Origin of the sequence: Microcoleus sp. S28C3 (genome assembly GCF_036700785.1) — a bacterium.
Classification (GTDB): domain Bacteria; phylum Cyanobacteriota; class Cyanobacteriia; order Cyanobacteriales; family Microcoleaceae; genus Microcoleus; species Microcoleus asticus.
This window is the reverse complement of record NZ_JAUBPO010000025.1, coordinates 1-56,053: the sequence shown is the minus strand read 5'-3', so window position 1 is coordinate 56,053 and position 56,053 is coordinate 1. Positions and strand designations below refer to the sequence as shown.

Sequence of the window (56,053 nt, the reverse complement as noted above, 5' to 3'; positions counted from 1 at the left end):
TGTGAAGCAGGTGCACCCTGTGCGCCGGGGTTGCTATCAGGTACAGCCGTACCCGTAGGATTAGAATCGGTCTGGCTTTGCGTATTAGTTTCGCCGCTAGTACCTGCTCCAGAAGCGCCATCATCTGGAGTTGGAGATGGAGTAGCTGAACTCTCAGGTGCTGGAGTTGGCGGAGTGGTAGCTGGCTCGTTCTGCGAATTCGGAACCGTAGTATTGGTATTATTTGACGGCGAAGATGGAGACGGCGCTGCTTGCTGAGCGGGTGCATCTTGCTGCTGTGAATTTGGAATTGTAATATTGATATTGGGAGCCGGACTTTGTTGAGGAGCCGGAGTAGCCTTTTGAGCTGCACTTGGTTGAGGAGCAGGCGTAGCCTTTTGAACTGGAGATGGTTGAACCGGAACAATCTTTTCAATGATCGTTTTTTCTCTCTCTATAGTCCGAGTCGGAGCAGGTGTTGCTGAAGGCTGATTCGATTTCGGTACAACAATCACAGGAGCAGCAGTAGGAGTAGGAGCCTCCTCACCCCGATTAAAGTAATATATACTGCCCAGAACTAAGCCGGCCAAAGAAGCAAGAAGAATCCCTAACAGTAACCCGCGACCAGCATTCTGATTATCGCGGACTTCTTGGACTCCAACTTGGCGGTGGTTTTCCGCCATTTCACCCTGTACGTAACCTTGGTGATGAGCTGCTTCTTTAGAAGCCTTCGCCGCTGTACTCGGAACACTTGTAGTAGTTCGCGTTGTACTGACGTGACCGTTACTTGCATCTGTGTGAACTTCTTGATGAATTTCACGGCTAGAGCTATTTTCTTCGTTAGGTTTCATAATTATCTTCGTCACCACTATTCAAAAAATATTTGTCTGTAGGAGATGCTTCTGTTTGAAAACTTGAGCTAAGCTGTTGAGCATTTAAATCACTTATTTCGATTCACTGTCAACATTCAGGTGTAAGCGTTTGGCGTTTTGGTCATACCCAGTTTAAATGCTTAACCGCTTTGTGCTTAGGAGTTTAGAGAACTTTTGGTTTTTCCTTCATTTGTATCCAATCTAACTCGCCTAGGATTAACCAGGCTCTACCCTCAGAGTGATTGTCCAAGTTCCCCAAAGTAATAGAATTCGCGGGATTTAAACAAAAAATACGGGCTAAATGAGTTATAATGCCTGCTCTGCAAGGGTATAAATCTAAAAAATGAGCAATCAAAGACCCAACCCCCGCCGCAATGCCCCCCTGCTTTGATAAATGGTGTCAAAGATTTGACGATATCTTTGGTCATCAAGCCCAAAAACGGGAGTGTAAAAACTATTTAGGCGGATTATGGGGAGCTCGGGAGCGAAAAAACCTCGATAGTGCTAATTGATGCTGGGTATGGCAATAATACAAATTTTTTACAAAAATTAGAGAAAAGGAAATTAAAACACATAGGACGAATCGCCAAAAATCGAAAAGTAATAATTCAAAAAGGAGCAGATGAAAAGTAGGATATTCCAGGAGACAAGTTAGCCCAAGCCCTGCCCCAAAAGGCTTTTGTTAATTTTACCTACAAGTAAAAAAAACGATTGCGGTGTGGTTAGCCAGAATATAAATCGAGTTATCAAACTACACAAACAAGAAAGTAATAGCGAGCGTCATGAATGCAGGTACTTTCGATGAAGCCAGTGAAATTGATTATTTGATGACTAATGTTGACTTTTCAACGGTAACAGGGGAGTGGATAGCAATGACCTATTTACAAAGAAATTGGGTCGAAGTTTTCTATCATCGTGAAGCTCTGATGATGAGGACTCAAAGAATATCAAGTCAGAGATAAACGCAGTTTAATGAGGCATTTAATTTTGGTATTTTTGCCTACACTGTCATTATCTGGTATACCTTAAGCGGAGGATTTAGACGTAGGTGGGCAAATAAACCTTTAATGGGACTTAGACATTTTAAAGCTCCTAAAGGGGCTGAAGACCTCTCGATCGCAAGGGAAAGATGTCCATGACCTAAAAATGCCTGAAACCTTTGTAAATACTAGATTTATGCCCAGTCGAGCTAAAAGTATCTCTTTCTCTCGGTTTGAAGCCATTTTTGCCTCATTTTTGGTCTAAGTCCCGTTAAAAACCTTTACAGAGGCGCTCGAAGTGTTGAGAACAGCGATATCTTTTACGTTTGTGAAGTGAGTAAACGAAAATTGGGAGGTATTCTCTGCTTCTAAAGCCAGTTCGATGCTGTGTTTGGGCTTGAAATTTGTTTAAGTCCGGTTAGATAACCACAATTAGGTTAATCGTAGTAATAAAGGCAAGTTTTTTCTCATCCATAAAGAGAGAACAATCGTACTCACTACAAACAAGCCTTATTACCGGAAATTAACCGGACATCAGCATTCCTAACAACTGAGTTTTTTTTACTCTGTTCTTTCAATGATGATAGTCATGTGAGCGACCAATGCACCTATGGCTCCTATTGCTGCAATGACTGGAAACAAAGCCGCACCGATGACTCCGCCGACTACTCCCACCGTCAGTGGAACTTCTACCAATATCCGTCCTTCTTCATTTTTGATAATGATGCGGCGGATATTGCCTTCGTGAATCAGTTCTTTAACTTTAGCAACCAACTCGTTGCCGTTAATCTTCAACTCCTCGACGCTAACTTTTTCCTGAGTATAAGCAGGGGTTTCTAAAGGAGTCGTTTCAAAATTAACCTGAGTAACTTTGTCGGCAGAAACTTTTTCAGATACAGGTATTGATTCGAGTTCTCTTGTCCCGACCGGTTCTTGTAGGCGATCTGTAGGTGTCTCCATTTTTTGTTCTCCTTTTAGGTAAAAGTATTTTTGTATAGAATTATTGAGAATTATAACACGCAACTTTTTGTCGATCAATCATTCTTTTGGGTGATATTGCTGGTGGTGCTGTCGTGATTTTCTCTCTTGCTCTTTGGTGGCGAGAGCCTAAAATCCTTCCTGCGCGGGCGTTAGCTGCCGACTTTCCTTGTGCCGCTTGGTTAACTGTCTGCCTCTGGGCCTGACACCGCCTCACCCTTCAAAAACCTCCAATCCATACAGCCAAAGGATAAGAGCGACATTCACACTCTCACAGAGTCAGACTCAACTGGTGTGCAGGTTGAAATACTGACATTGTACTGAAAGTACGATCGTCGGGCCGTTTATATGGTTAGCACATCTAGCTGGGCAACTCGCACATGGAAACCGTCGCTTACTTTCCTCAAATATCAGTTCAATTTAGCTCAGTGCGATCGCCCAAAAAAATCAGAGCCCCCAAGGTTCCTCAAATCAACATCTTAGAGTTTCTAATGAGAATTGCCTAAAATCAAGGAGAAGGAGAAGTAATAACGATCGAAATATTATCGCAACCAAAGCAACTTTCTCAAATTGAAATGGAGGTTGGGGAAAAGTTGGCTAAAACTCATAGATTGCACTATTCTCGCTGAACGGGCTCTTTGGCCCGTTCCACAAAGAGTAAATTTTCTTGTGGGCCCTTGCTCTTCTAGCCCGCCCGTAAAAGGCTTATTGAAAATGGTGCAATATCTCAGGTAAAATAGAATTATTTCCTTCAGCTTCTCCTTGATGCTCCGTGTGCGATTTGCCAACAACAGAATTTGAATATCAAGTTGGCGGCAGTTTACCGACGAATGCTCCTACCTACGTCACCCGATCAGCCGATCGCGAACTTTACGACTCGTTAAAAGCAGGCGAATTGTGCTACGTGATCACCGGGCGGCAAATGGGAAAATCGAGCCTGCGGGTGTAAATAGCGCGCCGCTTGCAAGCAGAAAACACCGCCTGCGGGATTGTTGACATCACAGGAATTGGCACTGCCCAAATAACTCCCGTGCATTGGTATGCCGGCTTTACAGCCACTCTCGCCAACAGCTTTAAAATTAAAATGAATCTCAGGACTTGGTGGCGCGATCGAGAACACTTGCCGCCAGTCGTCAGATTAAATGAATTTATCGAACAGGTATTGCTTCCTTCGAGCGATCGCAAGATCGTTATTTTTATCGATGAAATTGACAGCATTCTCTCCCTCAACTTTTCCAGAGACGACTTTTTTGCAGCGTTGCGCGGCTGCTACAACAAACGCGCCGAAAATCCCGAATATAATCGCCTAACTTTTGCCTTATTTGGAGTCGCTACTCCTCAAAATTCAATCTCTGACAAAACCAGAACTCCGTTTTATATAGGGCGCGCCATTGAACTCAAAGGATTTGATTTGGCAGAAGCCATACTTTTAGCTCAAGGATGGGCTAAACAATAAAAAAATCCCTAGAAATTCTCAAACACATATTAGCTTGGACGGGAGGACAGCCATTTATAACTCACAAAATTTGTCAATATTGCTACAATTTCCGCACGGTAAATGTAGTCCGAGAGCGCAATCGTTTGGCTAACGGACACACGGCTAATTTCAGCCCCGATGGCAAGTTAATTGTGAGTGCGGGTGACAACTTTACTGTTAAAGTTTTTCAGCCAAACGGCAAGCTGATTTTGAGTTTGCCAGGACACAGCAATTCAATTACTGAGGTTGTTTTCAGTCTAGACAGTCAGTTAATTGCTTCTACAAGTTTTGACAATACTGCGAGAATTTGGCGCCGCGACAAAACTTTGCTGCAAATTTTGAAAGGACACCTAGATTTAGTTTTGAGCGCGAGTTTTAGCTTAACTTCCAACTAATTGCTACTGCCAGTTATGATAAAACTATTAAGATTTGGAGTGCAGGCGGCGTTTTGCTGCAAACTTTAAAAGCACATACTAGACCAGTTACATCAGTCAGGTTCAGTCCCGACGGCAATATGTTGGCTTCCAGCAGTCAGGATCGAACTGTCAAACTAGGGAAAGGCAGCGAAGAAAAACAGTTTCGACTTGAGAAAACTCTTTTAGGACACGGAGATGAAGTGTGGGGCTGGATTTTCTCGCCAGACGGTGAGATGATTGCCTCTGCGAGTCACGATTGGAAGGTGAAACTTTGGAACACCCGCGACAAGTTGCTCAAAACTCTAGACGATTCTACAGCAGGTTTGGGTAGTGTCAGTTGGAGCGCCGATAGCAAGATGCTCGCAGGGGACAGTATGGACGGTAAGGTGAGACTTTGGCGCCCTGATGGCACTTTGCTGCAAACTTTAGGGCACATCAAGCCGATGTGTGGAGTGTGAGTTTTAGTCCCGATCGCACAACGTTACTATCTGCCGGGAAAGATTCGTCGGTGAAGCTTTGGACTCTCGATGCTGCTAAAGTATAAGCTGCCGAACTTGACAAATTGCTCGGAATCGGGTGTCTCTGGCTGGAAGACTACCTACAATACAATCTTCGGGTTCAGAGCGATCGGCATTTGTGCAAAAAAACTGACAATTGAGATTTATTGGCCGTTGCCCGAAACCGGTTTTGGCTGAATTATAAAAGTGGGCGATCGGCTGCCGATTTGTCGCTAGTCTTGTTTTATTGTAATATAATTTTACGCAAGGGGTGATACCAAATGTACTGCCACAGACCGCAGATGTCTCTCAATCTGAAGCAAATTAATGTCATCAAACATTAAAAATAGTTATGACTGCTATATTCGGATTAGTAGAATCTTGGAAAGATCAAATTTAATACACAGTCAGGTTTCAAAGGGGTGTCGGCTGTTAAATTAATCTAACCTGCAAGCTTATTTCGGGTGACACCAGCACTATTTAAGGAAAAAAAAATCCTGCTGAATTAACTCGATTCGAGCGAGCAGAGTAGAGTTGATTTTCCAGCTATAAAAAGAGTTGAAAATGCAGTCCAAATAGTACGCCATACTCCAGCATCCAACCGCTACTGCCAATTACCAAAGGAGGGAGCAGTGTATGAAAATGACGGGTTGAGTCCCCTGAAATCGCCGCTTGGTTTGCGATCGACTCTACAGGAATTAACCCTCTACGACTTTCTCCTAGAGTCTGAGTGTCCGGGGAACGAAGTTGCTAAAATTTTTCAAGCAAACCCTTTAGTTCCCGGCATCATCATCACTAAGCAAGGAAAGTTTACAGGGATGATTTCGCGGCGGCGTTTTTTTGAACACATGAGCCGCCCCTACAGCTTGGAGTTATTTTCTCAACAGCCTTTGTTCATACTCTACCGCTTTACTAAAACTGATATGTTGGTTCTCGATCGCGAAACCTCAATTATGACGGCAGTGCGGCAGTCTTTGGAGCGATCGCCCGAACTAATCCACGAACCAATTGTAGTACAAGTAGAACCCGAAACTTACAAACTTTTAGACGTACATCAACTGCTGCTGTCTCAGTTGCAAATTCACGAGTTGTCAACAGTGGCGATGCGCGAGTCGCAAGCGCAATTGAGACATCAAGCCCAACAGCTCGAACTTGCCCTGCTGGAACTTCAGCGCACTCAAACTCAACTAATTCAAACAGAGAAAATGTCTTCTTTGGGGCAGTTAGTAGCAGGAGTAGCTCACGAAATCAACAACCCGATCGGCTTTATCTACAGCAATTTGCACCACGCTAAAGAGTATACGGAAGGTTTAATGCGGATGCTCGACATCTATCGGCAGCACTGTCCCGAATTGATACCGGAAATTGCAGCGGAAGCAGAAAAAATAGAACTCGATTATTTAGTTGAAGACTTGCCGAAAGTCTTAAATTCTATGCAGCAAGGTGCAGAAAGAGTGCGCGACATCGTTTTGTCGCTTCGGAATTTTTGCAGGTTAGACGAAGCTGAAATGAAGCAGGTCAACATTCACGACGGTATCAACAACACGATTATGCTGTTGCAAAGTCAGCTTAAAGGGAAACCTGGGCTCGAAGCGATCGCAATTCACAAAGAATACAGCGACTTGCCGCTGGTGCATTGCTATCCCGGACAGCTCAATCAGGTATTTATGAATATTTTAGTTAATGCCATTTACGCTCTTGTTGAGTCGAACAAACACGAAAATGTCGATAAAAACAGCCAGAACAAGTCCCTAGGCGAGCAAGAGCAGTCTTGTACAAATAGTCAATCATCACTTTCTAACTCTACCCGCCCGATTCCTGCGATTCGGGTTCGCACGGAGTTAATTGAGAAAAAAAAGGTAATAATTAAGATTTCTGACAACGGCCCGGGGATGACAGAAAATGTTCGGAAGCGGTTGTTTGACCCTTTCTTTACTACTAAGCCAGTCGGCCAAGGAACAGGTTTGGGACTCTCGATTAGCTATGAAATTGTTGTCAACCAACACGGCGGCGAATTGAAGTGCTTTTCGGAACCGGGAAAAGGAGCAGAATTTGCGATCGAGATTCCACTTCAACAGTCTCCCCCAGCACAGATTTTGCCTCGCTTTGCGTGATACAGCAGAAGGAAGTTCGGCAACGAGCAATTTACGGAATTTAAAGGATTTAAAAGAATTACGAGCTACGCAGCGGTGGCCAGAAACCGGGTTTTTCACCCTCATATTTGCTTGCATCCCGTAGATTCGGTAAAAAACCCGGTTTCTTAGGTTGAAGTGCGTCCACGACTGGAGAATAAAGCCTGTCGGCTACCGCGAACCTTTGCAAACCCACTTCCACAAAGGATGACTCGGCCCCTGCTGGCGAATGCGGCGCACTTGTTGTTCCAAACCCTGTTTTTCCCGCTGGGGCAATCCTCGCACCATATTGCGACTTTGCCAAGTTAGCACAGCTAAAGTCATTCCCAAGCACAAACCCAAACCCAGAGTCGGCCAGCGGTGAAAAGATAAACCGTAGCGCACCGCTGCCCAAGTGAAGTGTTCTAACCACAAAGCGATTTCGCGGCGCAAACCCCAAATGCTCAAAGAACCGACGCTAATCCAGAGCAATATCACAGTTAACCAGCGGCCATAAACTGTTAGTTTGTGAAGCCTTTGGACTTCAAGTTGAAAATTTGCGTCGCTTTCATTAGTCATTAGTTATGAGTCATTAATCATTAGTCATTAGTTATGAGTCAGTCAACCGTCAACAGTTAACAGTTAACAGTCACCTAAACTTCCTCTGACTGGCTGATTCCTTCTGCGGGGACGGGGATAGAGTTGCCAGTGCGACTGCGCCACCAAGCTAGCAGCGTGCTGGCAATGAAAATACTGGAATACGCACCAGCAATAAAACCGACAATCAAAGCTAAAGCAAAGTATTTGAGGGTTTCGCCACCAAACAAAAAGATTGAAAACAATGTCAGCAGCGTTGTCATCGTCGTGTTAATTGACCTTCCCAGGGTCTGCATGACCGCATCATCGACAATTTGATCGATCGACTGTCCCGGATTTAGCTTAATTACTTCGCGCACGCGATCGTAAATTACCACTGTATCGTTAACAGAAAAACCGATAATTGTCAAGAGAGCGACCACAAATAAACTGTCAACTTCCACTCCTTGAACTAAACCCAAAAACGAGAAAACACCAAGAGTAACCAACACGTCGTGGAAAAGAGCAACGAAAGCAAAAAAGGCATAATCCAACTGAAACCGGAATGTCAGATAAACCGTAATGCCAGCAAAGGAAAGAAATAAAGCCAACAATCCCGAAGTAAATAATTGTTTACCGAGGGTAGGCCCAACCGTATCAATTTGAGTAGATTGAGGAGCAAAAGTGCCTATCTTTTCGCTCAAAGCTGTTTGTAAATTAGTCCGCTGTTCGACATCCAAAGTTTTCGTGCGCAGCGATAAACCTCGCTGTTCTTTGCCGATAACTTGAATGCTGCTGCCACCTAAACCTTGGGTGTCCAGGACTTCGCGGACAGCAGCAAGATCGATGGGTTTACAATTTTCTGGTTTCGTGCAGTCGAGTTCAAATTGCAGCCGAGTGCCGCCGATAAAGTCCAAACTAGGGCGCAGCGGTGCGCGGATGTCGGGACGAGTCCAAGAAATCGCCATCGACACTATACCTGCGAGGATTATAGCGGCGGAAATACTCCACCAGATCGATCGCTGTTTGATAACACTGAATTTCATAATTTGAAGGAAGAGGGAAGAAGGAAGAAGGAAGAGGGAAGAAGGAAGAAGGAAGAGGGAAGAAGGAAGAAGGAAGAGGGAAGAAGGAAGAGGGAAGAAGGAAGAAAAATTTCTCAATGTAGGGTGCGCATTGCGAACCTTACCTACTGCGCACCTTACCTAGTCTGTCAACAGTCAACAGTCAACAGTCAACAGTTAACTATTAGCAGTTTTTGATAAATCTGGACAGAACCACTGAGGTTTTCGCAGGGCCGGAAAGCCCAACACTACCAAAAGTAGAGTGCGGCTGCAAGTAATAGCAGTAAACATACTCACTACTACGCCCAATGCCAGAGTTACAGCAAACCCTTTAACTAAACCAGCGCCCAACCAGAACAAAGCAGCACAAGCAATAACTGTTGTGACGTTGCCATCTAAAATGCTGGAAAAAGCGCGGTAAAAACCCGATTCGACCGATCGATAAAGCGTTTTCCCCGCCCGCAACTCTTCCCGCGTGCGCTCAAAAATCAGCACGTTAGCATCCACTGCCATCCCGATGCTGAGCACAAAACCAGCAATTCCCGGCAGCGTTAATGTCACTCCCAACAGCACGAAAGCTGCCCAAGTTAACAGAGCATAAATTAACAAAGCAATATTGGCAATTACGCCGGGGAGTCGATAGTAGGCAACCATGAAAATCAAGACTAAAATTAAGCCGCCGATACCTGCGTTAATACTGCTTTGAATGCTGTCTCTACCCAAACTAGCGCCGATCGTGCGGTTTTCTACAATTTCGACCGGCACCGGCAAAGCGCCGCCCCGCAATTGCACTGCCAAATCGTTGGCTTCTTGCGTTGTAAAGTTGCCTTGAATTACGGCACTCCCACCAGTAATTCCTGTTTGGGCAAATTCAACCCCGACGACTGGAGAACTGATCATTCTTTCGTCTAGGAAAATACCGATACTGCGTCCGGTGCCGGCTAAATTTTTAGTGAGTTGGGCAAATAATTCGCCTCCTGGGGTATCGAAAACAAGAGCAACGTTCCAGTTGTTCCCAGCCGACAAGGGTTGAGGTTGAGCGTCTTTGAGGTTTTCGCCACCGAGTCCGCTGCTTTTGAAGAGTTTGGCGATCGCCTCATTGCTTCTTTTCAAAGCAGCCTGATTTTCTTGAATGGCTGCCTCATTTTTGCTAGTTTTTAATTCTGTTTGTTTGAGCAGCAATTCCTGCTGCAACTGTCTCTCAATGGCTAATTGTGTTTCTGTTCCGGGCAGTTGTTCCTTAAATTCTAGCTTGGCCGTGCCTCCCAAAACTCGTTCTGCTTGCTGCGGGTCATTTACTCCGGGCAACTGCACGAGAATTTGGTCTTCTCCTACTGTTTGGACTAATGCTTCGGAAACGCCCAAACCGTTGACGCGGTTTTCGACAATCCGACGCACTGCTTCTAACATTCCCTGGTCAATTTTGGGAATTGTGGGGGTAGTTTTTACTTGAATTGTGAGTTGTGACCCTCCTTGCAAGTCTAATCCCAGCCGCGTCGGAATTGTTACTATTACAGTAATGGCGGCGATGATTAAAACAAAAATTAGGGCTAATATGGAACGTTGTTTTTGCATATTTAATTATTAGTCATTGGTCAGTTGGCAGTTGTCAGTTGGCAGTTGGCGGTTGGCAGATTTTAGTCAACAGTCATCGGTCATCAGTCATCCGTCAACAGTCATCAGTCAACAGTCAACAGTCAACCAATGACTACTGACTAATCACTATTTATACTCGCAAAGCTACCATTTTTTGGACTGCTTCGACAATTTGAGTGGGCTGGACAATTGTCAGTCTTTCCAAATTGCCATTGTAAGGTGTGGGAATATCTTGTGAAGACAGGCGCAAAACCGGTGCGTCGAGTTCGTCAAAAAATCGATCGCTAATCGAAGCAATTAGTTCGGCACCGATGCCTCCTGTTTTCATGCACTCCTCTACAATAATTACTTTGTGAGTTTTGCGAATGGATGCGCCGATGGTCTCCATGTCCAGGGGTTTAAGAGAAATTAGGTCGATTACTTCTGGATCGTAACCTTCTTTTACCAGGGCGGGCACGGCTTGCAAGACGTGGTGCCGCATCCGGGAATATGTCAGGATGGTGACATCTTTGCCCGATCGCACGATTTCTGCTTTGTCCAGCGGCACTAAATATTCTGTTTCTGGCAAATTTTCTTTGAGGTTGTAAAGAAGGACGTGCTCGAAAAACAGAACCGGGTTATCGTCGCGGATGGCTGATTTTAAGAGTCCTTTGGCGTTGTAGGGAGTCGAACAGGCAACTATTTTCAAACCCGGTACTGCTTGGAAATATGCTTCTAGGCGCTGGGAGTGTTCCGCGCCGAGTTGCCGGCCCACGCCGCCTGGCCCGCGAATTACCATTGGCATTTTGAAGTTGCCGCCGGATGTGTAGCGCAGCATTCCGGCGTTGTTGGAAATTTGGTTGAAGGCCAGCAGCAAAAAGCCCATGTTCATGCCTTCGATAATCGGCCGCAGTCCCGTCATTGCTGCGCCTACTGCCATACCCGTAAAGCTATTTTCGGCGATCGGGGTGTCTAGCACTCTAAGTTCGCCATATTTGTTGTAGAGGTCTTTGGTGACTTTATAGGAACCGCCGTATTGACCTACGTCTTCGCCGAGTACGAATACGGCGGAGTCGCGGGCCATTTCTTCGTCTAACGCTTCGCGGAGGGCGTTGAACAATAAGGTTTCTGCCATAGGAGGTGAAGCAATGATTGCAGGAGGGTCAGATTAGAATCTTAACCTTTTGGGGGTGTGGATGAGGAGGCGATCGCAAATTCGGCAATTGAAGCCTGCACGATTGGCAAGACACATATCATGATCATTTAATTTTGTCAAGTTCAGACCTTTAGATTTCCGAAAAATGTTTTTGCAATAAATCGTGAATAAATCGATAACGCCGATCGCCCGTTTTTTGCAGCAACAAGCGATCGGTCGCAGCATCGAGAAAACGCCTGTAATCCCAAGGAATGTAGCCGTTCGACCACAGCACGAGGCGCAAGATAAAACTTTTAATCCCCGGAATTCCCGGCAACAAAGCACTAATTACCGCAGCAACAGCACCCGCAATCAACCCCCAAATCGACCCGGAGACTAGGCTGACAATTAATCCCAAAATCACCCAAATCAGCCCGCCAACCAGCTTAACTCCAAACTGATACTTGCGCCGCTCCTCGCCTGTTTGCAGCCAGCTAGACGGTATGCGATCGAGGTAAAATTCTTGAATTCCTTGCTGTTCCATCCTTCTCGCCAACCACCCCAGCCAGTGGCGAATTTGTTCGGGCCGCAGTTCCTTACCTCTGGGATACTGTTTGACTTGCCCGGTCATTTGGTGGCGAATATAAGCAGTTAACAGATATTTGCGCTGTTCTTCTGCGGAAGTTATGCGCTTCCAAGCTTCAATTAAAATATCGTCGTAAGCCAGAGCCATCATGCTCAAAAGCAAGGGAACTTTTGCCAATTTCAACAACTCCGGCTCCCGCTCAATGCTGTACCAAAGTTCGCGGCTTCTCGCTTCTAGCAGATAGTTTTGGATTTGAGTGTCTGTTAAAGGTTTCAATAAAACCGCTGCTTGCAGGCGAAATCTAGTATCGCAGTTTTTGTAAGCTTCAAAACTGCTGCAAGCTACTAAATGTTTGGGTTTAAATTCGCTTTCAACAAATTGATTGATTGCTTGAATGCAGATATTTTGGCGGTGGGTTTCTACTTCGTCCAAGCCGTCGAGGAGAGGCAGCAATTTTTGTTCGGCGAGCCATTTTTTGCCGACAGCAGGAGAGATGCCGTATTTAAACTGAAGTTGAGCAATTAACCAATCTGCGATCGCCCCGGATTCTGCTTTCCACGATCCGAGTTCAAACAGCACTGGTACTGGCAAACTAGCATCTTTTTGGGCGCGGGAAACTAACACCCGAGCTAATTCTAGCAGCGTCGTAGTTTTGCCTGCACCCGTCGCTCCCAAAATTACCAATTTGCCGCCGGTGCGATCGAAAACTTTAGCAACGCTTGCTTTGGGAGAAAGCCGAAAACTCGGACGGTTGCCCGCTTTCACTTCCACATCCCAACAGCGGTTAACACCAAGAGGCTGCGAGTCTTGGCTGAGGTTAGCCAGCACAGCAGCGTGCAAAGACTGCGATCGTCCTGCTTGGACTTCCTGCTTCACCTCCTCCAACAATCGATCGCGGGGCGGTTGTAATCTCAGAGGAATCAATTTTGACATTTTATGTACCTCGCGCTGAACGCTTACTTTCGTAAATTGGCGCGCAAATAACCCAGAGCAAGATTACCATCAGTATAGGTGTCCAGTATATATTGACTCAAATTATTGCGACAATTATGGCTCTGAAATTTTATCTAAAAATCCTTACCCTGTGGCCCGCACTAGGTATTTCCACTATAAATTAACTGGCGATCGCCCCAACTCCCAAATAAAAATTATCAATATAGATACAGAGAGGGTTTTTTATGTCATTTACGAAAGCTCAAATCATCACGGTAAGCTTAGCAGGACTGGCAACAGCAGTGGGAGTGGCTGCTGCAACTATACAGTCGGGTGCGATGAAAGAATCCAATCCTCCCCTTGCAGAATCCCCGGCATCCACCAGAAACCAGATTGCAGGGGAGACGAACAACCCTGAATCTCGGCAACCAGAACCTCTGCCAGCACAAACCCAAGCCGCAGAATCTCCCCCATCTCAATCTCAACCAGCCAAAACTCCAGCACTTCAATCCTCGCGAGTTGCAGGAGTCTCTCCGCGAAAAGTTGAGCCAGTAGTTGTCACACCGCCAAATTCGGGTTGCAAAATCACTATGGCTGTAGTCAGCGATCCGAATCCACCGCTAAATGTGCGATCGAACCCGCAATTAAGGGGTAGCAACATAGTAGGAAAACTTAAAAATAATACCTTTGTTTCAGTCGCCGAAGAACAAAACGGTTGGCTGCGAATTACCGATCCGCCCGGTTGGATTGCCAAAAACCGCACCGAAAGCAGTTGTTCTAACGTCAACCAGCAGATTAATTTTCTACCGGGAGGAGATGAGGCGATCGTCAAAGGTCGAATCATCGGCGGCGGCAGCCACTCTTACCGGATTCGCGCCAGAAAAGGTCAAACAATGACTGTTATGACTCGCAAAGAGGTTTTCCCGCAAATTATAACTCCTGGTGGCAAACTTTTAGCCGGAGATCCTTATCAAGGCAATGAAACAGAGTGGACTGGAAAAATCCCTGTTACTGGCAATTACACATTACAATTAGACTCTAATTTCCGGGGATACGAATACGAGTTTTCGGTTAAATTGCGATAAATTTCCTGATATTTGTAGGGACACGGCAATGCCGTCCTACCAGAATCAGCCATTTTTAATAAATAGTATAATTAAGGAATCTCGGCAAGTGATATATCAAGAATCGCAAATTTCTGCCAATCTTCAGAATCAAAGTGCCACCATTCTGTTGTGATACCGATAAATCCGTGTTTTTTCATCGCATTCTTAAGCACTTGACGATTTTTCCGAGATTCCGCGCTGCCGCCTTGATAATCTCCGTGAGCTTTTTCGGTAAAATCATCGTAAGGTGTAGGCATTTCTAATTCTTTGCCAGTGCGATCGACTAAAGTCAAATCAATAGCAGCACCGCGATTGTGCCGCGAACCCCTAGCAGGATTAGCAACATAGCGCGGATCTGGCCAAGCTTGCCACATTTGCTTAGTCACAGAAAAAGGTCTGTAGCAATCGTAAACTTTCAAACCCAATCCGATTTTTTCCAAATCTGTTTGAACTAGCCCTAACTTTTGAGCAACAGAACTTCTCAAGGCGCATTTCGATATAGGGTAAAGTTTTCGTTTCAAGAAATTGTTAGTAGTGGCGTATCGGATATCCAGGCGAATGTTGGGATTTACGGTGCGGATGTCAACCAGTCGCGCCGAACTGGGAAGTTGACTCATGAAAATACTTTCAGGTACTACTGGGTTTGATTCGGGTTGGGTAATTTGCACTTGTGGCGGCTCCTGGGCGCGAATAGATGTTGTATAATTCAGTGTGGTTGTAGACAGTAATATTAGAGCGAATACAATTAAATATTTTGTAAATCGGTTTAATTTCATAGCTCTGTTAAGTGGATATTTAATAGAGTTTTTACATTTCATATCTTGGAGAATTTTGGGGCTTTTCGTGTTGTCTGCCAGCCCGCCAGACCGACAGGGGTTGAAACCCCTGTCTCATAGCTAAAGTCCTCTGAAGAGGACTAAAATATTTCTCTAAAAATTTTATCTGGTGAGTCTTTCAGTCGGTTTCAACCGACTTTAGCTATGAGACGGGGGTTTTAACCCCCGGCGGACTGTCGGACAAGCGCGAGAACGCTCGCTCTCTTCTCTCTCTCTGAGTCATTTTTAATTGTTAATTGTCCTCAAATTCCCAAGCGCTGATACACTAAATCTAAGTGCCTCAATTGATACTGCGGATCGAAACAATCATCAATTTCTTTGGTTGTCATCTTAGCTGTTACCCGATCGTCCTTAGCAATTAAATTGTAGAAATTGCCGCCCGGTTTGTTCCAAGCTTCGTGAGCACAAGATTGCACAATTTTGTAGGCGTCTTCGCGACTGGTGCCTTTTTCTACTAAGGCTAACATCACGCGCTGGCTGAAGATGACTCCGCCGTAAAGGTTCATGTTTTGTTTCATGTTTTCGGGATAGACTAGCAGGTGTTTTACTAAGTCTGTGGTTTCTACTAACATGAAGTGAGTTACTGTAGAACTGTCGGGCAAAATCATCCGTTCTACGGAACTGTGAGAGATGTCTCGTTCGTGCCAAAGTGCAACGTTTTCTAAGGCTGCGACGGCGTTGGCGCGGACGATTCTCGCCATCCCTGTGAGTCTTTCCGATCGAATCGGGTTGCGTTTGTGGGGCATGGCGGATGAGCCTTTTTGCCCTTTGGAAAAGAATTCTTCGACTTCGAGAACGTCGGTGCGTTGCAGGTTGCGGATTTCTACTGCAAAACGCTCGATCGATGCTGCTAAGAGTGCTAAGGTTTGGACGTATTCGGCGTGTCGATCGCGCGAAATGACTTGAGTGGATGCACAATCGGGTTCGAGTCCGAGGTTTTGACAGGCGATCGCTTCAATTCGCGGATCGATATTAGCATAGGTTCCGACTGCGCCGGAGATTTTGCCGACTGCAATGGACGATCGCAAATTCACTAATCGGGCGCGGTTGCGAAAGACTTCTGCCAGCCATCCTGCTAGTTTAAAGCCAAAGGTGATGGGTTCGGCGTGAATTCCGTGCGATCGGCCAACCATGACGGTATTGCGATGCTGTTGAGCCTGATAGCGAATAGCTTGACTCAATTCTTCGACACGTTCTAACAAGATATTGACGCTGGCGACTAATTGCAGCGCCAAAGCGGTATCGAGCACATCGGAACTGGTTAAGCCGAGGTGAATGTAGCGGCCGGCATCGCCTACGTATTCGTTGACATTTGTCAAGAAGGCGATCATGTCGTGGCGGACTTCGGCTTCAATTTCGAGGACTCGTTTGGGGTCAAAATTAGCCTTTGCTTTGATTTCTTCGACTGCGGCGGCGGGGATGTAGCCGAGTTCGGCTTGAGCTTCGCAGACAGCGATTTCTACTTGCAGCCAGCTTTTAAGCTTGGCGGTTTCAGTCCAGATGTTGCCCATTTCGGGCAAAGTGTAGCGCTCTATCACGGTGGGAGTTGGGGAATGCGATCGTCCTATTGTACCTCTGCGAGGCCTCCGTCTTCAGTCGCGATGGGGAATTTGGGGCGATCGAAATTTTGAGATATGTGACACATCGTCCGTAGACCGATCGTCCGCAGAGACTGAAAATTGGCAGATGAGTCGATCGAAACAGAAGATTCTGCGTGCTTTAGGTCATCTCGTAAAGCAACGCAGGACAGCGTTGGGAATTTCGCAAGAGGAGCTCGGAATGCGGGCTAATTTAGACCGCACCTATATATCTGGAGTCGAACGCGGAGTCAGAAATCCCTCTATCACTGCACTTACAAGTCTAGCTAGTGGCTTAGGCATCACAGTGTCCAATCTTCTCGAAAATCTAGAAATAGAAGCGGAAAATATAGAGTGAGCAATCAAGATTTAGCAAGCACAATTAAAGCTCAATTAAAACAAGACTCAACCCAATTCAGAGTTTTAAATCTTTTATCCGACCAACAATGGCACTGTCGGGAGTGCGAAGGAAAACAGATAGCATCAGCTCAATATGCTGGCGGTGGCGGAATTCAGGGATTGCAGCGCGGAACAAGGAAGCGCCCCGGTCTGGTTATTGTAACAGAAAAGAGATACTGTCAAACTTGTCAGGCAACACGTTTGGGCGATTTGTGGACAGGAGAAATTAAAGCAGCAAATTCTGCTGCTAACATACCCGCTTCTCTGGTAAAAAGAATTCTCGAAGTTTACTTTTATACAGATGTAATCGAACAGAGAAAACGAGCAGCTCATGAGTTAGTAATTGACCATAGATTCCCAATGGAGCGTTGGGGAGATAATGAGCCACCACACCTGGCATCTATGAGCGAATCTGAAATCAAGGCAAAGTTTCAGTTGCTCAAAAAAGATGCTTCAGGCAATCACAATCTTCTAAAATCTCGAAGTTGCGAACGCTGCATCAAAACAGGGAAAAGAGGTACACCTTTCGGAATCAAGTTTTGGTATGAAAGAGGCGAAGACTGGCCTTCCATACATCAGCGCGGTGCTGAAGCTGAGGAAGGCTGCACAGGATGCGGCTGGTATGATTTTGAAACTTGGCGAAATGCTCTCAATCAAAAACTAGCTGAATCTATTCGGGATGTTTAACAGTAATTAAGCTAAGTTTGTTAAGTGCAATATCAGTCAAGTATGGAATAAGTCCAAAACCGATACACTCTGCTAAGCGGGGCGGCACGGCATTTCCAATTTGCCACATGGCCTTTTTCATTGAACCTTCAAAAATAAATGAATCCGGGAAACTTTGCAATCTAGCCATTTCGCGAGCTGAAATAACGCGATTTAGATAAGGATGAATATGAGTGCCGCCGTGATTTTCTTTAACAGTCATGCTCGGTTTTCCCGGATACTGTCGCTTGAAAGCATCGGCGTAGCTTTCATACAAAGAACCACCAGGTGGAACTTTAGCAAGTCTTTCCATGTACTGAACAGAATGACGAGTCCATTCGTGGTTGATTTCTGGGAGGGGAGTATACTCTGGTAAATCGTAAATTGCTGACTCAATCGCTTTGTATTGTTCGGGCAACAATTGTGGCTTCGGATAGGGGTTTGGCATCCCAAATCTATTGGCAATAAATATGGCTCGCGGGCGGATTTGCGCGACTCCATAGGCGGCTGATTCCAGAACAGCAACGGACATATGGGGATAGCCAATTTCATGAAAAGCTTCGCAAATGGCTTGCTTAACAGCTCCTTTTTGTATAGTCAATATTCCTGGTACGTTTTCCATGACAACATACCAAGGACGTATTTCAGAGACAACGCGGACAAACTCTCTAAATAAGGGATTTCGAGGGTCGTTGGGGTCGCGTTTTCCTGCAACTGAGAAGCCTTGACACGGCGGCCCGCCTACAACAACATGAACTTCTGGCGAACCAATTTCAGCGAGCAACTTTTGGGGATTTAAGTTTTTTATATCGTCGCACAAGTGATGGCAATCTGGAAAGTTTTTTGTATGAGTTGCCGAGGCGATGGGATTAATTTCAACACTTGCTACTGGTCGAAAACCTGCTTGCAATAAACCTTGGGTCATGCCGCCCGCACCGCAAAAAAGATCGATAAATGTATAGTCGGATTTTGGCAGTGACTGAGATTCAACATCAATGAATATTTTGTAGGGGTCGCAGTCATTTGCTTCTAGTTCGCGTTGGATGCGTTCGTAACGCCCTAATTTTGCATTCTTCTGCTTTTTGGCAGGAATTGGTTCTGAGTCATTTGAGAATAAAGACAGTTGTATTGCTTCCATTTTATATTTTTTTACTGCGTTCTATCTGATGTTGCCCACTTGGGGCAGGTGTAGGGATTGATCGCGCTTGGAGTCGGAGAGTGCGATCGTCCTATTGTACATCTGCGAGGCATCCGTCTTGAGTCGGTATGGGGAATTTCGGGCGATCGAACTTTCCGATTTCTGGATTTGAATATTTTGTTTGTTTCGGATATTGCGTTTATGCTGCTAAAAGTGTTATCCTGAAGAAAACAATCAAAAAATATATCTTATTATGTCGAGGCAAAAAGCATCGCCAGAGTCAGTTCTGCTTCCAGAAAAAGAACAAGAATCAATAGCACAATTAGCACAGATACTCAGCCAAGAATCTGCACAACCAAAATTAGTCGCAAGTAATGGAGAAGAGATTCTAATTCCAGAATCAGTCTGCAATATCCTGCGTCAAGCTGTACAAGCAATGGCATCTGATCGGGCTGTTACGATAGTTCGTTACAATCGCGAACTGACGACACAGCAAGCTGCTAATATCCTGAATGTATCGCGACCATTTCTTGTCAAGTTGCTAGATGAAGGAGCAATTCCTTATATCAAAGTAGGTTCCCATCGGCGGATTCGATTTAAAGATTTAATCATTTATAAAGAACATCGCGACCGAAAGCGCCGTAAACTATTAGACCAGCTAATCGAAATGACTGAGGAAGCAGGTTTATACGAGGAATAGGATTAATTAACTTTTTAATATGGCTAAACTTGCTGTTGTACTTGATGCTTGTGTCCTGTTTCCCATGTATTTGCGCGATATTCTGCTTTCCACCGCTGACGAAGGTTTGTATTTACCATATTGGTCGCAGAAAATCCTGAATGAGGCAATGAGCAACCTTGTTAGTGGAGGAAAACTATCGCAGGAAAAAGCCAGGAATCTTGAGGAGGTAATCAAAGAAGCATTTCCCGAAGCAATGGTTACAGTACCTCTAGGTTTAGATGAGTTAATGACAAATGACCCTAAAGACCGTCACGTTCTTGCTGCTGCTGTCACCGCTAAAGCGGATGTCATCGTTACCAGCAATCTCACAGATTTCAAAGAAAAGGATCTAGCTCGTTGGAACATCAAAGCACAGTCGCCTGATGAGTTTCTGACTGAACTATTTGACGACCACCCGGAATCAATGATTAAAATTTTACAGGAACAGTCTAAAAAATACAAAAATCCCCCAAAGAATGTTTTTGAATTACTTGATTTTTTGGGTAAAAAAGCAAGCATCCCACAGTTTGCTGCCACATCTTTGCAGAAGCTCAATGAGATACAAGAATGATACTAAATCCGGTTTAAATACCCGCCTTATTCTTGAGTCGGCTCAGACGGACTTCGTTGGACAAGAAGCAGTTTCAACCGCCGACTCATCAAAGTATCACAATGGAGGATAAACGATCGCACATCCGCCTTATTGCATCCGATCGATCGTCCGATACTGAACCGCCTCCCCCACATGATTCGTTTTCAAGCTTTCATCCCCCGACAAATCAGCAATAGTTCTAGCAACCTTCAAAATTCGATCGCTAGCCCTCGCCGACAGCCCCAACTTCCGAATCGCCATCTCCAATAAATTCCGAGAAGCATCATCCAACTGACACCATGTGTTAATGTGACTGCTTTGCATTTCCGCATTACAGCGCAAGCTAGATTCCGACTGAAAACGGCGAGTTGCGAGCTCTCGCGCCCGCTGCACCCTCACCCGCACCGGTTCCGACTCTTCCCCCGTCGGCTGTCGCGTAATTTCCTCGGGTTTCAAACGATTAACCGCCACTTGCAAATCAATCCGATCCATCAAAGGCCCCGAAAGTTTTGCCCAATATTGCTCCCTCTTTTGCGGCGAACAAGTACACTGTTGGATCGAATCGCCGTAATAACCGCAAGCGCAAGGATTCGTACTCGCAACTAAAGTGAATTGCGCCGGAAACATCACCGATTGTCTAGTCCGAGAAATCGTCACATAACCATCTTCCAGCGGTTGCCGCAAAAACTCCAAAACATCTCTTTTAAACTCAGTTAATTCATCCAAAAAAAGAATGCCTCGGTGTGCTAAAGAAATTTCACCCGGACGCGGAAAACTGCCGCCACCTACCAAAGAAGGTCCCGATGCCGAATGGTGAGGACTGCGAAAAGGCCGATCGCCCACCAAGCTTCCCTTATCCTTCAACAACCCAGCCACCGAATGAATTTGAGTCACATCCAAAGCTTCCTCAAAAGTCAGCGGCGGCAAAATACCCGGCAAACGCCTCGCCAACATCGTCTTACCGCTCCCTGGCGGCCCCACAAAAATTAAATTGTGCCCCCCCGCCGCCGCAATTTCCAAAGCCCGCCGCGCGTGAATTTGCCCCTTTACATCCTTTAAATCTAAACCCGAAAACCGCGTTTTTGCTAACTCTTTTCGACCGTTTACTTCTACAGGCGAATAAACTTCAGGATTGTTCAAAAAATCAGTAACTGCAAAAATATTCTCAAAACCATAAACAGATATTCCCTGCACCAAAGCCGCTTCCTGCGCGTTACCAGCCGGTACAACCAACCCCGAAATACCCATTTTTTGAGCAGCAGCCGCGATCGGCAAAACCCCAGCCACAGGCCGCAAACTCCCATCTAAAGAAAGTTCCCCTAAAAACAAATAATCTCCCAAAAGTTCAGCGCTGACTTGTTCCGATGCTGCCAAAATGCCAATGGCGATCGGCAAATCAAAACTCGGCCCCTCCTTCCGCAAATCCGCCGGAGTCAAATTAATCACAATACTCCGCATCGGAAAAGCATATCCCGAATTTTTCAGCGTAGCCCTAACCCTTTCCTTAGCTTCTTGCACGGCAGAATCTGGTAATCCCACAACCACAATTTTCGGTAGCCCCCCTGACACATCAGCCTCAACACCAACCTTTACCGCGTCAATTCCTACGATCGATGCACTCCAAACCCTAGCAAGCATTTTTCTTTATCCTTAATTTGCCTGTCCTTGATTCATCATCTATTATGATTAACAATGACTAATGAATATCGGAAGAGGTAAGAAAAACTTTTCTTGCCTCTTCCTTTTCTCTTCTTCCTTCTCTCCTGCTGCGTCTTCCCTCTTCCCGACATCCGTTACATCCGTTACATCCGTTACATCCGTTACATCCGTTACATCCGTTACATCCGTTACAGAATCCGTTGCCGAACTTCCTTCTTCCTTCGTTAACACCCATGACAACTCAAGAAACGCTTTTCAGCAAAATCATCCGCAAAGAGATTCCAGCAGACATCGTTTATGAGGACGACTTGGCCCTCGCGTTCAGAGATATCCATCCGCAAGCGCCCGTCCACATCCTCGTGATTCCCAAACAGCCTATTGCCAAATTAGCCGATGCCGAGTCGGAAGATCATGCTCTCATGGGACACCTGCTGCTGACTGTCAAACGGGTAGCAGAACAACTTGGACTTAGCAACGGCTATCGCGTCGTCATTAATAGCGGCAGCGACGGCGGCCAAACTGTAGACCACCTGCACCTTCACATTCTCGGCGGGCGGCAGATGAAATGGCCCCCAGGCTAAAGGCTAAGTTTTACGCAGAACTTACGGACTCATCCTCAGAAACCCGGTTGATTTCTATTGCCCAGCGCTTCAGAAACCGGGTTTCTTTTTCGTCAATAAACCCGGTTGATTGCAGATTATTGAGAATGCAGCCCGATCGCACTAGAAACCCGGTTTTTACTATTCTCCCGATAAAAATTTACGCTCACCGCATCCACCAGCGATATGTGAATAAATATTAAAAATAATCTCTTCAATACCTAATTAAGATATCTTTAAATAGACAGAGGATTGCTCTGAACAAAAATAAATTTTCACACTCCTGAACCCACCTAAATATAATATATTCAGTTCTTCAGTCCGCTATATTTAACCCGTTCGGCGTGTAATATTACTTTGTAAAAAACCACACAAATTTACTCAAACTTAAGCTTTTGTAAATGTTTGTAAAATATTTAAATAGTAACCACTAATCCCTTGGCAAACTTTAGTGAATGATGTTACTAATATAAGCGTGGGGCATCCCCACAACGAACCTTGAAAATTCAATTAAGCAATCATAAACCAAATGACAACAACCTTACAGCGTCGTGAAAACGCCAACGTTTGGGAACGTTACTGCGAGTGGGTAACTAGCACGGATAACCGCATTTATGTGGGTTGGTTCGGGACTCTGATGATTCCTACTCTGCTGACAGCCACCATTTGCTACATCATCGCCTTCATCGCTGCTCCTCCAGTGGACATCGACGGCATCCGCGAACCAGTTTCAGGTTCATTGATGTACGGCAACAACATTATTACTGGTGCTGTTGTTCCTTCCTCGAATGCGATCGGGCTTCACTTCTACCCAATCTGGGAAGCAGCTTCCCTCGATGAGTGGCTGTACAACGGCGGCCCTTACCAGCTCGTAGTTTTCCACTTCCTCATCGGCATCTTCTGCTACATGGGCCGTCAGTGGGAACTGAGCTACCGCTTAGGAATGCGTCCTTGGATTTGCGTAGCCTACTCTGCACCTGTGGCGTCTGCTACCGCAGTATTCTTGATTTATCCGATCGGACAAGGCAGCTTTTCTGACGGTATGCCCTTGGGTATCTCCGGCACATTCAACTTCATGATCGTGTTCCAAGCCGAGCACAACATCCTGATGCACCCGTTCCATATGTTGGGAGTAGCTGGTGTCTTCGGCGGTGCTCTGTTCTCCGCCATGCACGGTTCCTTGGTAACATCTTCTTTGGTTCGCGAGACAACCGAAACCGAATCGCAAAACAACGGTTACAAATTCGGTCAAGAAGAAGAAACCTACAACATCGTTGCAGCCCACGGCTACTTCGGTCGGTTAATCTTCCAATACGCGAGCTTTAACAACAGTCGTTCTTTGCACTTCTTGTTAGGTGCATGGCCAGTTGTCGGTATCTGGTTGACCGCTTTGGGTATTTCCACGATGGCCTTCAACCTCAACGGTTTCAACTTCAACCAATCGGTTATCGACTCGCAAGGTCGCGTCATCAACACTTGGGCTGATGTGATCAACCGCGCTAACTTGGGTATGGAAGTAATGCACGAGCGCAACGCTCACAACTTCCCCCTCGACTTGGCCGCCGGTGAAGTCACCCCAGTAGCAATGGTTGCTCCTTCCATCAACGGCTAAATTTAGCTTTTGATTTAACAAAAAGCGCTCCTAGAAATAGGGGCGCTTTTTGTTTTGGCAAGTAGAATTTGAGAGATTTTTTTCGGTTAAATGGGTTAAATCCGTTAAATCCCATACACTGCGCCTTGCCGAACTTCCCGATCGATCTGATATATTGATTAAGAATTATTATTTTTGGCAATCATCAAAGTGGCGATATTTAACAGGCCCAAATTGGAAAAACTCGCGGTTCATAAATCTAAAATATTAGCCTGGGCGATCGCACTTTTTAGCGGCATTTTGATGGCACTGACAACCGCACCAGTAAATGCTTGGCTATTCGCTTGGGTAGCATTAGCTCCCCTGTGGGTTTTGGTTGTCAGTTATCAAAAGCCAAAAATACAAGAACAAAAACAAAAATTTCTCTTTCTTCCTTCTTTCCTCAAAATCCATCCGTTACAGAATCCGTTGCCGAACTTCCTTTTTCCTTTACTCTGGGGAATTGGCTATCACGGATTAGCTTTATCTTGGATTATGGGAATTCACCCGATGACTTGGTTGGGAGTTCCTTGGTGGCCGAGTTTGGCGATCGCACTTTTTTGCTGGGCATTCATCACCCTCTGGGGAGCAGCATTAGTCGCCGTTTGGGCGTGGCTATTTGTAATTTTCAACTCCCTCAGTTTACCAGTAAAAAATTCAATTCTTATTCTTAACTCCCCCCCTTTACAAGGGGGGACTGGGGGGGGTAAAGCTCAATTTTCAGCCTTAACTCGCGTTTTAATTGGCACAGCTTTGTGGTGTGCCTTAGAAAGTATTTGGAGTACAGGTTCGCTGTGGTGGACATCTCTATCATATACGCAAAGCCCGCACAATTTAGCAATATTGCACCTCGGTCAACTCTCCGGGCCCAGCGCAGTAACAGCCGCTATTGTAGCAGTAAATGGCTTAATCGCAGAAGCTTTTATTGAAGGAAGAAGGAAGAAGGAAGAAGGAAGAAGGAAGAATTGGATTGCTTATATTTTGCCTGCGAGTCTGTGTTTAGTTTTGCATATTGCAGGATGGAGTTTATACAACCGCCCTTTGGATCGAGAAGCTGCAACCGCTTTAAAAATTGGAATTATTCAAGGCAATATTCCTAACGAGATTAAGTTTGACTCAGGGGGCTGGCGGCGCGCTTTGGAAGGTTACACCACTGGATACAAACAGTTAGCAGACAGAAAAGTGGATGCTGTGTTAATTCCAGAGACAGCTTTGCCTTTTATCTGGACAAACGAGTATCAACGTTCTACTCTTTCGTTTTATCAAGCTATTCTCGAACGCGGTGTGGTGGCTTGGGTGGGAGGATTCGGACAGCAAGAAAATAGTATCACTAACAGCTTATTGGCGATCGATCGCACGGGAGAAATTATCGGTCGCTACGATAAACTAAAGCTAGTGCCTTTAGGCGAATATATCCCTTTTTACGAAATCTTAGGCGGGATTATTAATCGGCTTTCTCCCTTAGATGCTCATTTAGTACCCGGCAATTCTAAACAATTGTTTGATACCCCCTTTGGCCGCGCCATTGTCGGAATTTGTTACGATTCTGCCTTTGCGGAAAATTTCCGATATCAGGCAGCGAATGGAGGCGAATTTATGCTCACCGCTTCCAACAATGCCCATTACAAACCGCCGATGCTGGCTCAGCACCATGCTCTCGATGTAATGCGGGCAATTGAAACAGATAGATGGGCAGTTATCGCAACTAATACGGGTTACTCTGCTTTTGTAAATCCTCGCGGCGAGACTATTTGGAAGTCGGGAATTAATACTTATGAAGTCCGAGATGCTACTATTTATCGGCGGCAAACTCGGACTTTGTACGTGCGGTGGGGAGATTGGCTGACGCCTGTATTGTTAGTATTGGCTGGATTAATGCGGTTTATTGTTAAAAATCAACCCGTAGGTTATAGATTTTAGATTTTATATACCAATCTAAAATCTAAAATCTAAAATCTAAAATGGAATGACTCTACTTATCTTTCACGCGATCGTGAATGCTAGGACATAAAGAAATTAAATCGTCGATATTGCGCTGCATGGTAGCACAAATGCTGTCCAAAGGCAAATCATTGGTATCGTGCTCGAAGGGATTTTCTATTTCAATGCCGATTTCTTCGATGCCGAACAAAGTAAAACTAATTAAAGCTACAACTGGGCCGGTTCCCCAAGCCAAATCGTTCACCATTTGAAAGGGCAGTGCCAAACAGTAAAGCAACAATAGTTGTTTCAGGTGAATCGCGTAAGCCAAAGGGATAGGCGTCTTCAAAATCCGCTCGCAGCCGCCTAATACATCAATCATAGAGTTTATCAACTCCTTCATACCAGTTAACTGATAGACATCGAGGCAATTGCGTTCGTACTGCTCGTGCAAGTAATCCTCAATCCAAAAGGCAATTTCTAGCGGGGGATTGTTCATCGATTTGAGATTTTGGTACTGCGCTGGGGACATTAACGGCTCTAATTCTGAATTTACTGATTCTTGCCGCAAGTGCAGTTTCATCGCCACTGCAAAGGCAGGTAACAGGCGCAGGGCTGACTTTTTTAGTTCGATATCCTGCGGGTCTTTTTCCTCAATTGCTACCCAGATTTGGCGCGCCAAATTGCGGACGTTGTTGATTAAAGTACCCCAAAATTTTCGACCTTCCCAAAATCTGTCGTAGGCTGTATTGGTCCGAAAAACTAACAGTAGACCCAGCACAATACTGGGTACAATACTCGACAAAGTCGGCATGGAAACGGGCAAGTTAAAAAAGTGCAGCAGGGAAATAAAAACTCCAAAGCCACCGCACAGCAAAACGCGGGGCAAAATTGACGGAATGACAGATACCCGAACCTGTAATGCAATTTTAAACCAAGGCGGTCGATCGCCACTCATGCAAGTCTCCTGATTAAATTAGCACTCAGCGCCCTAGCGCGGGCGGCGAAAATGCCTGGTAAACTTAGTTCTGCGGCTGCCGCCAGTCGATTGGATATTCGAGATTTTAGATTGACTCCACAGATAAATCTGGCTGGTTTGAACTTTTGTCTAAAATTTTTTGGTCTCCACGACTGCTATCGGGGGCTTGTATCCCTATTTGGGTGGGGTGAGGTATTCCGAAAAAAGCTTTCCTAGAAACAACCTTTGGATTTTACCCAAAAAACTCATATTTAGCCTCAATCTAAAATCTAAAATCTAAAATCTAAAATTGATGGACTGAGGCACTTAATTCGGTAAGATTAATTATGTATCTTTAAACCTCAGCTTCCGTGCAAGAGCTACCGACATCTGTGCCCCCGCATTTTCACCGATTGCCAAACCAACGGTGGCAAATTTATTCGCCTCAAACACAGCAAGCCGAACAGTTTGCCGCCGAAATCGGTTTGTCGCCCTTGCTGGCACAGGTGCTGATTAACCGCGGTATCGATTCTGTTAAAGAAGTGCAAGGGTTTATCGAACCGGAATCTCTGGTTTTACCCGCGCCAATGGATGAGTTTCCCGATTTGGCTGCGAGTGTCAAATTGTTGCGGGAGGCGATTTCGGGAGGGCAAAAAATTGCGATTTGCGGCGATTACGATGCTGACGGGATGACGAGCACGGCTTTGTTGCTACGCGCTCTGAGGCTGCTGGCGGCGAATGTGGATTATGCTATTCCCAGCCGGATGCGAGAAGGTTATGGGATTAACGATCGCATTGTAGAAGAATTTCACTCGGAAGGTGTCGCTCTCATTCTCACTGTTGACAACGGAATTGCAGCCTACGGCCCGGTTGCCAGAGCGCGAGAACTGGGTGTCAAAGTTATTATTACAGACCACCACGATTTGCCGCCAAAACTGCCGCCTGCCGATGCTATTCTCAACCCGAAATTAATTGCGGAATCTTCACCTTATCGCGGTTTGGCTGGCGTAGGCGTTGCTTATGTTTTGGCGATTACTTTGGCCCAGGATATGCAGAAAGTTGGGGGGTTGGTGAATCCGCTGCTGGAGTTATTTACGTTGGGAACTATTGCGGATTTAGCGCCTTTGACAGGAGTTAATCGGCGCTGGGTGAAGCGTGGTTTGCGGTTGTTGCCTCACTCGCAATTGGCGGGTATTCAGGCTTTGATTCAGGTGGCGGGAGTGCAGCCGGGAAGTGCGGAAAGTCCCTCAATTCTCAACTCAAAAACTCAAACTCAAAATTCGTTAAAGCCTGAAGATATTGGTTTTAGGCTCGGCCCCCGGATCAATGCTGTGGGGCGGCTGGCTGACCCTCAAATTGTGATAGAGTTGCTGACTACGGACGATCGCGAATTGGCTCTCAAAAACGCGATGCAGTGCGAACAAATCAATCAGCGCAGGCAGGAGTTGTGCCAGGAAATTGAGCAGGAAGCCATTGCTTGGTGCGAGAATAGTGCAATCGACTTGCAGCAAGAACGAGTTTTAGTTGTCGTGCAGCCCGGTTGGCACCACGGAGTGATCGGGATTGTAGCTTCTCGGTTGGTGGAACGCTACGGCGTACCTGTGTTTATCGGTACTTTTGAGGATGAGGCTGTAGGGGCGGTGGCGCATAAAATTGTCCGGGGTTCGGCGAGGGGAATTCCTGAGTTTAATGTATTTGACGGGCTGAATTTTTGCGCGGATTTATTAACTAAATTTGGCGGACACAAAGCGGCTGGCGGTTTTTCTATGTCGGCTGACAACCTCGAACAATTCCGCAATCAACTGTCAATTTTTGCCAATCAATGTTTGCAGCCGGAACACCTAAAACCGCTGGTTTCAGTTGACGTGCGAGCGGATTTGGCTGAGATTAATCTCGACCTTTACCGACAAATTGATGCTCTGGAACCTTGCGGGATTGAAAATAAGGCTCCTGTATTTTGGACGCCTAATGTTTGCATAACTGAACAGAAAATTGTTGGTAAAGGAGGTCACGTTAAACTAACTGCAACTCAAGATGGAAATGTATCGGCTAGTGTGAAGGCGATTGCTTGGCGTTGGGGCGAATATTTTCCTTTGCCTCGGCGGGTCGATCTTGCTTACCGATTGCGGGAAAATAGTTTTAATGGCAAGACATCGGTTGAGTTAGAATTGTTGGGTGTCCGGCTGCCCGCAAATGCTGCTAGTTCTAGGCCGCCGATGTTCGGAAAAGTGGAGTTTGATTATTGCGATCGCACTTATTCTTGCAGTCTGTCTCCCGCCGGATCGATCGAGGAATTGAGAATTCGCAACTCTCAAGGGCAAGTTTTGGCTGTTGCACCCGGACAAAACATCGGTTTGTTAGGCAACTCCCGCAAAGATGCTAGAGAAGTCGATGTATCTCTACCTTTTTTTGAGAATTTGATTCAAACTGCTAAACACGCCCTCGGTATTTGATAACTCGCTATTTGATAACCAAGCTCGTGCAGCAGGGAAAATTGGCGATCGAGCGTTTTGAATTTTGAATAATTTAAAACTCCAAACTCCCAACTCTCGATCGCCCCGAAGCGTGCTAAAATTACAAGTCGCCGCCTTTAGCTGCCAGCAGAAAAATCACGATCGGGCCAGAAAGCACGACTGCTGCGAGTAAAGCTACCTGAATAATGAGTTGGTAGTTTATACCGCCCAGGCCGCTGAAAAGATCGGTTATAAAGTCCATGTGTCCTCCTGACTGTAGTGAGTAAGTCTAGATTGTTGAATTAGAAAATCCGCTTCTGATTTTACCGGGCTATCGTCCCTATTTTTTAAGGAACTTTACAAAATTCAACAAAATGTAAACTAAGATCGACCTCCCAGTCACAGGGAACCGGGGACTTGATGCCCCTTCCCGGAAAGCGATCCGAATCTAAAATCTCAAATCTCAAATCGCACCGCCCCTTCGGGATAGCCGCCTCCGGCGCTGGCAATTGATATACTTGAAGAGCCTTAATCTCCTAAAGTTTGGCATTTTCCACATTATGCTCCCAATCTAAAATCTAAAATCTAAAATCTAAAATCTAAAATAGAACTATGGCTACTTGGCGTTGCGTAAAGCAGTGCGGTGCTTGTTGTTACCTCGACCCAACAGAACGCCCTGACTTAGACGAGTATTTATCTGAAGACGAATTAGCGCTCTACTTGAGCTTAGTTGGAGACGACGGTTGGTGTATCAATTTTGACAAAGCAACCCGAGAATGCGGAATTTATGCCGATCGACCGCGCTTTTGTCGGGTAGACTCAGAGGTGTTTGAGGAAATGTACGGCGTTGAGCCGGCTGAATTGAACGATTTCGCGATCGACTGCTGCTTGGAACACATTGAAGACCTGTATGGCGATCGATCTTTGGAAATGATCCGCTTTAACTCTGAAGTTGGAATCCTCGCCTTACCTGACAACTAACCGGATTGATGCCCCTTTGGGCTTTTGTCCCTCCGGCTCCTTTTCCCGATCGGCATCTCAATTTTTTAATCAAAAGTATAAAATCTAAAATCGAACGATCGTCTGCCGGTTTCTCACCGGGAGAGTGTCAAAATAAACAAATCAAAGAAATATCGCGCAGTTGAGTTGAGCCATGAGCAATCGAGAGGGTTTTACAGGGGGATTTATTGCCGGAGCTGCCGTTGGCGGCTTGGTGGGTGCAGTTTTGGGCACGGTGCTGTCGCGGCGCGCTGCGGAAACTTTGCTGAGTGACCCTTCAGAAGCAAAGACAAGAAAGATCCGCCAGAGGAAAGCCAGTCAACTCGAAGCCGACAGCATGGAAGTAGCAAGGCTGAGTTTAGAAGATAAAATTGCCCAGCTAAATCAGGCAATAGATGACGTGCGGCTGCAACTCGGCGACGTAAACGGGAACGCGCAGACCCACAACAGCGAGGGTTCGATCGCCCAAGACTCCTGAATCCATTTAAAATTTTAGATTAGTCTGGCAGATCGATGCGGGCGATCGGCAAACTGTCGCACATTTCTCTCTTCATCTTTCCAGCTAAAAGCGGGAGACAGAAGGAACAAGGAACAACAAAAACGCTCCCCCTCTCCCCCTATCCCCCCACTCCCACTCCCCCAGCTATGCTAAACTCACAGTTAAAGTGTCTGTAAACTTTACTCAAAACTACAAGCAAAATTTATGAGTTCTTCAATAGGCCTTTTGGCAACCACGCTAGCGACATTTCTGCAAATCTATCTAGTCCTGATGATTTTTCGGGTGCTGTTAAGCTGGTTCCCCAATATCAATTGGTACGACCCCCCGTTTTCAATTTTGAGTCAGTTAACAGACCCTTACCTCAATCTATTCCGATCGATCATCCCCCCCTTAGGAGGGATTGACTTTTCGCCGCTGATTGCGTTTTTTGTACTTCAGTTCGGCTCGGAATTCTTGATCGGTCTTTTGACCAGCTTGCAAACATCATTGTAGTGGGAAAAGCTTAAGCTTTTAAGCATCTAGCCTAAATTGTTTGGCAGATCTAGCTGCCGGCAACTAAATTTTAGATTTGAGATTGTGACATGAACTCCCCGGTTGAAAAGCTGGGGAGTTACTCATACATTAGAAATGAGAAATTGCCAGCCACTCAACAATCTAAAATCTCCAATCTCAAATCTAAAACTGCACTGCGGTTTCTCAACAGCCAACCCAAAATCTCAAATTAGCAATCTAAAATCTCAAAGAGTTTCCTTAGCGACGAACCACGCCAGTAAAACCTGTAGCTTTAAATTGCTTGAGCTTCAAAGGTGTTCGTTGATTGGCGGCAACCGAAATTCTGAGCTGAAAATCGCTAACTCCGGGAGGAACTTCTTCTATAGACCCCAAGCGAGTCCGGTTTTGCATCACCGGATTTTCGTCGGCATCATAAATGCGGCCGAAAATATCGGCATTGACAACTGGTTTGCCGGAGCTATTTTCAGCTTTCCCAGTAATCAAAAAGCAGTTAGCTTCCATAGAACTGCCGCTGGTGACTGTTCCTTCTGCCATTTCTGCCGGACATTCGCGATAAGAAAGGTCGGAAAGTTTAATCTGCGTCAGAGCCCAAGCAGGTGGAGTGAATACCAAACTAAAAATTCCGATCAGGCAAGTAGCAAAAAAAAGGCTGATAGCTCGAAATTTCATAAATGGCAGCGCAAGTATATTTTAATTCTCAGCTTAGCGCGAATTCAGTTGTAAATTGCTACTTAGCTTAAGCCTAAATGCTTCTGCAAGGCGAGGCGCATCACATCGACTGGGACGGATTCTCTATCCAGCCAAATTTTTAAGGCGGCTGCTCCTTGTTGAACTAGCATTTCGAGTCCGTCAATAGCTCGCGCTCCGCGAAGCTGCGCATCTTTGAGAAACTGCGTAGGATTAGGGGTGTAAATTAAATCGTAGACGATCGCACCTGCTGAAATTCGATCGATCGCAGCATCCGCAACCGGCGACTTTTCCCCCTGCGGATACATTCCCACAGGCGTCGTGTTCACCAGCAAATCTGCCTGCGAGATTAACATTGACAAATTATCCCAAGTATGGACCTGCAAATTCTGCACGGGCATCGGAGAATTGACCCAACTCTGCTGAAATTCCGCTAAATTTTGTTCGCTGCGACCGACAACGTGAATCTCTGCACATCCCAATTGAGCGCATCCAGCCACAACAGCTCTCGCCGCCCCGCCATTCCCCAAAATTACCGCTACTTTCTGACTCCAATCGGAACCCCCCCTAGCCCCCCCTTGGTAAGGGGGGGGACAGGATTCAACAGCCCGTGTTTCGTGGGAAGGCGAATCTGATTCGACCGCCGTATTGCCCGTTTCTAAGGGAGAAATCGCGTCTTTAGCCCCCCCTTGGTAAGGGGGGGTTGGGGGGGTTTGCAGCGGCGCGAGAAAGCCTTCAACGTCAGTATTTGTGCCGCACCAACCTTTGTCAGTCAGGTATACGGTATTGACTGCGCCGATCGCTCGGGCGATCGGGGAAACTTCCGACAACAGCGGTAAGATTGCTTGTTTGTGCGGAATCGTGATGCTAAATCCCCGAACGCCGATCGCCGCAAATCCTGCAAGAGCAGCTTTTAAATCCCCTGGTTTTACCGGAAACGGCAGGTAAACAAAATCGACTCCCAAGTGGGAAATAGCAGCATTGTGCATCGCCGGCGACAGAGAATGTTCGACGGGATGACCAATTACTCCCAACAGTTTAGTAGTGCCTTTAATCATTTTTGTTAGTTGAGTGTTGACTGTTAACGGTTGACTGTTGACTGTTGAGTTTTGTTAGTTTTCATACCAGATCCTGCTACAGTTGCGCCCTTATTCTTTTGTCGGCTAGGAGTGAACTTCGTTGGTTCAGAAGCGATTTGCCTCGCCGAGTGACTGTAAACCGTCAACTGTTAACTGTCAACTCTCCACTATCAACTGTGTGCCGAAACTCTTTGGCGTCAGCCAAAATCGGATTGACATCAAACCAGTAATCCTCGCCGTAACGGTATTCAAACACCCAGAGACTGCGCAGCAAGATTTGGTATTTAGTTTCCCCACTCACAGTTTTGGTAGCGGATACTTGGCGCAGCAATTGCCACTCATCCGGTTCGATCGCCAAAGTAAGCTGGTGGCGGCGCTGGACGATCACATTTTCCAAAGTTTCCCGCGACAGAGGAGGGTCTTGTTTCTGCAGACAGCTATACAGCAGTTGCAGCAAATTGCGGACATGACCGCCGCTGACTCGACAGAGGCGATCGAGAGTTTCCGCAGAGTCGAAAACTTTGCCAACCAAAGCATAGCGCTGCGAAGGCTGCACCGTCGGAAAAGCCCGCGCCAGAACCATCTGCCGCAGCAATTCCACACCCTCAGAGCACTCAGAACCGTCGCTCAACTGCACAGGCACCATCGGCAAAACCTTCGGATCTACCCCAAACCGATTGGTCAACTGGCCCAAATCGTTAGAGAAAATCAGCACCAAAGGAATTGTATACACGACGTGGCAATTTAGTCTGGCCAACTGTTCGCCGCGATCGACAAACAGGTATTCCGGCTGCAGCCGCCCCGTCGGTTTCGCGCACAGGTGTATGCGATCGAGATTGTCGATAATTACTACAAGTCCTTGTTTCCCTTGGCGTTTGAGTTCTTGATTAGCCGGCTCCAGCAACTCCTTATTCAGTGCATCTAAAATTACGTTTGTTCGCGGCTCCAAATATTGCCTCAACTCCGATCGCAAATTCGGAGCATCTTTCGCTTTAGCAGTAATTTTTCCAATTCCCAACGCCAGAGAAAATTCTCCCTCCGTGCTGGCATTTATTTCCCCAAAACCGGGGACATTAGCTTCAGCCCTCAAATCTATTTGAGTTTGAAAAACCTCAGCAACCCCTTTGAGCAAAGCTTTAAAACCAGTCGGTTGCAGCTTGATTTTCATTTTCTCGATGCTTTCGCTCACCTGACGAGCAACGCTCAACAAAATGTCAGTGATATCTACATCTGCCATGTCTAAGTCTTTACTCGACTCAAAGTAAACAACATGAAATCCTTGTTGCTGCAATTGAGCTTGCAGCCGCAGCAATTCTGTTGATTTACCAGAGCCGATGTGACCGGTGAATAATTGACAGGTAGGTGCATCGGGGGACAGGCGGCTGATGGTGCGCTCCAATTGTTCTACAATTGTGCCGCCCCGCACTGATGAGAAATCGATATAGTATTGTCGGTCTTTTTGATTTGCTACTGCCAGGGTGTAGCTGGGATTGCAGGCCCTATAAAATTTCTGTAAATTTAGTTCCATACCCTGTTCCATCTTTCACAACATTATGCCCTAATACCTTATTCATTTAGCTATTTTACTAATCAGAACAAGTGGCCAGTTTATTCTAATATTTTATTTGATCGCCAAGATCTCGATGTAGCTCATAAAATTTTAGATTTTAGATTTGGAATGACTCATCACTATCGGGGTTTGAAGCTTGCCTACATTGGTATTTTTTTTTTACTTCTATCAAAATACGCACTCACCAATTATACCTAATTTTTGCAGGCTGGGCATTAAGGGAAGTCACTAATACCCGATAGATAACTAGGCAATTGCTCTGTCTGTGGCGATCGCGATTTTGTATATTGAAATCAAAGACGAAGAGTTGGCGGTAATGTTCTCGCGTCAAAGTAGCTATTTTAGTACGGTTAACCGAATGTAGAAAGGGCGGGTACTTGCACCCGCCCCGATGCAATTATCAAGTCCAGATTGGCTCAAATCTCAAACCTCAAATCTAATTGCAGCAGCAAATCCAGTGCCAAATTTAAAACTGTTTGCTGCACCGATTCAGCAGATTTGACCCGCCCAAAAACGGATACTTGCGAAGGACAACAGTCGTAGAGAGAGCAAAATTTTAGACTCTTGTTCAATTTCCCAGATTCATGTGTGTAGTAAATCTAAAATCTAAAATCTAAAATCTAAAATCTAAAATCGACTGACAGTGCTATTTTCCATAAATCTTACCATTCGTTCGCGTACACCTGCTGAAGCCTGGTTTTGACCTGTGACCAGCCTCTCCATCGCAATAACGTAAACTTGAAAGTTAGGAAAAACAACAGCCAAAAATAAAACGGATACTAGAATCGTAGCAGTTTGATTAAATTAGGGCTTACCCACGCTTTCTTCAACAACTCGGTTTCTTCCTATATTTATCCTTGCTAAATCTCTTATTTTGGTAAAAACCGGGTTTCTTAGCACACTCTCTCTTCCCTAAATCTGCGGTCTCTGCGCCTTCTGCGGTTATTTAAAAAACTCTTTATCCCCAATCAAATAAAACTTTCATATTCTATTCATGTGCGTGTATCTGCGGTTAAAAATCCCCAAATTATACCAAAAAAAGGGCTGGTAACTACACCAGCCCTTCAACTAATTTGAGACGTTAAATTAACAGCAATTTAACATCTCAAACCTCAAATCAATCTAGCTTCTGTCGATCGCAGCCGCAGGCTCAAAACTCGGAACCACAATCTCACCATTCTGCTTAGTCAACTGGTTGTACAGTCTTTCAGTATTCGGGAAATTAGCAGCCGGTAGAGTCGGAAAGCGGCGGTAAGGAACAGTATCCTCACCAAAAGCATCAGCATATTCAACGCTGTTCAACATCGCGTTGATAAAGCCCTTAATCCCTTTACTTGCCAAGATTTGGTTGTAAGTCCGAATCTCCGCTTGATTGCGAGGAGCGCGGCCCAAGAAGTGCTTTGTGCCCAACTCAATCACCTTAGTATTTGGATAAGGTGCGTAGAACTGTTTGACGTACAGCGAGGAACAACCTAAACTTTCAATGAACTCCTTGAGATTGATTTCATTGTTGCCAAGTTTGCTTTCCAGCGCTGTGAATTCATTCTTCACAACGTAGGGATTCAAGTCGCGTTCAAAAACTTGACGGTAAGCAGCTTGAATTAAAGTTTTCAAAGCTACCTTGTCCGAAGTAGTCGTCAGCTTAAAGACCTTAGTTTGTTCGCGTCGCTTGCTGACACCTTGAGCAATCCGATTTTGCAGATCCAAATCGCCCCGATCGCCTGCTACACCGAGTTCGATAAACCGAGGCGTGTCCGCAACCTGAGCTTGGAGATTTTGCTCAGCGACGGAACTCGATCGCATCGTCCGCATCGACAAACCACCGGGAGTCACGTAGCGCTCGTAGGGCACTGTATCTTCCCCGAAAGCTTCGTTGTACTCCAGACTGTCGATGATGCCATCGACCAGCGCGTAGAAACCCTTCTTGGCGCAAATGTCAAAGTAAGCGTTCATTTCCTGGCGGCCGTAGGTAGGGCGTCCCAGGAGTCGGCGGTGAATGTACTCGATCGCCTTACAAACGTACAGCTTGCTCCAGTACATATTGCGGAACACGTCAGACTTCGCCAACATCCGAATAAACTCGCGCATCGGAATGTCGCCGTTTTCCAGCTTAATTTCCGCCACCTTTTGGCGCTGGCCGTCGAACACGTCGCGACCGAACACTTGCAGGTAAGCAGCCCGAATCACCGCTTGAGTGGAACTTTCGGTATATTTGACACTGGAAGCATTGCTGTAGCTGCTGGAGGCACCGCGGGCAGTTTTCTTGGAAGCAACATAGTTGCTCGGTAACTGGTCTAATTTAAAGACCTTGGGGCCCAGAGAACCAGGAGCAGCACCGCGAGCCGCCGGATTGCTCAACTGATTGTCAATCCCCGCACCTTGACGGATCAGGATACGGCGAGTGTCTTTGCCGAAGGGAGCTGGACGGTTTTTGGGGTTGCGAGTTTCTTTCGGGAAAATCGCGCCGAACTGAATTTCTAAGGGGTCATTGCCAACACCGTAAACGTGCTGGTCTGGTAGCGGCTGAGTGTAGCCCGCAAACAAAGTGATGAACTGAGGAACCTTGCGGAACGGAGCGCTGAAATTGAACAAATCAATTTGCGGGCCCCAGTTGCGACATTCCTGAGCTTCTTGACCCAAACCGCGCAGGTAAGGCACGGTTTCTTCGCCGAAGTAGTCGGAATATTCCTGGGAATAAACCATCGCGTCTACGAGGGCTGCCAGACCGCCTTTAGTGACGATCGCAAAATACTTGCTGAACTCCTCCCGCGAGCTTAAACCGCGGCCTAGGAAGTGACGGGCGGCCAATTCTACAGCACGGCTGTTGACAAACGGCTCGTAGAATTGCTGGCGGTACAGAGGAGATTTACCCAATCGGCGGATAAACTCTTTCATCGAGATTTCGCCGTTTTTGACCTTGGATTCCAGGTCAGAAATGCTTTGGCTGTATGCGCGGCTAATGTCGCGCTCGAATACTTGGCGGTAAGCTGCTTTGATTACTTCTAGCTTTTCGGCCGAAGACAGGCCGGTTTTCATGACGAATTTCGACCGTCGCTCGGCTGCGTTGAAGTAGATTTGAGGCAGTTGCAGCCCTTGCTGGTCGTTGCTTTCGCGCTGCCGCACCTTGTCTGAAGGTGTGGGAGCTTTGAATTCGGTAATCGCTACCTCGAAATATTGTCCGACGATCGCCGCGGCCTCTGCATTGTTTCGGAAATAGCCCAAAGATGCTGCCTTCATTTCCTGCATTGCCACAATTGTGGCCGCCGAAGAGCAAGCATTTTCGATGATTTCCCGCAGTCCGCGCACGTTCACCGAAATAATATTCGGGTCGCCAGCTACGATCGCGTAGGTGATGTAGCGCAAAAACCAGCTCAAGTCCCGCAGAGATTTGGTCATGTTGCCCGGGCCGTAGCGCGAGACATTGATCGGCTGAAATCCTGCTGGGATTGGGCCGTTGTAGCCGCCACCGTTGCCAGAAAACAGATTTCCCAGCCCCAAGAATCCGCCGCCGCCGCCTGAGCCGTTGCCGCCGCCTGCGCGACCTTCAACGTAGGTGACATTTCCTAGTTTCATGCCTTCAGAGACATTCGCCGAGCCGCCGCGAGCCGCGCCTGCTACAGCCATCACAGGTTCTTGCGGTCTTTCCAAAAATGCCAGCGGGGAACCGCCGGTAAAAATCCGGTTGGCTGCGCGGGATACAATCAGTTCCGAGTTTTGGGTCAGCGTCTCAGAAATCGAGATCCGAAGAGCCCCTGAACTGAAGTAATTTGCCAGTTCGCTGAGTTCGCCCCGCTGTAGGAAGCGGTCTTGCTGTTCTGCTTGCGAAATTGTTGCGACTGGTACAGTTTGATATAGTTGCGGACGTGCAACTGAGCTTCCACCACTTGCCTTTACAGTCATTAGACTCCTTAGCTCCCTATCTAAATCGTTGAAGCATTTACCCAGACTAACCTTGCCTTCTCATGCAGGTAAAATTAGGTATTTTTGCTTTGTTTACTTTTTGCCTTTACCTGTCACGAGGTTCGGGCGCGCTTACTTTCTTAGATTAAAATGTTTTGGTTTCATCTTTCTGCCGGGAAATGTCCGACCCGAAGGCAGGCAGGGGGCACTCCCTCCGCGGAGCTCCGCCCGTAAACCCGTGGAAACAAAGACTTGGCAGGATAGTTGCCTTTGGGCGATTGCAGCAAGTGCCGTCAATTAAGGGAAAAGAAAATCTAAAATTTTCTTCTGCCTTTTTCTGGGCCTCTTGCTCTCTTGAGAGACGCCTCCGCTTTACCCGAAAGCTCAGCGGTGGGTTATTGACAGTCCTTGTTTGTTAAAAAGCCTGCCGAGATTTATTGTATAGATTTAAGAGAGCGTATATGAGAAAAAATGATAAGTTTTATTACGCAGAAGCTGTCAGGGCTTGGCTATCAGGGGTTAGTCGATCGCCCGATCCCTTTCTTTCAGGCTTGCCCAACTTGACGAAGCGACACTTTGGTTGCGAGTAACGAAGCAATAGAAGTGCATCGCGTAGCGCTGTTCGCCCGTAGCTACTGACAACCAATCTCAAAACCCACGCACTACTACCTCACCTATGGATACTACGCCTGATATCAGTGCTGCCGTGCGGCGGCTTTACGATACTTTCCCTTTCCCGCCCGATCCTTTGTCAGATGAACCGCCCCCTGGGTACAACTGGCGCTGGAGTTGGCCTGATGCTTACAATTTTTGCACCGGCCAAAAGCCGCCAAAACTCGATATTCGGATTTTAGATGCTGGCTGCGGCACTGGTTCGAGTACCGATTATCTGATTCACCTCAATCCCGAAGCTTCGGTGACGGCGATCGACCTGAGCGAGGGTGCTTTGAAAGTAGCACAAGAACGCTGTCGCCGATCGGGCGCGCGAGCCGCCGATTTTCGCCACCTCAGCTTGTACGATGCCGCCGAGTTAGAGGGCGAGTTTGATTTGATCAACTGCGTCGGCGTACTCCACCACTTACCCGATCCGATCCGGGGCATTCAAGCGCTGGCGGCGAAGTTGGCGGAGGGCGGTTTGATGCACGTTTTTGTGTATGCTGAGCTCGGACGCTGGGAAATTCAACTCATGCAAAGGGCGATCGGACTTCTCCAAGGCACCCAAAAAGGTGACTATCCCGATGGTGTGAAAGTCGGCCGTCAAATCTTTGCTTCTTTACCAGAAAACAACCGTCTTGTCAAGTACGAAAAGCAGCGTTGGGCAGGAGAAAATCAGCGAGACGAATGTTTTGCTGATATGTACGTTCACCCGCAGGAAATTGACTACAATATTGAGACTTTGTTCGAGTTAATTGATGCTTCGGGATTGGAATTTATCGGTTTCTCAAATCCGGGATATTGGCAGTTAGAAAGACTTTTGGGGAAAGCGCCGGAATTGATAGAAAGAGCTCAGGGTTTGACGGAACGGGAGCTTTATCGATTAATTGAATTGTTGGATACGGAAATCACTCATTACGAGTTTTTCTTGGGGAAAAAGCCTGTTAATAAGATTGATTGGTCGGACGATAAGGCACTTTTGGCGGCAATTCCAGAGTTGAGTGTGTGTATGCACGGTTGGCCCAGTCAACAAGTGTTTGATTGCAACTACCAATTGCTCAATTTGTCAAGTGCGGAATTTGAGTTTTTGCAAGCTTGCAATACCAAAACTGTGGGAGAGATTTTGGCGGATGTGGAGATGGGATTGGATGAAGTGCGATCGATCTTATCAAAACAGCTCATTTTGCTAACACCGAAATTATAGGGCTTTTTCATTATTTGAACGAACCGCGAAGACGCCAAGAGCGCGAAGGAAGAACTGCATCTCTTTCTTTCTCTTCCTTCGCGTCCTTCGTGCCTTCGCGGTTCATTTAATCTTACTCCTAAAATCCCAAATGGATTGACACAGGCCCCCGTCTGCGGCTACGCTTTGAAGTTAGAGGTTGCTTTGCTTGTAGAGGAAGTAGCCCGCGTCGCCCAAAAATCTAGTTGCACTGCCCAAAGCTGTTGCGAGCAGCAATGGACAGCATAACCGCCAAACTGGTATCAGCAGTCTGGAGGCTAACGGAGTATGATAACACTCTCTGTAGCCGCCCTGCTATGCGTTGAAAAGCGGGGCGGCTGGGTTTTTGGGTTTTTCTAGAAAACCCAAAACCAGGAGAACATATTATGTCACAGGAATTCTTGCCTGACGACAACAAATTTGCACGACCAAATAACGACTCAGCAGCAGAATCGGAACAGGATGTGGTTTGTCTAACGGTGACAGGTTCGCCCAAGGGTGTCAGGGAAACCATACTCACCTTGTACCGCCTGGGATTTGCCCAAGTTGGCGATTGGAGTCCCCTACAACGTGCAGCTAATCCGAAGCAAGTGATGAGTGTGCTGATTCGCCGTCGGAAGCGCAAAGCGTAGGTGTTTGCTCGTTCCCAGGCTAGAGCCTGGGAACACATTCCATGAGCATCTGCCTCCTGTTTTTGTTTTTATCCGCTAGCGAGGCAGAGCCTCTGGCTCTCGGTTCCCAGGCTAGAGCCTGGGAACCAGTAGACATCTCCGAAAACAGTCAAAGCCTCTGTGTAGTTAAGCTCTTTGACGTAAATGTAATTATCCTAAATTAGCTAGTGTGCACGAGAAAACAAGACTTAGAGATATTTATTGTTGATAATTAGAGCAAAATATTGAGTGAGCTGGGTTAATTTTAATCGGACGCCTGCACCGCTTTTTATAATGGTAATATTAGCGCTCCAATTCGCAACCTTACTATTCCACAAATCGTTAAAATTACTTGCTCATATTTTTGGGGATTTAATCTAAATCTTTCTTGGGCAACTCGAAATATCTTGACCGTTCTAATTCGATGTTCCACAAAAATTCGGCGAGCACAAAACGCTTTATTTTGTTCTTTTTGTTCGTTTGTTAATTCTCCTTTCCTGGGTTTTTTAATGGGAGTTGTTATTAAATATTCTCCAACGTAAGCTTTATCTCCCTTAAATCTTTGTTGAGGATCAAACTCTGAGCGATATTCTCGGAATAAGGTTATATCGCTTTTAGGTCCAGGTTCTCCTGCCACAACATCAACTATATCTCTACCATCTGGCAGGATAATTATTTGACTTTTAAATGTATGATTACTCTTCTTGCCTGAAAAGTATTTTTCTTGTTCATCACGAGTTCCAGGTCTTTCTCTGACTTGTTCGTAGGTATCTACTATTAATTCATATTCTGTGAGTATTTCCTTAACTATTGCGTGGTCAGCAGCGTTTTTTTTTACTTGTTCCAGCAAGCTAGATGGTAGCAATTCTCGCAGGCGCGGAAACCAATAGTTAAATGTATCATTAGCTGTAGACTCACTTACTCCAAACTGGATGCCCAGAAGTTGAAATGTTGTCATATGCCTAAGATAAACCAAGGTTAAAATTATTTGTTCGGGAATAGATAGTTTGGGTTTTCGACCTCCTCCACGCGCAATAATTCTCACTTTCTTGGATTCTAGTAAAGCTTGTTTTTCATGATGTACTCGTTCGGCATTTTGGAGCAATTGTTGTAACTGTTCATATTCCCGACCAATTAATCGCTGTGTTTCTTTATGATTCTCTTCAATATGATTCAGGATGTCGCTCATGTTTCTGTGTAAAAAATGTTTCTTATGTTCTTTTACCACATAATGTTACTATTTTGGAGATGTCTAGTTAATAAGACAAATATCAGGCACGTTATTTTACAAAATCAGGATAAGAGCATATCCTGATTTAGAGGCTGAAACATCTATAAATCAAGCTAGCCGGGGATACTCACATTTTCCCGCCTAAGTCCTGTAACCCTTGAAGATTCATTAAGGTATGGGTATAGTCATAGCCAATAACTAAACCATTAAAAATCAATCAAAAACACGATTTTTTAGAAATATGCTAATAAGGAGAATTCAAATCAATCTTAAGCTTTTGCGCCAACTTATAAATTAAGACACTAATAGAATGGTAGTCCATAATTCCCACAACTGTACCACAATTAGCACACTGGATAGAAACTAATTCAACAGTATGATTACGAACTTTAATAGGTATTGACTCAAAATTATTTAACGCTTGACAATTAGGACATTTTGGAGTTGCAGCCATATTGTTACCAAAATTAATTTATTAAAGGTAGCGAATATCAGAAAAATAAAATAAGTAAATACCGTCCTAATAAAGTACGGTTATCCAGAATCGACATTTAGTTTTATTGTTAGTAGATAGACTAAAAAACACTATTGATATCAAAAATTAAAATCATTTTCATCTTTATTCCAACTTTTCTGCCAATCTTTAAGCTCGCATAAATTATTATCTTTTGAATCACCTAGCACAAATCCATCAATACGGCTTAATCGTCCTCGCCAAAGACCACTTGTCGTGGTTCCAATTACAGAATTTCCAAATATAATCGTTGGAGAAGTTAAATAAATAAACTCACGATCTATGACTTCTTTTTGTTCTTGACGGTGATAATGTTTATTTTTAAAATATCTAAATGTATCTAATAATTTTTCTATACTTTCAAGCGTAGGATAAATTGAAACAGTATCTATAAGGATATGTTTCATCAGCCTAAAAAAAGAATCCTCACTGATCAAGTAACCGCTAATAACTGTACCTTGAACAAAAAGAGTGATATAGGTACTTATTGAATGTCTCTCAGCAAGTTCTACCAATTCCATTAGAAACAAATCAGTATCTGAAGATATTAAACTTTTTTCTTTACCATTAAAAGAAGGTTCTACAATATACTCAATACCTATTATAAATTTGGTTTCGTTAACACTCACCATTTCTTCTTTTAAAACTTTTGATTTACTTTTAACTATAACTTCAACACTTTTTTCTAGTTCTGAATATGTTAGATTACTAATTTTAATTAACTCGCCTACGTTTAAACCCAAATCAAAATCCTACCTAGCAATCTCGGTTACAGTAAAACTATCTTCAAGAGATTGAGATAAAGAATCATTTCTAAAGGTACGCATCATTATATATGATGTAATCATAAAAAAACTTTCCTAAATTACAGTAAAGTAGTTTAACACAAAACATTTTAAAGACATCAACCTTTTACGTCTAATGGTTTGAAGCGAAAACTTTACACCACAAGCAATTCAAAACGCTCCGACCGTGGCAACCTTGCCAGACGTTAGACCCACGCTAAACCCGCAAACTTTGCCTGTGATGCAACTCTGCCAGCCTTGCTACTGCCACAGGTGGAATATCCCAAAACCCGCTAGACCCCGCCAGATGGTGCATTTTGTAGCCTTGCTTGTGGTGTCGAGTCGATCGCCCCGTGTCGATCAGACAGTGCTACCCAGCTTGTTAATTCAATGAAAATCACTGCGGCCACCGCTTCCCTCGGATGTGTAAATATTTTAATAACAATAGCAATCCTGGAAGGTAAAAGATGACACAAGCCCACAAACAGAAACTTACCTTTGAAGAGTACCTCACCTATGAGGACGACACCGACAACCGCTACGAATTAATTGACGGAGAGTTAGTAACATTGCCACCAGAATCGGGCCCCAACAATTTCATTGCTAACTATCTACTATTCACTCTGGCTAGTAGCGGGTTCATCCCACTGAGGCTGATCAGAACACATATGTGCGAAATCCAAGTTCCGATCCTGCGGGAGGGCGACGCAGCTAACCGCTACCCAGATTTGGTGGTTTTGCGCCCCGAACACATCTTGCTGACAGCAACCAGGCTAACCATCACCCAAACTATGCCACCTCCTCAGTTGGTTGTCGAGGTTGTTAGTCCAGGTAGAGTTGGGCGCGATCGCGATTACATTAGTAAACGAGCTCAATATGCAGCGCGGGGTATCCCTGAATATTGGATTGTTGACCCTCAAGAGGAGATAGTAGCGGTACTACGACTAGAATCAGGTGAGTATGTCGAAGTTGGGGTTTTTCAAGGGGAACAAGCGCTGATATCGCCGACTTTTCCGCAGTTGAACTTGACGGCCCAACAAGTCTTGGAAGGGGAACTTTAGCCGCCGATTTGAGACATGGTGCGGCTGTAATTTCCTTGAGTAGTTCCCGAATCTCGCTGCTTGAAATTAATCTCCGGTTTAATATTCAATATCTGCTGCACTCGATCGCGCAATTCGCTTGTAGGAGTCCCGCTGCGGAGAGCAGTTTTTAAGTCAATTTGACCTGTTTCGTTCAGCAGACAAGGCCGCAGCCACCCGTCTGCAGACAAACGCATCCGGTTGCAGCGATCGCAAAAACACTCCGACATTTGACTGATAAATCCTAAAGTACCCTTCGCCCCCGGAATTTGAAACACATCCGCCGGCCCGTTACCGCGAACTCCCGATTCTGCTAACCCGTATTTGTCGCTAATTTGTTGCCGCAATTCGGCTGATGCTACCCAACCTTTATCGCCAAATAAATCCCCATTCCCGATCGGCATAAACTCAATAAATCGAACGTGCCAATTCCGGTTAATTGTTAACGCTGCTAAATCCAATATTTCGCCGTCATTGACACCGGGAATTACCACAACATTCAGTTTTAACGGGTCGAATCCAGCTTGATAAGCCGCTTGAATTCCCTCCCAAACCTGCGTCCATCGAGAACGCCCCCGACTACCAATTATCTTATCGAAAGTCTCCGGTTCCAGCGAATCCAAACTGATATTAATCCGGCGCAAACCTGCACTGTAGAGATTTTCGGCCATTCCGGCGAGCAAAAATCCGTTGGTTGTCATGGATAAATCTCGCGTTTGGGGCAAAGATGCGATCGACCTCACCAATTCCACCACCCCAGGCCGCAGCAGCGGTTCCCCACCCGTCAACCTAAACTTGGTAAATCCCACGGGTATAAAAACTTCGCGCAGCAGAGTTAGCAATTCCGAGTGAGTTAACAACTGCTGCTGCAATACATAGTCCAACTCGCTACCTTCCGGCATACAGTAGAGACAGCGGAAGTTGCAGCGGTCAATCAAGCTAATCCGAAGGTAGTCTACGGTATCCATGTCAATAGTTTGTAATATTATTTAATTATAAATGCTGACTCGATTTTCTGCAATTATTGATAGAGAGCAATAAACCTGCATCAATTTCTTTTCACCTTCCCCCTCCTCTCTTACTCTGCGCCCTCTGCGCCCTCTGCGGTTAATAAAAAAAATATCATTCACAACTCAAATAAACTTGCTAAATATATGTTTTTTGAATTTGAAGCTGATTTTGTGGAAGCCCTGCGCTGCATCCCGATGCAGGTACGTCTCAAGTTAGATACTTGCGGTATTAAATTAAAGTTGCAGGATTGGAATCATTTTAACCAAGCAGAACGTGAAATCCTTGTAGAGAAACCTTGCTTGACACCAGCAGAAATTATTGATTACCGAGAACAGCTAAATAAAATATTAATTCAACACACAGGCAAACCGGGAACTGATTTGGCGGTTGATGAAAATCCCCCGTGGATGGATGCTGCAACTGTACCCGAGTCAGTTTCTGCAAAAGCGCAAGAGCTCGGGGTGACAATTTCTTTGGCACAGTGGGCGAATTTGCAGCCTCTACAGCGATTTGCTTTGATCAAGCTTAGTCGATCGAGCCACGAAAATAAAAACTTTCTCCCGGCTGTTAAAGAGTTTCACCTCGTTGAATCATAGGTCACTTGCCCTGCCTCTAGTTCGTACTCTGGCTAACAGTCCCGCACAAGACTGCACGAACCGCCTGTGCATAGACTCCTGTCAAGTTATTTTTTGTATCTAAAACTACTAAATGCTGGCTATTTTCAGATATCGCCTCTAAAATCAGTATCAAAGACTACTAATTACAGGAAGCCGATCGCGGACTTCTGTGCAGATGTAGACTGAGACGAAGCATTCGGGTATCGGCCCGGACAACAAGTTGAGTTCAAAGCACAGCCTGAAACCTTTGATAATGTTGCTTGCTACGAACCGATGATGGTACCCCCATCTGGCTGGAGAACGATCCCGTACCCCTCTGCCCTCACCAACTGGGAGTAGTTTCGACCGCAGTGATTGACGCTGGTTGCTGGTTAGAACCTCACCGTTCATCGCTATCGCCGCAAAAGTGCTAAAGTTGAGTCCAGAAGACGGGCGATCGCGACAACATTATAAATATTCATAAAATCTGCGGCTGTCTGCATAAAAGCCTTCTAGCTTCAGGCTTCGGAACGGTTCTGCCCCCGCGCCGAGCGAGGTCAAGTGGCTCAGGCAGACCGTTCTGAGAAACCCATCAAAAAATTCATTTTTTTTAAGTTATGTTACCTGCACGTGGTATTATTCGATGTGAAGTGTGCGATCTGTAACGTTTGTCACACTTGTCGCTACAAGACGGTTTCAACCGAATTAATTGTAGTGGGAGTCAACTAACACCGACTGCTTTGAAAGTCAAGTAACCTTGTCAGATCAATCTCGCGCATCCACCGCCCAAACGCAGGACATCTCTCAGACAGGTTCGTCCGAACCGGAGTCCACTGATGCTATGCAAGATTTCTACAAACTTCAGCAACAGTTGTTTGTAGTCACACTCGCTTTCACGGGAATAATTTTTATCTCTGTGTGGATTTTTTATTCGCTCAACATTGCCCTAAATTACTTGATTGGGGCGATCGTAGGTGTGGTTTACTTGAGAATGTTGGCCAAAGACGTTGAGCGCCTCGGCCCGCAAAAGAGGAGTCTGAGTAAAAATCGGTTGGCTGTATTTATTGGGTTGATTGTAGTAGCAACTCAGTGGAATCAGCTACACATTTTGCCCGTATTTTTGGGATTTCTGACATATAAGGGCGCGCTCGTGTTTTATATGCTGCAAAGCCTGTTCATTCCCGATCCCGTCAATGGGTCAGGCAGTCGGTGAACCCTCCACTGTGTGAACTTCTTGTGAATGGAAATGCTAAATGTCTTAAATGCCTTTAATGCTCTTCCCTTCGCTGTGTTGGAAGTTGGCAAGCATTTCTACTGGCACATAGGCAATCTCAAAGTTCACGGGCAGGTATTCATCACCTCCTGGATTGTGATTGCTCTGCTCCTGATAGCTTCCCTGGCGGCAACTCGCAATATGCAGAGAATTCCGCGCGGAATGCAAAATTTCATGGAGTACGCCTTAGAATTCATTCGAGACTTGGCTAGAAATCAACTCGGCGAGAAAGAGTACCGTCCCTGGCTGCCATTTATTGGCACTTTGTTCCTGTTTATTTTTGTATCGAATTGGTCGGGGGCCTTAGTTCCTTGGAAACTAATTAGGTTGCCAGAAGGCGAACTAGCTGCTCCGACCAACGACATCAACACGACGGTAGCACTTGCTTTGCTGACTTCTCTGGCATATTTTTATGCGGGTTTCAGCAGGCGGGGTTTGGGTTACTTTAGTAAGTACATCGAACCAACCCCAATTTTGTTGCCGATCGCCATCTTGGAAGATTTCACCAAGCCTCTTTCCCTAAGTTTCCGTTTATTTGGTAACATTTTAGCGGATGAATTAGTGGTAGCGGTGCTGGTGCTGTTAGTTCCCCTGTTTGTACCTCTGCCCGTAATGATGTTGGGTCTGTTTACCAGTGCGATTCAAGCTTTGGTATTTGCCACCTTGGCAGGAGCTTACATTCACGAAGCATTGGAAGGACACGGCGACGAACACCACGATTAACACTCTGGAATTGGTTAATGGCTAATAGCGATATGTCAGAAATCAGCAGTCCAATGACTAATGACTGATGACTAATTACCAATTACCAATTACCAATTACGCACTATCTGTTTTTCAATCTGTACACAAAGTTAAGGAAATTTATCATGAATCCGACAGTTGCTGCTGCTTCAGTTATCGCCGCAGGTTTAGCTATTGGTTTGGGCGCGATCGGACCTGGCATCGGTCAAGGTAATGCCTCGGGTCAAGCAGTAGAAGGTATTGCCCGCCAGCCGGAAGCAGAAGGCAAAATTCGCGGGACTCTCCTGCTGAGCTTAGCATTCATGGAATCCCTGACCATCTACGGTCTGGTTATTGCATTGGTGCTGCTGTTTGCTAATCCCTTCGCTTAATACTGAAGGACTGCAAAAAGGGGCGGATGTCTTTCCGCCCCAAAACAAAGGAGGAACTAAAAGTGTTTGATTTTGATGCAACTTTGCCTTTTATGGCGTTGCAGTTCCTAGTTTTGATGGTAGTCCTGAACGCTGTTTTCTATAAGCCCCTGACAAAGATGCTCGACGAGCGGGATGAATACATCCGCACCACTCAAGTGTCTGCTGGGGAACGCTTGGCGAAAGCTCAGAAATTAGCGCAGGAATACGAACAAAAACTGGGAGAAACTCGCAAACAGTCTCAAGCAGTAATTGCTGCGGCTCAAGCAGATGCCCAAAAAACCGCGTCGGCAAAAGTAGCTGAGGCTCAAAAAGAAGCTCAAGTGGCGCGAGAAAAGGCAGGACAAGAGATTGAGCAACAAAAACAAGAGGCAATGCGCTCGCTGGAGCAAGAAGTAGATGTCCTGAGCCGACAAATTCTTGAAAAGCTATTAGGCACTGCACTGGTCAAATAGCTCGATCGAACAGTTTGAGATTTTGGGTAAATACTCAAATCTAAAATCGGTTCACCAAACCTGCACGCGCAATTATGGAAGAGTATCATGGGGACTGTTTTATTGCTAGCCACAGAAGCTAGCGGGGAAGGTGGTTTCGGTTTAAATTTCGATATTTTAGAAACCAACCTGATTAACCTGATCATTGTTATTGGATTGCTGTTTTACTTCGGGCGCGGCTTTTTAGGGAACATCCTCAGCGAAAGACGCTCCGGCATCGAAGAGGCAATTAAAGAAGCAGAAACTCGCCAAAAAGATGCAGCAGCAGCTCTAGCAGAGCAACAGCAAAAATTGACTCAAGCGCAAGCAGAAGCGGAACGGATTCGATCCGCTGCTGAAGAAAATGCGAAGAAAGCCAAAGAAGCAATTCTAGCTCAGGCAGCGCAGGAAGTTGAACGCATGAAAGCAACAGCAGGTCAAGAGTTGGAAGCAGATCGAGAAAGAGCGATCGCCCAACTCAGATCTGCTGTTGTATCTATGGCATTAGAAAGGGTGGAAGGCCAGCTAAAAACTAGCTTGAACGAAAACGCTCAACACCAATTAATCGATCGCAGCATTGCGTTACTGGGAGGCTAGAAAGTGAGTAAAGTCAGCACCGAAGTCTTACAGCCTTACGCATCCGCTTTGATGTCACTGGCTAAGTCTAACAACCTCTCAGAGCAGTTCGGCGAAGATATCCGCTCCTTGCTGAACCTGCTAGAAAATTCCGAGGAACTGCGCCTGTTTCTAGGCAGTCCACTGGTGAAACCGCAGGATAAAAAAGCCGTAATCGATCGAATAGCGGGATCAGAAATGAACCCGTTGATGCGGAACTTTTTGCGGCTGTTAGTAGACAAAGGACGGATTCTTTTTTTAGAAGGAATTGGCAAAAAATACTTGACCGAGCTCCGAGAACTCAACCAAACTGTTTTGGCGGAAGTTACCTCGGCTGTCCCGCTTTCAGACGCTCAGCAGCAAACTGTTCGCGAGAAAGTGCAGGCGATGACAAGCGCAAGGCAAGTAGAAATTGAAACCAAAATAGACGCAGATTTAATCGGCGGAGTCGTGATTAAAGTAGGCTCTCAAGTGATTGATGCCAGCCTGCGAGGACAATTGCGCCGCTTGGGATTTCGCTTGAATTCTTAATAGTTAATAGCTGATAACTATTAGCTAATTTAGTTAGCGGTTAACTGTTAGTAGTTTTGAACAACTGACAATTGACAACTGACAACGGACAACTGACAAATAATAACTGACAACTGACATGGCAGCAATCAGACCAGACGAAATTAGCAGCATTATTCGCCAGCAAATTGAGCAGTACGACCAAGATGTTAAAGTTTCTAACGTCGGTACGGTTCTGCAAGTAGGCGACGGTATTGCCCGGATTTATGGCTTAGATAAAGCTATGTCCGGGGAATTGCTAGAATTTGCCGACGGCACTGTTGGTATTGCACTGAACTTGGAAGAAGATAACGTCGGCGCTGTGCTGATGGGACAAGGACTCGGCATCGAAGAAGGTTCGGTGGTAACAGCTACTGGCAGAATTGCTGAAGTCCCCGTGGGTGAAGCAATGTTGGGACGGGTAGTAGATGCTTTGGCCCGTCCGATTGACGGCAAAGGGGACATTAAAACTACTGAATCTCGCTTGATTGAATCTCCGGCACCGGGGATTGTTTCTCGCCGTTCTGTTTACGAACCGATGCAAACAGGAATTACCGCTATTGATGCGATGATTCCGGTGGGAAGAGGACAGCGGGAACTGATTATCGGTGACAGACAAACCGGTAAAACTGCGATCGCGATCGACACGATTATTAACCAAAAATCGGAAAACGTGATCTGCGTTTACGTGGCGATCGGTCAAAAAGCTTCTACAGTAGCTAACATCGTCAACGTCCTGCAAGAAAAGGGCGCGATGGACTACACGATCGTAGTAGCAGCCAACGCTAGCGACCCCGCAACCTTGCAATACTTGGCACCCTACACAGGTGCTAGCTTAGCCGAGTATTTCATGTACAAAGGCAAGCACACTTTGGTCATTTACGATGACCTTTCCAAACAAGCACAAGCTTACCGCCAAATGTCCTTGTTGCTGCGCCGTCCTCCCGGTCGCGAAGCTTATCCCGGAGACGTGTTTTACCTGCACTCTCGCTTGCTAGAACGCGCTGCTAAATTGAGCGACGATTTGGGCGAAGGCAGCATGACTGCTTTGCCAATTATCGAAACCCAAGCTGGTGACGTTTCTGCTTACATTCCGACGAACGTAATTTCGATTACCGACGGTCAAATCTTCCTTTCTTCTGACTTGTTTAACGCTGGTTTGCGTCCGGCAGTAAACCCCGGTATTTCGGTATCGCGGGTAGGTTCGGCGGCTCAAACTAAGGCGATGAAAAAAGTAGCCGGTAAGGTGAAACTGGAATTGGCGCAGTTTGAAGAACTGGCAGCATTTTCTCAGTTTGCTTCTGACTTGGATAAAGCTACTCAGAATCAATTGTCGCGGGGCCAGCGCTTGCGGGAACTGTTGAAACAGCCGCAAAGTTCGCCTCTGCCGATGAACGAACAAGTGGCTGTAATCTATGCCGGTATTAACGGCTATATGGATGACATTCCTGTGGAAAAAGTCAGCAAGTTTACAGTTGGTTTGCGCGACTATTTGCGGACTAGCAAGCCGAAGTACGGCGAAATTGTTCAAGGCGGAAAGGCCTTGACTGATGAAGCTGAGAAACTGCTGAAAGAAGCCATCACTGAATACAAGCAAAGTTTTCTAGTTTCTGCGTAGAAAAGTAGAAATTTTGAACCGCAGATGAACGCGGATTAACGCAGATAATCTGAAGTTGCTCTGCGTTACTCTGCGTTAATCTGCGGTTTTAATTAAGAAGATGCGGGCAAGGATGTAAGGAGAAAGTTATGGCAAATCTGAAAACTATTCGCGATCGCATTAAGTCGGTCAAGAACACTAAAAAGATTACAGAAGCAATGCGCTTGGTGGCCGCTGCTAAGGTGCGCCGCGCTCAAGAACAGGTGACTGCAACTCGGCCTTTTGCCGATCGGCTGGCAGAGGTATTGTACGGTTTGGCGGAACGCTTGCAGTTTGAAAACCTGGATTCGCCGCTGCTGAGAAAACGCGAAGTGCGATCTGTGGGACTGTTGGTAGTTTCGGGCGATCGGGGTTTGTGCGGCGGCTACAACAGCAACATCATCAGATACGCCGAAAATCGCGCTAAGGAAATCAAAGCTGAAGGCTTAGACTACAAATACGTATTGGTAGGACGCAAAGCTACTCAGTATTTCCAGCGCCGCGAACAGCCGATTGATGCTACTTACGCTAACTTGGAACAAATTCCCACAGCACCGGAAGCTGCACAAATTGCTGACGAATTGCTTTCTTTGTTCCTGTCGGGAACTGTGGACAGAGTTGAGCTAATTTACACCAAGTTTGTGTCGCTAATTAGTTCGCGTCCGGTAATTCAAACTTTGCTGCCCCTCGACCCCCAAGGTTTTGAAGTGCAAGACGATGAAATCTTCCGCTTGACTAGCAAAGGCGGAGAGTTTCAAGTATCGCGCGAAAAGGTTTCTGCACCTACTAAGAAGAGTTTGCCCCGCGACATGATTTTTGAGCAAGATCCGGCGCAAATTCTGGATGCTCTTTTGCCCTTGTATTTGAACAACCAATTGCTGCGGGCTTTGCAAGAGTCTGCTGCTAGCGAGTTGGCGGCGCGGATGACGGCGATGAACAATGCTAGTGAGAATGCTAGCGATTTGATCGGTAGTTTGACGCTGACTTATAACAAGGCGCGGCAAGCGGCAATTACTCAGGAAATCCTGGAAGTTTGCGGCGGTGCTGAGGCTTTGAATGGTTAGGTTAGGGTTGACAATTTGTTGATTTTATGGTAGGCGTCTGAGGGAACTCAGGCGCTTTTTTTAAGATAATTCGGCTGCACGAGCTTTCACCTCTGATATAGTCGAAGTATTGAACGCGATTGTGCGATCGTCTTTAAAAAAATGGCAAAAAAAATCTGGATTGTCTACAAAACCGAAAGCATGAGTGATCCCGGCTGGGAAGAACGTCAGCTTATGCCGAGGGGCGGTCTCACTAATATACTTTGGGAAAATTGGACTTGGGAAGAAAACCCAAAAATTCCTCAAGTAGGGGACAAAACCCGCGATTATGAAAATTTATCTGACCCGGGTAATGGAGTCACCCACGGGAAAGATGGAGATTGGGTAGTTACTCGCGTTCAGCAGTTTTTTGCTTCCGATACTGAGGAGCGAATTGTGGTGTGTTACTGTTCTTACCAACCTGTTACATCGGATTGGGAAGCACTACAACGGGGTGAGTCTGTCAATCAGATGCTAGCAACTGTCGAATAATATTGACTGGATAATTAGTTCCTAAAAGCGCTCGACTATTCCTGCACAATCTCATACAAATCTTCGATCGGCAAATCAAAAGTCCTCGCCAACTTGTGCAAGGCTGTCACGTCAACTGTTGCTAATCCAGGCGATCGGGCATAGGTTCTGAGCGTACTGTAGACTACTCCCGATCGCTCTGAAACTTCTTTCAGCGTCCAGCCCTTCTCGGCAGCGAATTCTCGCACCCGCAACTTAATTAAGCCCATAAGCTCTTGACAAGTGATTGAGATAAGTCATCCGATTGTACTGTAAAAAGCGATCGACTACTCTTTGACGACCTCAACCAAATCTTCCACCATCACATCAAAAGTACGTGCCAACTTCAGCAGACAAGTAAAATCAACCATTGCCATCCCCGGAGAACGTGAATAGGTGGTGAGTGTGCTGTAAATGACTCCCGATCGCTCAGAAACCTCTTTGATCGTCCAGCCTTTCTCAGCAGCAAATTCTTTAACCCGCAATCTAATTAAACCCATTGACAAAAAACTAGATTTAGTTTTTAATAAAAATATCGTAAAAAGCGATCGCCCCCAGGTCTGGAAAACTAAAAAGCGATCGCCTATCCAAATTCAATCCCTTTACAAAAGTTTGCACTCTTTACAAAGGATTTGCTTAATATCATGTTAACAAAATTTTCGCGAAAATCAACCCCCAGACACAGATTGAGCCGGTTTGTGACGAAAGAGGCGATCGCGCGGCTGCTGAAAATCAAGGTAGAACAAATATATCGCTTCGAGTGCTGGGCGCATATCCTGTACGTGCACGCCAAAGGCATGAGTCGGTTTGTCAGTTATGCCGACTTTTCGCCTGTTTTGGGAGTGGAATCGCCCTCTGGTTTAGATTTTGGTTATTGGAAGCGCCGTTGGGCGAGTCAGAAACAGAGACACGCGCCGGATTTTTGGGTGGATTTCTATGCGGCGAGATTTCAGAAAGCTGTTTGTGTTTCTGAATTGTTGGAGTGGGGGGAAATGGTGGGGGTGATTAAGTTTATGTTGCGATCAATAGCCGTGGAGTCGCTGCGAAAGGTTTACGCACAAGAGAAATCTCTACTGGAACATTTCTAAATTAGTCTTAGACGCACGGGTGCTTAGAAACCGGGTTTTTTGCCGCCCAGAAGATGCCTTACAGTTTGCAGATACGGTAAAAAACCCGGTTTCTGTGGTTTTGATCGGTCCAGGAATGTAAATGCTACTGTTTCTCCTACGCCAAACCCTGCGATACAAAACCCGCCCAATAATGGGGGCTGATAAAGAGCAATTCTTTCTGGCTAAGGAACTCTAATCGATAACGAAATCAATCCTATTGATCTTTATAACTTTTAACTATCTGGCTCGTCTCCTTGATGATTGTGAAGGTAAACTGCTAAAACCTCTTTTCCATTCACACCGGAAAGTTTTACCTATTAATTTTTCTAAGCAAATGACTTTAATATTAGAATTATGACAAGCACCATATCCATTTTGTATATTAATAATTTCACAGCCTATACCTTCTAAATCATTAGCAAAGGAAATTTCTCCTTTATAATCTCCATCATCAACAGAATCACCTTCTTGCAGAGATTCATCCAGTTTCCAACATACAATATGATCGGTGACGACTAATGGATGGTTAAATAGCTCATAGGTTGAAAATATATATTTATATTCTAATCCTTTGAGTTCTTGTTGGAATCTTTCATCATTAAATTCGGTGGCTAAACTATCAATTCCTTGACCGGAAAAATTTAAAAACCTTAACCAAAACTTAGAGTAAGGAGAGCTTACAGAAACCAAATGAGCTAACAGTGTATATAACGCACCTACCCCATGTTCTTCTCCTAGACTAGGAACAAAAAATTTTTTACTTTTTAAAAATTTAATATCTAAAATATAAAAATGATCTCTTTGAAGGATTGAATTTTTAACTTTATTAAATTGCTTGACTTGAACTTCGCTTTTTGATTCACTAACTTCATTTCCTATTCTCTCTATCAACTGTTTAAAACCTTTGCCATCATTCAATGATCGATCTAAAGATTTTTTAATTTCTTCTAAAAAATCGTCATTTCTTAAAATTTTAATTGAGGATTCACTTAAAGAATTCCTGTTTGTTACTAGCAGAAAACTACCGTTAATCATCAAAGTATAATGGGTCTGAGCTTTATTATTACTTAAAACTCTATAATCGTGTAATAAGCTATGATTAAATATTTCATTATAATACCAATTTACTATGAAGTTGCACTTAATATAGCTTCAAGGATATAGTCCCAACCACAGAGGGATAAAACTTCT

At 45.5% G+C, this 56,053-nt stretch carries 63 protein-coding genes (1 of these 63 cut by a window edge); 37 read left to right on the top strand and 26 right to left on the bottom strand.

The features are described from left to right. On the bottom strand, positions 1–830 hold the 5' portion of the coding sequence (locus QUA13_RS10055) for a hypothetical protein (protein WP_333198190.1). It extends 7 nt beyond the left edge of the window; only the first 830 of its 837 coding nucleotides appear in the window; it begins with the start codon at positions 828–830; the stop codon falls past the left edge of the window. 522 nt (positions 831–1,352) lie between these two features. On the opposite strand from QUA13_RS10055, the gene QUA13_RS32730 reads away from it, so the two are divergent. Together QUA13_RS32730 and QUA13_RS32725 are read left to right on the top strand one after the other, a co-directional pair. After that, positions 1,353–1,484, top strand: coding sequence for a hypothetical protein (locus QUA13_RS32730; RefSeq protein ID WP_445242698.1), 132 nt, complete (start codon positions 1,353–1,355; stop codon positions 1,482–1,484). 149 nt (positions 1,485–1,633) lie between these two features. Beyond that, positions 1,634–1,813 (top strand): hypothetical protein, encoded by a 180-nt coding sequence (locus QUA13_RS32725; RefSeq protein WP_445242697.1) that lies wholly within the window; start codon positions 1,634–1,636, stop codon positions 1,811–1,813. A 579-nt stretch (positions 1,814–2,392) separates the two neighbouring features. Here QUA13_RS32725 and QUA13_RS10045 read toward each other — a convergent pair. Beyond that, entirely contained in the window at positions 2,393–2,791 is a 399-nt protein-coding gene (locus QUA13_RS10045; RefSeq protein ID WP_172191511.1) for a DUF4342 domain-containing protein, read from the bottom strand. A gap of 799 nt (positions 2,792–3,590) precedes the next feature. Here QUA13_RS10045 and QUA13_RS10040 point away from each other — a divergent pair. From QUA13_RS10040 to QUA13_RS10020, 6 genes are all read left to right on the top strand, one after another. Then, positions 3,591–3,758, top strand: coding sequence for a hypothetical protein (locus QUA13_RS10040; RefSeq protein ID WP_333198189.1), 168 nt, complete (start codon positions 3,591–3,593; stop codon positions 3,756–3,758). Between the two features lie 12 nt (positions 3,759–3,770). Further along, positions 3,771–4,265 (top strand): AAA-like domain-containing protein, encoded by a 495-nt coding sequence (locus QUA13_RS10035; protein WP_333198188.1) that lies wholly within the window; start codon positions 3,771–3,773, stop codon positions 4,263–4,265. A 125-nt stretch (positions 4,266–4,390) separates the two neighbouring features. After that, entirely contained in the window at positions 4,391–4,681 is a 291-nt protein-coding gene (locus QUA13_RS10030; RefSeq protein WP_333198187.1) for a hypothetical protein, read from the top strand. A 53-nt stretch (positions 4,682–4,734) separates the two neighbouring features. Then, positions 4,735–5,160: a hypothetical protein gene (locus tag QUA13_RS10025; protein WP_333198186.1), complete on the top strand. Its 426-nt coding sequence runs from the start codon at positions 4,735–4,737 to the stop codon at positions 5,158–5,160. Then, complete coding sequence (locus QUA13_RS32720) at positions 5,148–5,246, top strand: hypothetical protein (RefSeq protein WP_445242696.1); 99 nt, start codon at positions 5,148–5,150, stop codon at positions 5,244–5,246. Before QUA13_RS10025 ends, QUA13_RS32720 begins: the two co-directional genes overlap by 13 nt. 585 nt (positions 5,247–5,831) lie before the next feature. Beyond that, positions 5,832–7,313, top strand: a complete 1,482-nt coding sequence (locus tag QUA13_RS10020; protein WP_333198185.1) for an ATP-binding protein — start codon at positions 5,832–5,834, stop codon at positions 7,311–7,313. 189 nt (positions 7,314–7,502) lie between these two features. Here QUA13_RS10020 and QUA13_RS10015 read toward each other — a convergent pair whose 3' ends face one another. Both QUA13_RS10015 and secF read right to left on the bottom strand, forming a co-directional pair. Then, the gene (locus QUA13_RS10015; protein ID WP_333198184.1) at positions 7,503–7,889 is read right to left on the bottom strand and encodes a hypothetical protein; all 387 of its coding nucleotides are present in this window, start codon (positions 7,887–7,889) and stop codon (positions 7,503–7,505) included. A 74-nt stretch (positions 7,890–7,963) separates the two neighbouring features. Continuing rightward, the gene (gene secF, locus QUA13_RS10010; RefSeq protein ID WP_333198183.1) at positions 7,964–8,932 is read right to left on the bottom strand and encodes a protein translocase subunit SecF; all 969 of its coding nucleotides are present in this window, start codon (positions 8,930–8,932) and stop codon (positions 7,964–7,966) included. 3 nt (positions 8,933–8,935) lie between these two features. Between secF and QUA13_RS10005 the strand changes: the two genes are divergently transcribed. Beyond that, positions 8,936–9,148 carry a hypothetical protein gene (locus tag QUA13_RS10005; protein ID WP_333198182.1) on the top strand — a complete coding sequence of 71 codons (213 nt, stop codon included), beginning with the start codon at positions 8,936–8,938 and terminating at the stop codon, positions 9,146–9,148. On the opposite strand, the gene secD is transcribed toward QUA13_RS10005, so the two are convergent. From secD to QUA13_RS09990, 3 genes are all read right to left on the bottom strand, one after another. Next, positions 9,128–10,525 carry a protein translocase subunit SecD gene (gene secD, locus QUA13_RS10000; RefSeq protein ID WP_333198181.1) on the bottom strand — a complete coding sequence of 466 codons (1,398 nt, stop codon included), beginning with the start codon at positions 10,523–10,525 and terminating at the stop codon, positions 9,128–9,130. The genes QUA13_RS10005 and secD overlap by 21 nt on opposite strands. 151 nt (positions 10,526–10,676) lie before the next feature. Next, positions 10,677–11,660 carry an alpha-ketoacid dehydrogenase subunit beta gene (locus QUA13_RS09995; RefSeq protein WP_333198180.1) on the bottom strand — a complete coding sequence of 328 codons (984 nt, stop codon included), beginning with the start codon at positions 11,658–11,660 and terminating at the stop codon, positions 10,677–10,679. A 151-nt stretch (positions 11,661–11,811) separates the two neighbouring features. Continuing rightward, on the bottom strand, positions 11,812–13,179 hold the full coding sequence (locus QUA13_RS09990) for an NACHT domain-containing protein (protein WP_333198179.1): 1,368 nt from the start codon (positions 13,177–13,179) through the stop codon (positions 11,812–11,814). A gap of 245 nt (positions 13,180–13,424) precedes the next feature. On the opposite strand from QUA13_RS09990, the gene QUA13_RS09985 reads away from it, so the two are divergent. Beyond that, positions 13,425–14,264, top strand: coding sequence for an SH3 domain-containing protein (locus tag QUA13_RS09985; protein ID WP_333198178.1), 840 nt, complete (start codon positions 13,425–13,427; stop codon positions 14,262–14,264). Between the two features lie 71 nt (positions 14,265–14,335). Here the strand turns inward: QUA13_RS09985 and QUA13_RS09980 are convergent, their stop codons facing one another. Both QUA13_RS09980 and purB read right to left on the bottom strand, forming a co-directional pair. Further along, positions 14,336–15,061 carry a M15 family metallopeptidase gene (locus tag QUA13_RS09980; protein ID WP_333198177.1) on the bottom strand — a complete coding sequence of 242 codons (726 nt, stop codon included), beginning with the start codon at positions 15,059–15,061 and terminating at the stop codon, positions 14,336–14,338. Between the two features lie 302 nt (positions 15,062–15,363). Further along, entirely contained in the window at positions 15,364–16,659 is a 1,296-nt protein-coding gene (gene purB / locus QUA13_RS09975; protein ID WP_333198176.1) for an adenylosuccinate lyase, read from the bottom strand. Between the two features lie 148 nt (positions 16,660–16,807). Between purB and QUA13_RS09970 the strand changes: the two genes are divergently transcribed. Together QUA13_RS09970 and QUA13_RS09965 are read left to right on the top strand one after the other, a co-directional pair. Beyond that, positions 16,808–17,056, top strand: a complete 249-nt coding sequence (locus QUA13_RS09970; RefSeq protein ID WP_333198175.1) for a helix-turn-helix transcriptional regulator — start codon at positions 16,808–16,810, stop codon at positions 17,054–17,056. Next, the gene (locus QUA13_RS09965) at positions 17,053–17,784 is read left to right on the top strand and encodes a restriction endonuclease (protein WP_333198174.1); all 732 of its coding nucleotides are present in this window, start codon (positions 17,053–17,055) and stop codon (positions 17,782–17,784) included. Before QUA13_RS09970 ends, QUA13_RS09965 begins: the two co-directional genes overlap by 4 nt. Here the strand turns inward: QUA13_RS09965 and QUA13_RS09960 are convergent. Further along, positions 17,768–18,940, bottom strand: a complete 1,173-nt coding sequence (locus QUA13_RS09960; RefSeq protein WP_333198173.1) for a DNA cytosine methyltransferase — start codon at positions 18,938–18,940, stop codon at positions 17,768–17,770. The genes QUA13_RS09965 and QUA13_RS09960 overlap by 17 nt on opposite strands. Before the next feature lie 253 nt (positions 18,941–19,193). On the opposite strand from QUA13_RS09960, the gene QUA13_RS09955 reads away from it, so the two are divergent. Next, positions 19,194–19,640 carry an excisionase family DNA-binding protein gene (locus tag QUA13_RS09955; protein WP_333198172.1) on the top strand — a complete coding sequence of 149 codons (447 nt, stop codon included), beginning with the start codon at positions 19,194–19,196 and terminating at the stop codon, positions 19,638–19,640. 19 nt (positions 19,641–19,659) lie between these two features. Beyond that, positions 19,660–20,232 (top strand): PIN domain-containing protein, encoded by a 573-nt coding sequence (locus QUA13_RS09950; RefSeq protein ID WP_333198171.1) that lies wholly within the window; start codon positions 19,660–19,662, stop codon positions 20,230–20,232. 129 nt (positions 20,233–20,361) lie between these two features. On the opposite strand, the gene QUA13_RS09945 is transcribed toward QUA13_RS09950, so the two are convergent. Together QUA13_RS09945 and QUA13_RS09940 are read right to left on the bottom strand one after the other, a co-directional pair. After that, positions 20,362–21,891 (bottom strand): YifB family Mg chelatase-like AAA ATPase, encoded by a 1,530-nt coding sequence (locus QUA13_RS09945; protein WP_333198170.1) that lies wholly within the window; start codon positions 21,889–21,891, stop codon positions 20,362–20,364. A 48-nt stretch (positions 21,892–21,939) separates the two neighbouring features. Next, positions 21,940–22,143, bottom strand: coding sequence for a hypothetical protein (locus tag QUA13_RS09940; RefSeq protein ID WP_333198169.1), 204 nt, complete (start codon positions 22,141–22,143; stop codon positions 21,940–21,942). A gap of 2 nt (positions 22,144–22,145) precedes the next feature. On the opposite strand from QUA13_RS09940, the gene QUA13_RS09935 reads away from it, so the two are divergent. The 3 genes from QUA13_RS09935 to lnt all read left to right on the top strand — a co-directional run bounded on the left by QUA13_RS09935 (position 22,146) and on the right by lnt (position 26,061). Next, positions 22,146–22,493 (top strand): histidine triad nucleotide-binding protein, encoded by a 348-nt coding sequence (locus QUA13_RS09935; protein WP_172188364.1) that lies wholly within the window; start codon positions 22,146–22,148, stop codon positions 22,491–22,493. A gap of 547 nt (positions 22,494–23,040) precedes the next feature. After that, positions 23,041–24,123 (top strand): photosystem II q(b) protein, encoded by a 1,083-nt coding sequence (gene psbA / locus QUA13_RS09930; RefSeq protein ID WP_172188362.1) that lies wholly within the window; start codon positions 23,041–23,043, stop codon positions 24,121–24,123. A 189-nt stretch (positions 24,124–24,312) separates the two neighbouring features. After that, positions 24,313–26,061: an apolipoprotein N-acyltransferase gene (lnt, locus tag QUA13_RS09925; RefSeq protein ID WP_445242699.1), complete on the top strand. Its 1,749-nt coding sequence runs from the start codon at positions 24,313–24,315 to the stop codon at positions 26,059–26,061. Between the two features lie 52 nt (positions 26,062–26,113). Here the strand turns inward: lnt and QUA13_RS09920 are convergent, their stop codons facing one another. Then, positions 26,114–27,019: a bestrophin family ion channel gene (locus QUA13_RS09920; RefSeq protein ID WP_333198168.1), complete on the bottom strand. Its 906-nt coding sequence runs from the start codon at positions 27,017–27,019 to the stop codon at positions 26,114–26,116. A gap of 371 nt (positions 27,020–27,390) precedes the next feature. Here QUA13_RS09920 and recJ point away from each other — a divergent pair, with 371 nt between their 5' ends. Next, positions 27,391–29,472: a single-stranded-DNA-specific exonuclease RecJ gene (recJ, locus tag QUA13_RS09915; protein WP_333198167.1), complete on the top strand. Its 2,082-nt coding sequence runs from the start codon at positions 27,391–27,393 to the stop codon at positions 29,470–29,472. 121 nt (positions 29,473–29,593) lie between these two features. On the opposite strand, the gene psb30 is transcribed toward recJ, so the two are convergent. Next, positions 29,594–29,734: a photosystem II reaction center protein Ycf12/Psb30 gene (psb30, locus tag QUA13_RS09910; protein ID WP_333198166.1), complete on the bottom strand. Its 141-nt coding sequence runs from the start codon at positions 29,732–29,734 to the stop codon at positions 29,594–29,596. A 350-nt stretch (positions 29,735–30,084) separates the two neighbouring features. Between psb30 and QUA13_RS09905 the strand changes: the two genes are divergently transcribed. The 3 genes from QUA13_RS09905 (at position 30,085) to QUA13_RS09895 (ending at position 31,462) form a co-directional block, all read left to right on the top strand. After that, positions 30,085–30,453, top strand: coding sequence for a YkgJ family cysteine cluster protein (locus tag QUA13_RS09905; protein ID WP_172188354.1), 369 nt, complete (start codon positions 30,085–30,087; stop codon positions 30,451–30,453). Positions 30,454–30,625: 172 nt separating this feature from the next. Continuing rightward, positions 30,626–30,949, top strand: coding sequence for a hypothetical protein (locus tag QUA13_RS09900; protein WP_333198165.1), 324 nt, complete (start codon positions 30,626–30,628; stop codon positions 30,947–30,949). Between the two features lie 225 nt (positions 30,950–31,174). Continuing rightward, positions 31,175–31,462 carry a YggT family protein gene (locus QUA13_RS09895; RefSeq protein ID WP_006631083.1) on the top strand — a complete coding sequence of 96 codons (288 nt, stop codon included), beginning with the start codon at positions 31,175–31,177 and terminating at the stop codon, positions 31,460–31,462. 258 nt (positions 31,463–31,720) lie between these two features. Here QUA13_RS09895 and QUA13_RS09890 read toward each other — a convergent pair whose 3' ends face one another. The 5 genes from QUA13_RS09890 to QUA13_RS09870 form a co-directional block, all read right to left on the bottom strand. Then, the gene (locus tag QUA13_RS09890; protein ID WP_333198164.1) at positions 31,721–32,152 is read right to left on the bottom strand and encodes a hypothetical protein; all 432 of its coding nucleotides are present in this window, start codon (positions 32,150–32,152) and stop codon (positions 31,721–31,723) included. Between the two features lie 62 nt (positions 32,153–32,214). After that, positions 32,215–33,228 carry a shikimate dehydrogenase gene (locus QUA13_RS09885; RefSeq protein ID WP_333198163.1) on the bottom strand — a complete coding sequence of 338 codons (1,014 nt, stop codon included), beginning with the start codon at positions 33,226–33,228 and terminating at the stop codon, positions 32,215–32,217. 163 nt (positions 33,229–33,391) lie between these two features. Then, positions 33,392–34,777: a P-loop NTPase fold protein gene (locus QUA13_RS09880; RefSeq protein ID WP_333198162.1), complete on the bottom strand. Its 1,386-nt coding sequence runs from the start codon at positions 34,775–34,777 to the stop codon at positions 33,392–33,394. 1,164 nt (positions 34,778–35,941) lie between these two features. After that, the gene (locus tag QUA13_RS09875) at positions 35,942–38,719 is read right to left on the bottom strand and encodes a phycobilisome rod-core linker polypeptide (RefSeq protein ID WP_333198161.1); all 2,778 of its coding nucleotides are present in this window, start codon (positions 38,717–38,719) and stop codon (positions 35,942–35,944) included. Positions 38,720–39,238: 519 nt separating this feature from the next. Continuing rightward, the gene (locus QUA13_RS09870; RefSeq protein WP_333198160.1) at positions 39,239–39,361 is read right to left on the bottom strand and encodes a hypothetical protein; all 123 of its coding nucleotides are present in this window, start codon (positions 39,359–39,361) and stop codon (positions 39,239–39,241) included. Between the two features lie 34 nt (positions 39,362–39,395). On the opposite strand from QUA13_RS09870, the gene QUA13_RS09865 reads away from it, so the two are divergent. From QUA13_RS09865 to QUA13_RS09855, 3 genes are all read left to right on the top strand, one after another. After that, the gene (locus tag QUA13_RS09865; protein ID WP_333198159.1) at positions 39,396–40,577 is read left to right on the top strand and encodes a class I SAM-dependent methyltransferase; all 1,182 of its coding nucleotides are present in this window, start codon (positions 39,396–39,398) and stop codon (positions 40,575–40,577) included. Between the two features lie 135 nt (positions 40,578–40,712). Next, positions 40,713–40,844 (top strand): hypothetical protein, encoded by a 132-nt coding sequence (locus tag QUA13_RS09860; protein WP_333162884.1) that lies wholly within the window; start codon positions 40,713–40,715, stop codon positions 40,842–40,844. A 137-nt stretch (positions 40,845–40,981) separates the two neighbouring features. Further along, the gene (locus tag QUA13_RS09855; RefSeq protein WP_333198158.1) at positions 40,982–41,227 is read left to right on the top strand and encodes a hypothetical protein; all 246 of its coding nucleotides are present in this window, start codon (positions 40,982–40,984) and stop codon (positions 41,225–41,227) included. Between the two features lie 307 nt (positions 41,228–41,534). Here QUA13_RS09855 and QUA13_RS09850 read toward each other — a convergent pair whose 3' ends face one another. The 3 genes from QUA13_RS09850 to QUA13_RS09840 all read right to left on the bottom strand — a co-directional run bounded on the left by QUA13_RS09850 (position 41,535) and on the right by QUA13_RS09840 (position 43,733). Next, positions 41,535–42,473, bottom strand: a complete 939-nt coding sequence (locus QUA13_RS09850) for a transposase family protein (protein ID WP_333198157.1) — start codon at positions 42,471–42,473, stop codon at positions 41,535–41,537. 247 nt (positions 42,474–42,720) lie between these two features. After that, complete coding sequence (locus QUA13_RS09845; protein WP_333198156.1) at positions 42,721–42,930, bottom strand: hypothetical protein; 210 nt, start codon at positions 42,928–42,930, stop codon at positions 42,721–42,723. Between the two features lie 140 nt (positions 42,931–43,070). After that, positions 43,071–43,733, bottom strand: a complete 663-nt coding sequence (locus QUA13_RS09840) for a hypothetical protein (RefSeq protein ID WP_333198155.1) — start codon at positions 43,731–43,733, stop codon at positions 43,071–43,073. 229 nt (positions 43,734–43,962) lie between these two features. On the opposite strand from QUA13_RS09840, the gene QUA13_RS09835 reads away from it, so the two are divergent. After that, positions 43,963–44,169, top strand: coding sequence for a hypothetical protein (locus tag QUA13_RS09835; RefSeq protein WP_333198154.1), 207 nt, complete (start codon positions 43,963–43,965; stop codon positions 44,167–44,169). 73 nt (positions 44,170–44,242) lie between these two features. Then, entirely contained in the window at positions 44,243–44,836 is a 594-nt protein-coding gene (locus QUA13_RS09830) for a Uma2 family endonuclease (RefSeq protein WP_333198153.1), read from the top strand. On the opposite strand, the gene moaA is transcribed toward QUA13_RS09830, so the two are convergent. Beyond that, positions 44,833–45,822: a GTP 3',8-cyclase MoaA gene (moaA, locus tag QUA13_RS09825; RefSeq protein WP_333198152.1), complete on the bottom strand. Its 990-nt coding sequence runs from the start codon at positions 45,820–45,822 to the stop codon at positions 44,833–44,835. The genes QUA13_RS09830 and moaA overlap by 4 nt on opposite strands. Positions 45,823–46,008: 186 nt before the next feature. Between moaA and QUA13_RS09820 the strand changes: the two genes are divergently transcribed. From QUA13_RS09820 to QUA13_RS09775, 10 genes are all read left to right on the top strand, one after another. Then, positions 46,009–46,461: a nitrate reductase associated protein gene (locus tag QUA13_RS09820; protein ID WP_333198151.1), complete on the top strand. Its 453-nt coding sequence runs from the start codon at positions 46,009–46,011 to the stop codon at positions 46,459–46,461. Between the two features lie 757 nt (positions 46,462–47,218). Further along, positions 47,219–47,674 carry an ATP synthase subunit I gene (locus QUA13_RS09815; protein ID WP_172184531.1) on the top strand — a complete coding sequence of 152 codons (456 nt, stop codon included), beginning with the start codon at positions 47,219–47,221 and terminating at the stop codon, positions 47,672–47,674. 27 nt (positions 47,675–47,701) lie between these two features. Continuing rightward, complete coding sequence (gene atpB, locus QUA13_RS09810) at positions 47,702–48,457, top strand: F0F1 ATP synthase subunit A (protein WP_172184533.1); 756 nt, start codon at positions 47,702–47,704, stop codon at positions 48,455–48,457. A 146-nt stretch (positions 48,458–48,603) separates the two neighbouring features. Beyond that, positions 48,604–48,849, top strand: coding sequence for an ATP synthase F0 subunit C (gene atpE / locus QUA13_RS09805; RefSeq protein WP_172184535.1), 246 nt, complete (start codon positions 48,604–48,606; stop codon positions 48,847–48,849). Between the two features lie 26 nt (positions 48,850–48,875). Beyond that, positions 48,876–49,343: a F0F1 ATP synthase subunit B' gene (locus tag QUA13_RS09800; RefSeq protein WP_333198150.1), complete on the top strand. Its 468-nt coding sequence runs from the start codon at positions 48,876–48,878 to the stop codon at positions 49,341–49,343. Between the two features lie 87 nt (positions 49,344–49,430). Next, positions 49,431–49,958, top strand: a complete 528-nt coding sequence (locus tag QUA13_RS09795; RefSeq protein ID WP_172184539.1) for a F0F1 ATP synthase subunit B — start codon at positions 49,431–49,433, stop codon at positions 49,956–49,958. Positions 49,959–49,961: 3 nt separating this feature from the next. Continuing rightward, a complete protein-coding gene (gene atpH, locus QUA13_RS09790) occupies positions 49,962–50,507 on the top strand; it encodes an ATP synthase F1 subunit delta (protein ID WP_172184541.1) in 546 nt (181 codons plus the stop codon). Between the two features lie 118 nt (positions 50,508–50,625). Further along, positions 50,626–52,143: a F0F1 ATP synthase subunit alpha gene (gene atpA / locus QUA13_RS09785; protein ID WP_333198149.1), complete on the top strand. Its 1,518-nt coding sequence runs from the start codon at positions 50,626–50,628 to the stop codon at positions 52,141–52,143. A gap of 128 nt (positions 52,144–52,271) precedes the next feature. Further along, entirely contained in the window at positions 52,272–53,225 is a 954-nt protein-coding gene (locus tag QUA13_RS09780; protein ID WP_333198148.1) for a F0F1 ATP synthase subunit gamma, read from the top strand. Positions 53,226–53,366: 141 nt separating this feature from the next. Next, positions 53,367–53,735 (top strand): hypothetical protein, encoded by a 369-nt coding sequence (locus QUA13_RS09775; RefSeq protein WP_333198147.1) that lies wholly within the window; start codon positions 53,367–53,369, stop codon positions 53,733–53,735. A 35-nt stretch (positions 53,736–53,770) separates the two neighbouring features. On the opposite strand, the gene QUA13_RS09770 is transcribed toward QUA13_RS09775, so the two are convergent. Further along, positions 53,771–53,983 carry a helix-turn-helix transcriptional regulator gene (locus QUA13_RS09770; protein WP_333198146.1) on the bottom strand — a complete coding sequence of 71 codons (213 nt, stop codon included), beginning with the start codon at positions 53,981–53,983 and terminating at the stop codon, positions 53,771–53,773. A gap of 57 nt (positions 53,984–54,040) precedes the next feature. Then, positions 54,041–54,253: a helix-turn-helix domain-containing protein gene (locus QUA13_RS09765; RefSeq protein ID WP_006631112.1), complete on the bottom strand. Its 213-nt coding sequence runs from the start codon at positions 54,251–54,253 to the stop codon at positions 54,041–54,043. A gap of 144 nt (positions 54,254–54,397) precedes the next feature. Here QUA13_RS09765 and QUA13_RS09760 point away from each other — a divergent pair, with 144 nt between their 5' ends. Beyond that, positions 54,398–54,841, top strand: coding sequence for a hypothetical protein (locus tag QUA13_RS09760; RefSeq protein ID WP_333198145.1), 444 nt, complete (start codon positions 54,398–54,400; stop codon positions 54,839–54,841). Between the two features lie 258 nt (positions 54,842–55,099). Here the strand turns inward: QUA13_RS09760 and QUA13_RS09755 are convergent, their stop codons facing one another. After that, a complete protein-coding gene (locus QUA13_RS09755) occupies positions 55,100–55,900 on the bottom strand; it encodes a hypothetical protein (protein WP_333198144.1) in 801 nt (266 codons plus the stop codon). Positions 55,901–56,053 lie beyond the last annotated feature (153 nt).

What these genes read in the sequence shown, in the direction of transcription:
- QUA13_RS32725 (WP_445242697.1), top strand. Translation starts at nt 1,634, where the DNA reads ATGAATGCAGGTACTTTCGATGAAGCCAGTGAAATTGATTATTTGATG.
- secD (WP_333198181.1), bottom strand. Translation starts at nt 10,525, where the DNA reads ATGCAAAAACAACGTTCCATATTAGCCCTAATTTTTGTTTTAATCATC.
- QUA13_RS09945 (WP_333198170.1), bottom strand. Translation starts at nt 21,891, where the DNA reads ATGCTTGCTAGGGTTTGGAGTGCATCGATCGTAGGAATTGACGCGGTA.
- secF (WP_333198183.1), bottom strand. Translation starts at nt 8,932, where the DNA reads ATGAAATTCAGTGTTATCAAACAGCGATCGATCTGGTGGAGTATTTCC.
- QUA13_RS09920 (WP_333198168.1), bottom strand. Translation starts at nt 27,019, where the DNA reads ATGAGTGGCGATCGACCGCCTTGGTTTAAAATTGCATTACAGGTTCGG.
- QUA13_RS09880 (WP_333198162.1), bottom strand. Translation starts at nt 34,777, where the DNA reads ATGGAACTAAATTTACAGAAATTTTATAGGGCCTGCAATCCCAGCTAC.
- QUA13_RS09980 (WP_333198177.1), bottom strand. Translation starts at nt 15,061, where the DNA reads ATGAAATTAAACCGATTTACAAAATATTTAATTGTATTCGCTCTAATA.
- QUA13_RS09800 (WP_333198150.1), top strand. Translation starts at nt 48,876, where the DNA reads ATGTCTTTCCGCCCCAAAACAAAGGAGGAACTAAAAGTGTTTGATTTT.
- QUA13_RS09780 (WP_333198148.1), top strand. Translation starts at nt 52,272, where the DNA reads ATGGCAAATCTGAAAACTATTCGCGATCGCATTAAGTCGGTCAAGAAC.
- QUA13_RS09985 (WP_333198178.1), top strand. Translation starts at nt 13,425, where the DNA reads ATGTCATTTACGAAAGCTCAAATCATCACGGTAAGCTTAGCAGGACTG.
- QUA13_RS09845 (WP_333198156.1), bottom strand. Translation starts at nt 42,930, where the DNA reads ATGGCTGCAACTCCAAAATGTCCTAATTGTCAAGCGTTAAATAATTTT.
- QUA13_RS09855 (WP_333198158.1), top strand. Translation starts at nt 40,982, where the DNA reads ATGTCACAGGAATTCTTGCCTGACGACAACAAATTTGCACGACCAAAT.
- QUA13_RS09875 (WP_333198161.1), bottom strand. Translation starts at nt 38,719, where the DNA reads ATGACTGTAAAGGCAAGTGGTGGAAGCTCAGTTGCACGTCCGCAACTA.
- atpA (WP_333198149.1), top strand. Translation starts at nt 50,626, where the DNA reads ATGGCAGCAATCAGACCAGACGAAATTAGCAGCATTATTCGCCAGCAA.
- QUA13_RS09960 (WP_333198173.1), bottom strand. Translation starts at nt 18,940, where the DNA reads ATGGAAGCAATACAACTGTCTTTATTCTCAAATGACTCAGAACCAATT.
- QUA13_RS09760 (WP_333198145.1), top strand. Translation starts at nt 54,398, where the DNA reads ATGTTAACAAAATTTTCGCGAAAATCAACCCCCAGACACAGATTGAGC.
- atpB (WP_172184533.1), top strand. Translation starts at nt 47,702, where the DNA reads ATGGAAATGCTAAATGTCTTAAATGCCTTTAATGCTCTTCCCTTCGCT.
- QUA13_RS09970 (WP_333198175.1), top strand. Translation starts at nt 16,808, where the DNA reads ATGAGTCGATCGAAACAGAAGATTCTGCGTGCTTTAGGTCATCTCGTA.
- moaA (WP_333198152.1), bottom strand. Translation starts at nt 45,822, where the DNA reads ATGGATACCGTAGACTACCTTCGGATTAGCTTGATTGACCGCTGCAAC.
- psb30 (WP_333198166.1), bottom strand. Translation starts at nt 29,734, where the DNA reads ATGGACTTTATAACCGATCTTTTCAGCGGCCTGGGCGGTATAAACTAC.
- QUA13_RS09890 (WP_333198164.1), bottom strand. Translation starts at nt 32,152, where the DNA reads ATGAAATTTCGAGCTATCAGCCTTTTTTTTGCTACTTGCCTGATCGGA.
- QUA13_RS09885 (WP_333198163.1), bottom strand. Translation starts at nt 33,228, where the DNA reads ATGATTAAAGGCACTACTAAACTGTTGGGAGTAATTGGTCATCCCGTC.
- QUA13_RS09865 (WP_333198159.1), top strand. Translation starts at nt 39,396, where the DNA reads ATGGATACTACGCCTGATATCAGTGCTGCCGTGCGGCGGCTTTACGAT.
- QUA13_RS09990 (WP_333198179.1), bottom strand. Translation starts at nt 13,179, where the DNA reads ATGTCAAAATTGATTCCTCTGAGATTACAACCGCCCCGCGATCGATTG.
- QUA13_RS09935 (WP_172188364.1), top strand. Translation starts at nt 22,146, where the DNA reads ATGACAACTCAAGAAACGCTTTTCAGCAAAATCATCCGCAAAGAGATT.
- QUA13_RS09955 (WP_333198172.1), top strand. Translation starts at nt 19,194, where the DNA reads ATGTCGAGGCAAAAAGCATCGCCAGAGTCAGTTCTGCTTCCAGAAAAA.
- psbA (WP_172188362.1), top strand. Translation starts at nt 23,041, where the DNA reads ATGACAACAACCTTACAGCGTCGTGAAAACGCCAACGTTTGGGAACGT.
- QUA13_RS09995 (WP_333198180.1), bottom strand. Translation starts at nt 11,660, where the DNA reads ATGGCAGAAACCTTATTGTTCAACGCCCTCCGCGAAGCGTTAGACGAA.
- QUA13_RS10045 (WP_172191511.1), bottom strand. Translation starts at nt 2,791, where the DNA reads ATGGAGACACCTACAGATCGCCTACAAGAACCGGTCGGGACAAGAGAA.
- QUA13_RS09765 (WP_006631112.1), bottom strand. Translation starts at nt 54,253, where the DNA reads ATGGGTTTAATTAGATTGCGGGTTAAAGAATTTGCTGCTGAGAAAGGC.
- QUA13_RS09795 (WP_172184539.1), top strand. Translation starts at nt 49,431, where the DNA reads ATGGGGACTGTTTTATTGCTAGCCACAGAAGCTAGCGGGGAAGGTGGT.
- QUA13_RS09775 (WP_333198147.1), top strand. Translation starts at nt 53,367, where the DNA reads ATGGCAAAAAAAATCTGGATTGTCTACAAAACCGAAAGCATGAGTGAT.
- atpE (WP_172184535.1), top strand. Translation starts at nt 48,604, where the DNA reads ATGAATCCGACAGTTGCTGCTGCTTCAGTTATCGCCGCAGGTTTAGCT.
- QUA13_RS09900 (WP_333198165.1), top strand. Translation starts at nt 30,626, where the DNA reads ATGAGCAATCGAGAGGGTTTTACAGGGGGATTTATTGCCGGAGCTGCC.
- QUA13_RS09820 (WP_333198151.1), top strand. Translation starts at nt 46,009, where the DNA reads ATGTTTTTTGAATTTGAAGCTGATTTTGTGGAAGCCCTGCGCTGCATC.
- QUA13_RS10015 (WP_333198184.1), bottom strand. Translation starts at nt 7,889, where the DNA reads ATGACTAATGAAAGCGACGCAAATTTTCAACTTGAAGTCCAAAGGCTT.
- QUA13_RS09895 (WP_006631083.1), top strand. Translation starts at nt 31,175, where the DNA reads ATGAGTTCTTCAATAGGCCTTTTGGCAACCACGCTAGCGACATTTCTG.
- QUA13_RS09770 (WP_333198146.1), bottom strand. Translation starts at nt 53,983, where the DNA reads ATGGGCTTAATTAAGTTGCGGGTGCGAGAATTCGCTGCCGAGAAGGGC.
- QUA13_RS09950 (WP_333198171.1), top strand. Translation starts at nt 19,660, where the DNA reads ATGGCTAAACTTGCTGTTGTACTTGATGCTTGTGTCCTGTTTCCCATG.
- QUA13_RS09830 (WP_333198153.1), top strand. Translation starts at nt 44,243, where the DNA reads ATGACACAAGCCCACAAACAGAAACTTACCTTTGAAGAGTACCTCACC.
- QUA13_RS09905 (WP_172188354.1), top strand. Translation starts at nt 30,085, where the DNA reads ATGGCTACTTGGCGTTGCGTAAAGCAGTGCGGTGCTTGTTGTTACCTC.